The following is a 57,671-nucleotide window of genomic DNA, read 5'->3' as shown; positions in this document are numbered from 1 at the left end:
GCTTAGCAATGAAGAATTAAAAAATATACTTGAAGATCGCATTAAAAAACTTGAAAATTCTACTTTAAAAGAGGATAAGGTTATTAATGAAGAAAGTGTAAAAATTCTTGCTAGGCATTTATCTTTAGGCAATGAAATTCCAGCTCTTGCTCAAAGATTTTTTCAAATCACACCTAAGACAAAGTTAGTATGGCTTCATCTTTGTGAATGTACAGGGTGTAGTGAGAGTTTGTTGCGTTCTGAGTTGCCAAGTTTTGATGAGCTTATTTTTGATTTTTTTTCTTTAGAATATCATGAAACTTTAATGGCAGCAAATGGCACTAAAGCTGAAGAGCTTTTAGAGCATGTTTTAGAAGAAGATTTTATTTTAGCGGTTGAAGGTGGTGTTGCAGCCATTGATACCTTTTTTCTTACTATAGGAGCACAAGGAGAGAGTGGCTATGAAATTTTAGAAAAACTAGCCGCTAAAGCCAAGGCTATCTTTGCAGTGGGTACTTGTTCAAGTTATGGTGGTATTCAGGCTGCTTATCCAAATCCTAGTAAAACTTGTGGTATTAGTGAAGTTTTAAGTCAGAAAGTAGTAAATATCCCAGGTTGTCCTCCAAGTGATATAAATATCATTGCGACTTTAAGTTTTTTTGCTTTATTTGGAGTTTTACCTGAACTTGATGAGCAAAATCGTCCTGTTTGGGCTTATGGTAAATGCCTGCATGATATGTGTGAAAGAAAGGCAAAATTTGAAAGTGGGATTTTTGCTGAACATTTTGACGATGAGGCTGCAAAGAATGGGGCTTGTTTATTTAAGATAGGTTGTAAAGGACCTTATACTTACAACAACTGTCCTAAAGTGAAATTCAATGCTAAAACTTCTTGGCCAGTGGCTGCAGGACATGGTTGTATAGCCTGTAGTGAGAAAAATTTTTGGGATGAGTTTGGGAATTATGAAAAGCCTATGGCAAATATTTTTTCTTACGCTAAACTTTGTAATGAAGAGTTAAAACAAGAATTTTTTCTAGAAGAGCAAATTAAAATTTTAGAACAAATAGATTTTGAATTTGAAAGCAATATAAAACTTATTTTACAAAATATAGCTAAAAATAAATTAGGTGCTTTGCTTGTAGAAAATTATAAAAAATCCTTTGAAAAAAACTATACTTTTATAGAGCAAAATTTTGATGAAAATCCTATGCCTTCAAAAGATTTTTGGAAATATCTTGAAATAAGCTTTATTTTAGTTAAAGGAGAGTTTTTAAAAGATAAGAATGATTTTTTAATTGCGGCAAAAAATTATGCTTTTAAACATGCAAGTCCTTATGATTTTAAGTTAAATATGAACGCTGAAAAACCAAAGCTTGATGTGAGTAAATCTTTTCGTATGACTTTAATCTATCTTTGCGGTGGGCTTGATTTTGAAGGTATTGCTTATAGCATTTTAAAAGCTTTTGAAGATAATATTACTAAAATTTCATCATTAAAAGCAAGTTAGTTTAATAAAATTTTAGCAATATGAAGTCCTATAAAAGCTACTATATAAGCACTTGTGCAGGTAAAAAGAAAGAGAAAGAGAGTATATTTTAGCTTTCCACTTTCTTTTGAAAAAACTATAGTTGCTGCAAAGCAAGGATTATAAATCATTACAAATAAAATAAAAGCCACTGCACTTGGTATAGGTATATTTTTAGCGATAATTCCTTTTAAATCATTATTTGTTTCATCTACATCTTTTCCTAGTGAATAAAGCACTCCCATAGTTGAAATCATCACTTCTTTAGCAGCCAAACCACTGATTAAAGATACGCTTAATTTCCAATCTAACTCAAGGGGTTGAAAAATAGGTCCTATGCTTTTGCCAAATTGTCCTAAATAACTTTGTTCTATAGCTCTTTCTTGAGCATTAAAATCATTTAAATTTTCTTCACTTTTTGGAAAATTACTAGCAAACCATATAAGCAAAGAGGCCAAAAGTATGAAAGTTCCTGCTTTTTTAAGATACATTTTGGCTTTATTATAAACCATAAACCAAACTAAATACCAATTTGGCATACGATATTTTGGCATTTCCATAACAAAAGGTTCATCAAGTCCACGAAATGCTGTCATTCTTAAAAATTTTGCAGCACAAAGTCCTAAAATCGCACCTAAAATATAAATTCCAAAAAGATAATTTCCTGCTTTTTCACTTGGAAAAAAAGCGCCGATAAAAAGCACATATACAGGAAGTCTTGCCCCGCAACTCATAAAATTGATCACAAAAAGAGTTAAAAGTCTATCTCTTTTGTTCTTAAGAGTGCGTGTAGCCATAAAAGCAGGTACTGAACAACCAAAACCAGTGATTAGTGGAATAAAACTTTTGCCATGTAAACCAAATTTATGTAAAATCCCATCAAGTAAAAAAGCTACTCTTGACATATAGCCTGTGGTTTCTAAAAGAGCTATGCCTAAAAATAAAATCATTATATTAGGCAAAAAAAGTATCACAGCACCAACACCTGCGATAATCCCATCAGCCAAAGCTGAAGCGATGAAGGTATTAGAAATATTGTTTTTAACAAATTCACCTAAGGCATTAAAGCCTGATTCTATATAATCCATAGGAATTTGTCCTAAGCTAAAGGTGAGTTGAAATAAAAGCCACATTAAAAATAAAAATATAGGTAAGCCAAAGAATTTATGGATAAGTAAGGCATCGATTTTTTTGGTTAAATTTCTCTCTTCTTTTTTATGTGTGATAATTTTTTTTGAAAGTTCATTAATAAAATATAATAAATCTTCTTTTTCTGGACTTTTTTCGCAAAGCGGAGTGTAAAATTGGGATCTTGGAATAAATTTACTTTCAAATAAAATAATAATTTTTTGCAGCAAAAGTTCTAAATTTTCTTTTGTTTTTGCTGAAATTTCAACAACTTGACTTTGAAATTCTTGGCTTAAAATAGAAGTGTCAAGCTCTATACCTTCTTTTTTGGCTTCATCACACATATTTAAAGCTAAAAGCATTTTTTTATTAAGGCTTAAAAGTTCTGCACTAAGGATAAGATTGCGTTCTAAATTAGTAGCATCTAAAACATTAACAATAACATCATAGTCATTTTGATTTAAAAAATGACGTGTGATTTTTTCTTCTTCGCTATATCCATCTAAAGAATAAGTTCCTGGCAAATCAATGACTTCAAATTCATAGTTTTTGTAAAAAGTTTTTGCACTTGCTTTTTCTATAGTAACTCCGCTAAAATTTCCTACTTTCATATTGGCTTTGCAAAGCGCATTAATAAGAAGACTTTTGCCTACATTAGGCTGACCTACAAGGGCTATTTTGATTTTTTTCATATAAGATTCACTTCTATGGTTTTAGCTTCATCAGATCTTAGGATAACACAACTTGTATCAAGTTCTACCATTATGGTGGCATTTTTTAAAGAGGAGTGAATTTTTTTCAAGTTTTTATTTTTAATAAATCCAAAGCTTAAAAGTCTATTTTTGAGTTCTTTGTGAGCGTTTAAATTGACAATAATAGCCTTTTTTCCATCTTTTAACTCGTTTAAAGTCATTGTAATTCCTAAATTAATAATAAATATTATAATAAAAAAGTGTAATGAAATTATCCTTCTTGTAAAAAGAAGGATAAATATTTAAAAAGAAAAGTGGTTTAAATTTTCTAGATTGATGATTTGATCTAGAATTTTGTTAGCTTTAGCATTATCAAGGTAAATTTGTGCATTGGCTAAAAATTTAGCTTTTAATTCTTCAAAACTTAGTGGATTATCAAAATTACCTTTATTGATAAAAACATCTTTTTGGATTATGTGTCCATCTTGCAAACTGGCTTCTAAATGCCCTGGAAAATATTTTGGAAAGCCTTGAGATTTTCTTTTTTCGTAACTGATTTTTTTAGCAAATTCTAGTACTTCTTCACGCTTTAAATTTTCATAAGAATTAAGAGTGATTTTGCCATCAAAGAATCCTAGAGCCATTAAAAAAGGCATGGAAAATTTAGCTTCATAAGCACTATTTGGAGTGTATTTTGCTTCCAAAGGATCACAGATAAAAGAAATAGGAACTTCATCTACAAAACAATGAATACTTTTAATTTCATCAGCTTTTAAACCATCATTTTTTAAAGCAATAGCACAATCAATAAGCCCATGAGCAAAATGACAACTTGGATAAGGCTTGATTGAAACTTGCATAGTTTGCCAAATTTCTCCTAAGGCTTTGTTAAGTTCTGTTTTATCGCATTCTTCTTCTATGCCAAAACATTTAAAGATATTATCCCTACCTTCAAAAATACTCAAAGGTCCACTCATATTGTTTTTAGCAAAATGAGCTACCATAATGCCGTTTTTAATAGCATTGGCAATATGTAAAACTTTTGAATTAGATCCATTGGATAAAAACTCATTAACCCCACTTGCAAAACTTCCTGCAAGTCCTAAAGCATTGATGATTTGTTCTTTGTTAAGATCTAGTAAGATTGCACTTGCACTCACGCTTCCAAAAATTCCTGCAATAGCAGTAGTATGAAAACCACGCTTATGAAAAGTACCTTTGCTTGCAATGCCTACTCTAGCTGCAATTTCCCAGCCTATTATAAAAGCTTTGATGATTTTTTTCGCATCTTTGCTAACATGAAAACCATAACTTAAACAAAGTGGAGTTAAAATCGCACTTGCATGCAAAATCGCTTCTGTATGCGTATCGTCAAAATCTAACGCATGAGAAGCAATGCCATCTAGCATGGCTGCGTATATAGGATCTAATTTTTGATCATTTATCCAAATAGGAGTATTTTTTTCTGTGCTTAAATTTTCAAAAGCTTTAAAAGCATTTAAAACACATTCTTCTTTGCTTGCTGCTATAGCTGTTCCAAGGCTATCAAGCATAAGCTCTTTAGCCCTTTGAACAACTGCATTAGGGATATTTTCATATTTAAGATTGAAAATAAAATCCGCTAAAATTTCACTATAGAACATGATTTTTCCTATTTTAAGATAGCGCTATTTTTGATTTTTGCCAAAAATTCATCTACAAGTTTTGGTGCATATCCTACATAACTTGTTGCATCAAGTAAAGCATCGATTTCTTTTTCTTTCAATACCTTAGATACTCTTTTATCTGCAAGTAAAACTTCTTTAAAAGTTTTTTGTTTTTCTATACCTAGCATAGCATTTTCATAAACAATTTCATGGGCATGTTGTTTTCCATAATGATCGCTTAATGCAAACATAACACGCTCTGCTAAAACAAAACCATTAAGAGTATTTAAATTTTTAAGCATTTTATCTTTTTTTACTTCTAAATCGCTAAGAGCGAATTTCATATTTGCTAAAACCACAGAAAGCATTAAAAACATTTCAGGTAAAAGCTTCCATTCCATTTTCCAAACTTGACCATCTCTTTCATGTTCATGTCTTTCAATATCACTTAAAATGGCTAAATTTGCTTTAAAAGCATTGCTTACTGTAACTGCATTTTCACTTACTGCAGGATTTCTTTTGTGTGGCATAGTGCTTGATCCTACTTGTCCTTTGCCAAAAGGTTCAGCAACTTCATCAATTTCATTATGCGAAAGGATTAAAATTTCATGAGCGATTTTGTTAAAGGTTGTGTTGATATTACCTAGTACAAAACCAAGTTCTATAAAGCGATCACGTGCAGGTTGCCAAGAAATATTAGGCACATCAAGTCCTAAATTTTCTAAAGTGAGTTTTTCTACTTCATTGCACTCATCACTTAAACTTGCTTTAGTTCCTACAGCGCCTACTATACTACCTACATAAAGTCTTTTTTCAAGTTCAAGTATTCTTTCAAAATGACGCTCAAGTTCGCTTAACCAAATAGCCACTTTATGTCCAAAAGTAATAGGCAAAGCTTGAAGTGCTAAAGTTCTTCCCATCATAGCAGTATTTTTATGGGTTTTAGCTAGTTTTGCTAGGGCTTTTGCGATAGCTTTTAATTCGCTTTTTATAAGAGTCATTGCTTCTTTAAATTGTAAAACCAGTCCTGTATCGATGATATCCTGAGTGGTTACTCCAAAATGTACATATTCGCCTAAATTATTATCGCAAGCTTTTTCTAATCCTCTTACAGTAGGAACTAAAGGGTGTTTGGTCTTTTTAAATTCAGCAAAGATAAAGTCCATATCCATAAATTTATAATGAGCTTTTTTTGCGATCTCATCAGCTGCTTTTTTAGGGATAATTTTAAGTTTTGCTTGTGCTTTTGCTAAAGCTGCTTCAACATCGAGCCATTTTTGTATGCGGTTTTGTTCGCAAAAAATAGCACGCATTTCCTGCGTGCTCCATGAGTCTGCTAGTAATCTATGATCAAATACGCTAATTCCTGTCATCTTATCTCCTTATTTTTTAATACTATCAAAAGCTTGTGTTAAATCAGCAATTAAATCTTTAGTATCTTCAAGACCTATATGAAATCTTACAAATGGTCCTCTTGCACTCCAATCTGTTGCAGTTCTAGGTGGAGTAGTTACGGTGGCTAAGCTTTCATATCCACCCCAGCTAGCACCAATTGAAAAGTATTCTAGTTTATCTACAAATTTAATAGCATCATCTTTGCTATAACCTTCTGCAAATTCTATGGTAATCATACCATTTGCACCTTTATGATCACGCATGAAAATTTCATGATTTGGGTGGGATTTGAGTTTTGGATAGAAAATTGTTTTAATTTCTTTTCTGCTTTGTAAAAATTCTACAATTTCATCAGCACTTTTTTCATGAGCTTTCATTCTTACATCTAGTGTTCTCATACCACGAAGTACTAAGTAAGCATCATCAGGACTTGTTGTAAAGCCTAAAGCTTCTGGAAGTTTGTCAAAATTTTTCCATTCTTTTTCGTTGATTACTACTATACCCATGGTTACATCAGAGTGTCCGCTAAGATATTTTGTAGCGGCGATAACTGAAATATCCACTCCAAGTTCTAAAGGATTTAGAAAATATCCACTAGAATAAGTATTGTCAATAGCTACAGGGATATTATGCGCATGGGCAATTTTGCAAAGTTTTGGTAAATCTATGATTTCATAAAGTATAGAACCTGGACTTTCACATAGGATAAGCTTGGTATTAGGTTTGATTTTTTCTTCTACATCACTTGCATCAGCTTTTAAAAAATCAATTTCAACACCCATTTTTTCTAAAAATAATTCGCAAATCGTTCTTACAGGACCATAAATTGCATCGGTGATTAAAAAATGCGCATCTTTGCTTGCATAGTTTAAAAGCACCATAGCTAATGCTGCAAGTCCTGTTGGGAAAAGTTGTGCTCTATAACCACCCTCTAGAGTGCAAATAAGTTTTTCAAGTTCAAAATTGGTTGTTGTTCCTCTAGCCCCATAGCTTAAAACACGATCTGTTTTTCTTAATTCTCTGTATTTTTGCCAAGTTGCGTGATCTTTAAAAAGTATGGTTGATGCACGCATAAGTGTAGGATTGACTGATCTTACTTCAGCGCCTTGATCGCCTCTGCCACAATGAATAAGTTTAGTTTTTGAGTTCATTTTTTCTCCTTTTTAAAGATAGATATAAGTCATAATAACATTTACAATAGCCGCTACAAGCATAGGAATAGCTGTTCTTTTAACCACGGCAAAAGGACTTACTTTTGCAATAGCTGAGATAGCTAAAATCGCTGGTGCAATAGGACTAACACATCTTCCAAAGCCTGTCATAATTTGAATTGGTGCTATCATGGTGATAGTTTCAACTCCAAAGTGTTTTGCTATATTTGGGATAAGTGGAGTAAAGCTAAAAAATGCCGCATTTCCTGAACCCATTAAGAAAGCACAAACTGCAAGCAAGATTGAAACGGCGATAATAATAGCCAAAACTCCAAATCCTGCATTTTTGCAAAATTCTATTAAAGTATCTACAAAACCTACAGATAAAAGACCGCTTGCAAATACTTGACCACAAACGATGAGTGAAACTGTGATAACAAATAAATGTCCCATTCCTTTAAAGAAAATCATAATAGAATTAAGAGTTTCTACTATACTTTTATAGCGTATCATTTCAAAAATAATAGCCACAAAAGTTGAAATCACCATTGCTACTGGAACATTCATTTTAATGGCAGTACTAGCAGCTGCTTTAACTTCTTCAGCACTACTTATTCCCATTAAAACCAAGATGCTATCAAGCACGGAACTAAATCCTAGGATTAAAACCAAAGGAATTATAGGTAAAATCGCATAAATTCTAGGAGGCTTTTTAAGTTCTTTTTCTTTGCCTTCATTTTCATTTAGTTCTTTTTCAATTTCTTGTGCATTGAAGACAAAATTATCTTTTTTGTCAAAAAATTTATTGCAAAGATATATCGCAATACCTACAGCTATAATGATAGGCAAGGTTGTAGGGAGTTGATAATGAAAAAAATAAATTGCAGGATCAACTTCAGCTACTTTTGACGCCATGATCACATTTCCACTTCCAGGTCCATGATCGATATATTGACAAATCGCAATCACACTTAAGGCAGAAAGTTTTGAAACACCAGAGCGTACAAGTATAGGATACATAGTAACCATAAGTAAAAGTGCCAAGCCTGCGTGAGAAGGGATGAAAAGAACTAAAAGTTGCACGATAAAATAAGCAACTATGAGTAAAACATAAGGAGATTTTACGGCTTTTAAAGGTTTTTCAAAAACTTTAAAAAGTGCATAAGAAGCCCCTACATGATCCATATAAGCAGAAAAACCTGCTATAGTCATAAGTGTAAGTCCAAGTCCTGCTAATGTACTTGACATGGTTTGATTAAAAACTTGAAAAATATCAAAAAAACCTAAATTTAAAGAACCTTTAGCGACAATGTGTGGAGAAAGTCCAAAAATAGCAGCTAAGGAAAGTAAAAGTAAACCACTTAAAAGCAATGCCATGTGAGCATTGATTTTTTTATAAAGCATAAAAACAAGTAAAAAAACACTAAATAAAGAAAAAACAATACCTAGCATGTTTTATCCTTTTTGAGCGATGATCTCTATCTCTACTTTAGCTTTTTTTGGCAGATCTTTTACTGCAAAAGCACTTCTTGCTGGATAAGGAGCTTTAAAAAATTCAGCATAAATTTCATTGAATGCTACAAAATCATTAATATCAGCTAAAAAGCAAGTGGTTTTAATCACTTTATCATAACTGATACCATTTTCTTCTAAGATAGCACCGATATTTTTTAAAGATTGTTTGGTTTGTTCTTTGATATCAGAGCTTTCTATTTCTCCTGAAGCAGGGTTGATAGGAAGTTGTCCTGATATAAATAAAAGTCCATTTACTTCTCTGTAAGCTGAGTATGGACCAATGGCCTTTGGATAGTTTGACATGAATTCTCCTTTGTTAAATATAGATTAAACAGAATGCATTTTATCACTACAATAATAATTTGTCAATAGTTTATTATCATAATAATAAAATTTTATTTTTAAGAAATGTTTTAAAGTATAAAGAGTAGAATTTAATATTATATTAATTTTTTATTGAAGGCAGTTTTATGGATGAGGGACAAAAACAACAATTTATAAAGTTGACATATTTTTTAGGAGAAGTTTTAGGTGAGCAATATGAGATAGTTTTTCATGTAATTACTGAAGATGGGGCCTATATTGCGGCAATTGCTAACAATCACATTAGTGGGAGAAGTTTAGATTCTCCCTTGACTGCTTTTGCAAGTGAGCTTATGCAAAATAAAAAATATTTAGAAAAAGATTTTTTATGTGATTATAAGGCTCTTGTTGGAAAATCAAAATTAATTAGAGGATCTACTTTTTTTATTAAAAATCATGACAAATTAGTAGGTATTTTGTGTATCAATCATGATACTAGCATTATGAGAGATTTAATATGCAAGATGATTGATTTAGAAAAAATTGGAGATATGGGTGATATTTTAGGAAATATTAGTTTTTCTCAAAATGATTCAAGCATAGAAACATTAAGTCACTCGATAGAGGATATTTTAGTTCAAAGTGTAGATTCTAGTTATTTAAATTCTGATTATCAATTAAGCATTGCTCAAAAAGAAGAAATTGCTGAAAAGCTATATGAAAAAGGTATTTTTAATATAAAAGGAGCGGTTCCTATCGTAGCAAAATTTTTAAAAATTTCAGAACCTAGTGTTTATAGGTATCTGAAGAAATTTAAAAAATAACTAAAATTTTTTGATAAATTTTAGTATTTTTAGGCTCATTTTCTTTAAAAAATTATTTTTAGATTTTTTGAGTAAAAATTCTGCCACATCTTTGCGTCCAAACATAATAGCAAAGGTATAAGGTGTCATTCCTAAACCATTGTTTTCGTCAATATTTGCTCCATATTTAACTAAAAGTTCACACATAGGTAAGTATCCTTTAAAACAAACTCCCGCTAATGGGGTTTGTCCACGATCGTTTTTTTCATCTACTTTTGCACCTTTTTCTAAAAGCATTCTAGCGCTTTCATAAGAATTATTATAAGCTGCAAGCATAAGCAAGCTATCGCCTTTATGAGTTTTTAAATTTACATTTAAACCTGCTTCTATCATGATTTTAAGATTTTCATATTCATTATTTCTTGCAAAATTAAAAGCCATTTTACAAAGCTCTTCAAATCTTTTTTCTTCTTCTAAACTAAGAGTTGTCATTGTTTTTCCTTAATTATTATAATCTTTAGTTTGCCACCAAAAGTGGCAAGTAAAAATTATTTTTCTAAAGCTTTTTTAATTCCTTTTGCATAATCAGGTGAAATTTTTTCAAAATGTTTTAAAGCTCTAGTGATAATTTTTTCATCAACTCCTTCCATAGAAGCGGCGATATTATGAAAAAGTTGAGTTTTTTGATCATCATTCATAAGATTAAATAAAGCTCTTGGTTGAGTATAAAAGTCATTATCTAGTGGAGCATATCTTTGTGCTACGCCTTCTAAGACTAAATCAGGTTCAAGATAGCTTTTGTCTTCTTTTGGGCTATTATCATAGCTGTTTGGTTCATAATAAGCAGCATCATTTTTATAACTATCAAAATTCATAGCACCAGCGACATTGTAAGTATTCACTTCGCTTTTTGCACGATTTACTGGTAAAAGATGATAATTAGTTCCTATTCTATATCTTTGTGCATCAGGATATGAAAAAATTCTAGCTTGCAACATTTTATCAGGGCTAAAGCCAATTCCAGGAACGATATTGCTTGGACTAAAGGCAGCTTGTTCAACTTCATTAAAATAATTTTGAGGATTTTTGTTTAGAATCATTTCGCCTATATCCATCAAAGGTACAAAACTATGAGGCCAAATTTTTGTTAAATCAAAAGGATTAAATCCAAGTTTTTCTATATCTTTTTCAGCAAGAATTTGAACTTGAACTTTCCATTTTGGAAAATCTTTATTTTCTATAGCATTATAGAGATCTCTTTGATGACTTTCTCTATCTTTTGCTATAAGCTCGGCAGCTTCTTGGTTGGTAAGATTTTTAATCCCTTGTTGGGTTTTAAAATGGAATTTCACCCAAAATCTTTCATTTTTATCATTAATAAAACTATAAGTATGGCTTCCAAATCCATGCATATGACGATAACTTGCAGGAATTCCTCTATCGCTCATAAGAATGGTTACTTGATGTAAACTTTCAGGACATAAACTCCAAAAATCCCAAGCAGCATTATTACTTCTTAGATGAGTTCTTGGATCTCTTTTTTGAGTATGGATGAAATCAGGGAATTTATAAGCATCGCGGATGAAGAATGTCGGAGTGTTATTTCCTACCAAGTCCCAGTTTCCTTCTTTAGTGTAAAATTTAATAGCAAAACCTCTCACATCGCGTTCAGCATCTGCTGCACCTGCTTCACCTGCTACTGTTGAAAAGCGTAAAAATAATGGAGTAACTTCGCCTTTTTGAAAAATTTTAGCTTTGGTATAAGCACTTAAGTCTGCTGTAATTTTTATTTCGCCATAAGCTCCACTTCCCTTAGCATGAACGGTTCTTTCTGGAATTCTTTCTCTATTTTGATGAGCAAGTTTTTCAAGCAAAAGATAATCTTGCATAAGTAAAGGTCCTTTTGCGCCTGCGCTTAATGAATTTTGGTTATCAGCTATAATGTTTCCAAAATCGTTAGTCAATTTTTTCATTGTTTTCTCCTAAATAATAAATTTTATTAATTAGTAAATTATATCTATTAAAAATTAAAATTAACTGAATAATTGCATTTTATTGATAATAAATTTCAAAATAAATTTAGTTTTTTTATATTATAATAATAATTATCAAAATATATTTTAAAAATCACAAAGGAGAATTTATGTCAGTTTTGGTTATTGGTGCAGATGAAATCACTCCTATTAGAGCTGTTTTACATGATTTAGGTGCTAAAAAAATAGAACACTGGGATGCACGTAATGAAAATAGAGTTAATCGCAAGCCGATTCCTTGTGATACAGAATGTATAGTAATGTTAACAAGCTTTTTAAATCATAATACTATGAAAAAAATCAAAAATGAAGCTAAAAAGCGTAAAATTCCATTAGTTTGTGCAAAAAGAAGTGTAAGTTGTGTGTATTGTGAATATTGTAAAATTTTTAATCTTAATAAAGAATTTTCTTGCTATAAAGGTTAAAGATGTTATTTGGATTTGATGATAAGCAAGAATTTATACCGCAAATTTATCGCTATTTAAACAATCAAGAGCTTATGTTGACTTTTTTAACTCAATATAATGCGAGCGTTGATAGTGCTCTAAAAATTCCTCTTTTATATGCAAAAAATACCAAGAGTTTAAAAATGATATTTGGAAATTTTTTGCATAATATAATGCATGTTTCATTTGGTAAGATTCAAAATATAAATATCAAGCTTAATACATACGCTTTTTACTTTCAAAAAAGAAAAAGCTTGATTTTTAATACTAAAATATCTAAGAATGTCGATCTTTTAAGACTTTTAAGAATTTATCTTTATGGCATTTGTTTTGATGCGCAAATTTTATTTAGCTCCTATGTTTATGATAAGGTTTCTTTTCAAAATAATGGAAAAAATATAGATCAAGATGGTGATCTTATTATAATAGATAAGAAATTTGCAATTTTGCCACTTTGCAAAGAGATTAATACACATAATTTAGAAATTGAAAATGAAATTTATGAATTATTGAATTTAATAAAAGAAAATAATTTTGAAAAATTTTATATTGTTTGTCCGCGTAACAAAAATTTCACACATTTTATTGAAATAAAACATTTTTTGTGTGATTTAAACAAAACTATGTTAAAATTAGTTCCGTATAAAATATCAAATCAAATTATAAGGAGAAAATAATGTCAGTAGCAGTAATCTATGGTAGTGCTATGGGAAATACAGAAGGAGCGGCTAATACAATTGCTTCAAAACTTGGAATTAGTGATGTTTTTAATATCTCAGATATTGATGCAGCTAAAATGAATTCTTACGATAAATTAATTTGTGGAACTTCAACTTGGGGAAGTGGTGATTTACAAGATGATTGGGATGGTTTTGATTTTTCAGGGCTTAGTCTTGGTGGAAAAACTGTAGCTGTATTTGGTATGGGTGATAGTGAAAGTTATTCTGACACTTTTTGTGGCGGCATGGGTAAATTAGCTCAAAATTTAAAAGATGCAGGTGCAAATTTGGTAGGAGAAGTTTCAACTGATGGTTATACATTTGAAGCAAGCGATGCGGTTGTAGATGGTAAATTTGTTGGACTTGCTCTTGACAATGATAATCAAGAAGATCAAACTGAATCAAGAATTGATGCTTGGGTAGAACAAATCAAACCTTATTTTGCTTAATAATTCTTAAAATCAAGAGTTTTTATACTCTTGATTGTCTTTTCTTAAAAATAAAAAAAACTCACTATTTGATTTATAATTTTATTTTCTAAAGATAATTGACAGCGTTCTTTATTTCCAAGATAAGCTGTTCTTGCAAGAAGACTTGTTTTTTGAGAATTGTGATTTTTAGAGTTGATTTGTAAATTAACTTGCATAGTATAGTAGTTTTCTACCATCCATTCTCCATCACTTTCCAAAGGATCAAAATCATAAAAAAATCTTGCTGAAGTTGTGATTTTTTGAGCATAAGAATGCTTTTTCATATCTACAAGATTGATTAAAATTTCATAATCTGCATTCTCTTTTACTTCTTTTAAGCCTAAATTTTTAAGTTTTAAAGCCAAATCTCTATCCAAAGTAGTTCGAAGTTGACTAGGATTTTGAAAGGAAATTTTAAAACTTTGTTGTTTTTGCGATCTGATAAAAATGCCTTCATTGCTTGTTTGAATAAAGCTTTGTATGAAAGTTGCATTGGTGCAAGCACTCATAAAGAGTGCTATAAAAAAGCTTAAAATTAAAGTAATTTTAGACATTAGGTTTATTTAATAATAGTTGGAGTAGCGCTAAGACCTAATGAGCGATATTTTTCATATAAGGAAAAAACTTCTTTTAATTCTGCATCACTTACTTTTGGATAATTTTTGATATTTGCATCATAGTATTTGTTTAAAATTGCGATTTTTTCTTTATCATTTTTTGCTTTTTTTGCTTCTTTGTAGATTAGAGCGGATTTTTCAAAAGCAGATTTTCCATGTACTGGAGTTAAAATATAATTAACTTGATAGTTTTTAAGTTCATCATCAATTTGAGCTAAATGTTCTCTACAATAAGGGCATTCAGGATCCGAAAAAACATAAATTGCAGGTTTATTTTTATCTCCCAAAGCTATTACCATGGTTTCTTTTTGTGCTACAGCTTTAGCATTTTTTGTAAAATTTTCTCTTGCTTCTTGAAATTTTTTCATTTCATATTCTTGAGCATAAGAAATTCCCGTTTTCAAGTCGATAAGATCAGGGGTAATAAGACTATCTTTTGTAAAAAGAATGTTTTCTTGTTTTTGTCCATTTAATTCAACGCTTACAATAACACTTTCAAAACCCGTATTACCAACCTTTTGACGATTTGATACACTAACGGTAGCATTTGGAAATTGTGCTTTAATGCTTTTTGAATAAAAATCACTAATTTCTGAATTACTTGCAGCAAACAAAGATGCTGAACAGGCAAGAATTAAACTTAATTTTTTCATAGTTTATAAATCCTTTAAATAAATTATGTTTAATTCTATAATGATTTTCTAAATATTTGTTAAAAATCTTTTTTCAGCTTCTTTGCTTACTTGAGGAAATTTGTCTAAGTATTCTAAATAAGCAATAGCATATTTTCTTGAAAGATTGAAATATTCTTTCATACTTTGCACATCAAGACTTTGATTTTTTAATAAATTTAAACATTCTTGCATAAGTTTTTCAAGAGCTTGTTTTTCTATAAAAAGATTGTGTGAAAGTCTTACAACCAAGCCTTTTTGGGTAAGTTTTTTGAGTATATTATCTCCGCTTTTTCTATCAAGTTCTAAAAAATCATAAAGATTATAAGGAGCTTCGGGTTTAATACCTTGTTTTTTTAAAATTTCATACATTTGGTTATTATTTTTTTCTTGAAGTTTTTCAAAATCTATGCCTTTTTTAAAATAAATTCCATTTTGAAAATCCAATAAATTTGACATTTCTTTAAGTCCGAGTTCGCAAAAATTTTCACTTGCCCAAGTAATCCTTAAAGCTAAAGAATGTGCTGAAAGCATGGCATAAGGATTTTTTTCAAGTATGAATTTGATGAAATTTTTAATTTCTTCTAGACTTTGTAAATGATATACATTAAGATTTTTTTCATCGACAAATACTTGATTTAATTCTTTCGCTAATTTCAATGCTTTTTGATGAGAGAGTTTAAATCTCTGATAGCTTGAAAGCAAACCAAAGCCGTATTTATGTGCGTCTTTTAAGAAAGAAAAAGCTGCTTTAAAATCTTTATTTTTCAAAAACATTAAAAATTTATTTTTTTGTTCTTTTTTTAAAGGTTCGCTTAAAGGATTTAAAACCTTACCACCGCCTATAACACGATTATTTTGTAATAAAATAAAAGCCTCATCAAAACTTAAAAATACATTTTTATCAAAACTAAAATGCACAAAAAATTCATCATTTTCTAGTTTTTTTAATATATTTATTTTACATTCTATTTGTCTTGAACCCACACAAAAAATCATTTTGCTATTTTGTAAATTTTTTGCTTTAACTAAAGCATCGCATTCTTTAAAGGCTTTAAAATAACCTTTTTTACTTAGTAAATAACCTTTTTTCAACTCTTTATAATCACAATTTAAACTTAAAGCCACACGGTTGCAAGCTTTGATTTGCTCTAGATTGGTATCGTGATTTTGTATATTTTTAACAATGAGTTCTTTTTGAGTGTCTAAACAGATGATTTTTTCATTTAAAGTGATACTTCCTTCATTTAGACTGCCTGTGACGACAGTTCCTATACCTTTTAGAGAAAAAACTCTATCGATATAATAATGAAAAATCAGTTCTTCATAATTTTCTTTGTTTTCTATGGTATAAAGATAATTTTTTAATTCTTCTATGCCTTGATTATTTTTTATACTGGTATGAAATACTTTTAAAATGGGATAATCTAAATTTTTTAACTCTTCTAAAATTTCTACACTTTTTTGCTCTATGTTTTCACAAAGATCGCATTTGCTAAGTACTAAAATGATATTTTTAATATCAAGAATTTTTAAAATTTCTAAATGTTCTAAACTTTGTTCTTTTAAACCCTCGTTAATATCTACGATAAATAAACAAACACTAAAGCCAAAAGCTCCACTTACCATAGTTTTAACCAAATCTTTATGTCCTGGAACATCGATAAAAGAAATGTTTTTATCTTTTAATTTAAGATTTGAAAAACTTAAATTAATGGTGATTTGTCTTTCTTGTTCTTCTTTTAAACTATCGCCTTCAAAACCATTTAAAGCTTTAATGAGTGAAGTTTTTCCATGATCAATATGTCCTGCGGTTCCTATAATAACAGATTTCATAAGTTTTCCATTTGATTAATTGTAAGAATAAGTTTTTGAAGTTCATTTTCTCGTATAGTTCTAAAATCAAGAACAAATTCATCATTTTCAATGCGTCCTATGATATTTTCTTTTCTAAATCGAGTTTGTAGTTTTAAAGCATCTCCTTGAAAAGTTAGTATATAAGTATCTAAACTTTTATCAGGCATAGAACCTCCTCCTACTAAACTTTTGCTTTTTTTGAGTTGGGTTTGAAATTTTAATTCTTTTTGCACTCTTAAAGCTTTTTCTTCTATAAAGGATAAGTCATCATTTAAAAGTTTTAAGGTAATAATTTTTTCATAATCTTTTTGTAAATAAGCTTTTAAGCTTTCATTTAAAAAAGATAGGGTTAATTTATCCACTCTTAGCATTCTTAAAAGTTGATTTTGTTTAAGTTTTTCTATGAGTTCTTTTTTTCCAAGTATAATGCCTGCTTGCACACTACCAAAAAGTTTATCTCCACTAAAACTTAAAATATCACATTCTTGTACGAGTTTTTTGATTTTAGGTTCATTTTTAATCAGCTTTTCATTTAAATTTTCACACCAGCCAGAACCTAGATCATAATAACTCAAAAGCCCTTTTTCTTTTGCTAGTTCATGTAGATCTTTTATATTTGCTTCACTATGAAAACCCATAAGAGCGAAATTAGACTTGTGGGTTTTTAAAATTAGAGCGGTATTTTCACTGATAGCTTGTTCATAGTCTTTTAAGTGTGTTTTGTTGCTAGTTCCAACTTCGCAAAGCTTTACACCTGCAGCTTTTATCACTTCAGGCACACGAAAACTTCCGCCAATTTCTATAAGTTCTCCTCTTGAGCTTATGACTTCCTTATCATAACAAAGAGAATTAAGCACTAAAAAAACTGCCGCAGCGTTGTTATTGACTACTAAAGCATCTTCGCATTCAAAAAGCATTTTAAGTTTTTCCAACACCAAAGCATAGCGAGAGCCTCTTTTTCCATTTTCTAAATCAAACTCTACATTAGAATAATTACAAATGATATCTTTACACGCTTCATAAAGTTCTTCATGGATTACACTTCTGCCAAGGTTTGTGTGTATAACCACTCCACTTGCATTGATCACACTTTGTAAATCTTTGCGGTAAAAAGTTTTGATTTCTTTTTTGATTTCTAAAAGTAGTTTATCTTTAGAAATTTCATCTTGGGAAAAATTTTCTTTTAGTTTTGCGACAACTTTTTTACAAAAAAATGCTTTGATATAAAAAGGATAGGATTTTAAACTCTCATCTTCAATAAGAGTGTTAATCTGTGGAAAAGTTCTAAATTTGTTCATCTTAAGCCTTAAGAAAATATTTGGTTATTTTAACATAGAATTTATAAAATGATGTTTTAAAGAGATTAAGGAAGACAATGCAAGATTTTGTTTATATAAAAAATGATGTTTTAATCCCTTTGCCTGATGCTATTGAAATTTTAGATCAGGCAAATGATAAAGAAGCATTAATTTGCAATGATAAAAATCAAAAAGCACAAATTTATGCCCCTGAGATTAACTTTTATCTTAAAAATTCTCAAGATGAAATTTTAGAGCAAAGTAAAAATGTTTTAACGCTTTATGAAGCAAGGGCTAGCGTTTATGATTTAGGGCTTGATTTAGAACAAAGCAAAGAAGTGCAAAATCGTTTGATTTTGGCAGATAGTGATACTCAAACTGTAGAGTTTTTAAAAGAACATGGATTTAAGGTTATTGCTTTAAGTAGTGCAGAAATTTTAGCTGTTTTTGGAAGTGTGGGGGAGCTTTGTGCTGTGGTTAAAAATCAAGGCGAAGAAGTGGAAATAGATTTTGATTTTTTACTTTTTAAAGCTGAAAATTTAAGCGTTGTGCGTAAAGATTTTACAAGACAAAGTGGATGTTATAATCTTTTAAATTTTGAAAATCTTGAAGCATTGTTAGAGTTTTTGCAAAGCAAAAGTCCAAAATATCCTTATAAAACTTATATTAGCTATAATGCTAGCGTGTGTCAATACCATGAAAGACGCAGTGAGCATTGTGCAAAATGTGCTGAAATTTGTCCTACTGTGGCGATTTTAAAAGATGATGAAAAAAAGCATTTAGAATTTTCTCAAGTGGATTGTTTGGGTTGTGGAGGATGTATTAGTGTGTGTCCTAGCGGATCGCTTGATTATGCTCCTATGCCAAGAGAAAGTTTTTTTACCCTTTGTGAGTTTTATAAAGATAAAAAAATTTTAATCATTCCTAAAAAAATGTCTTTAGAAAATTTAAATCTTGCTTTACCAAAAGATGTTTTACCCTTTATGATAGATGGTGAAAAATGGCTTTCTTCTATGCATTTTTTAACACTTTTGCAAAATAGTGGTGCAAATTTGGTTTTTTATACGGACTTTGTATCTCGTGGTAGCAATGAAGCCATTATGCTTTTAAATACTTTTTTTGAGAGAAAATTTCAAAAAAAAGCTATTTTTGTTGCTAAAGATGAAAAAGAATTGCAAAATGTTTTAAAAGAGCAAGAATTCATACAAGATTTAAAATATGATTTTCATAATAACACCTTAACTACAAGAGAAAATTTTGCCAAAAGAATGCAAGAAATGATAAAAAATGAAGATTTTGGTAGTATAGAAAGTGGCGAATGGTTGCGTTATGGTAAGGTAGAAATCAATCCTAATACCTGTACGCTTTGTCTTTCTTGTGTGGGTGCCTGTAATGTAGGAGCTTTAATCGCTGATAAACAAGAAAATGCTTTGAAATTCAATGCTTCTCTTTGTACGACTTGTGGGTATTGTGAGTTAAGTTGTGCTGAAAAAGATACTTTAAAATTATTTCGTAGTGGAATGGAGTTTAGAGCTTCTTATTTTGAATATCAAACCATGGCAAAAGATGAGCTTTTTTCCTGTATAGAATGCGGTAAAGAATTTGCGACCAAAAAAGCTGTAGAAAAAATAGCCAATTTAATGAAGCCTAAATTTGGTAATGATGAGAATAAAATCAAAACACTTTATTGCTGTGCAGATTGCAAGGCAAAAGTGATGATAAAAGCAATGATTAATTAAGATCAAGAAGCTTTTTCATCCACAGCATAGCTTTAGATATGACACTTCCATGAGTTTCATTTTTAAAAAGTTTAAAATGAGTTTTACAATTAGTTTCTTTGGATATTTTTTCGCTAAGTTTTTGAGCATTGAGCTTAGCTACACCTTTGATAATACTTGAATTTGTTTCCAATGAACCTAATCCGATGTAAATTTTAGGGCAAGTTTGTAATTTTATGATATTAGATAAAAACTCACTATTATCCCACCATAAAGAAGGTGAAATAATAAAATAATGACTAAAAATCTTACTATCATAAAGAAGTGTATCAATGGCAAAAAGTCCTCCAAAAGAATGTCCAAAGAGAATTTGATGGCTAAAATCAATAGGATACATTTTGTTGATATAAGGGATGAGTTGGGTTATTAAGAAATTTCTAAATTCTTTACTACCTCCACCTTGTTTATTTAAATTTGTTGTAGGCGTATAATCTTTAGTGCGTTTTTGTGTATCAAAAGCTAAATTATTATCATAACCTATTCCAATAATTAAAAGATTTTCTTTGACAGGAGTGTTGAAAAGATTTAAAAAAAGAGAAAAAAAGGCATTTCCATCGAGTAAATAAATGATTTTATATTTATAATTTGAGTTTTCATTCTTGTTTTTAGCTATAAAAATTTTATATATTGTGCCATTATAATTAAATTTGACATTTTCTAAAATAAAGTTTTGTTTTGCTTGTTTTGAGAGCTTGGGTATCTCTAGACTTGGTTTTGCAAAAGCTAGAAAAAAAGAACAGAATAAAAATAATATTTTTTTCATAATTTGCCTTCTAATTCTTCTTTACTTGTAAGTTTGCTATCAAATTTAACAACAAGATTTTTAGAGTTTTTATAAATATCTACAACCCCTAAATTTTCACTAAAAGTACTGAAAATTAAAGGTGTTTCTAAAGGTAGATAAAGGTTTTTAAAATCAGCTGGATTTTTTAAGAAAAATAATGCCACAAGCCAAATTAGAGCTAAAATTACTAAAATAATAGCTAAAAGATTTAAGGCATCTAGATGTAAAAATATCCCTCCGATAATACCACCTATAAAACTTCCACCATATCCAAAAGCATTAAACAACCCTAATGCCGCACCTTTTTCATGAACTTTACAAAATTTTGATGCACAACTTTGCATAATAGGCTCATGTAAATTAAAACCTATAAAAAAAATCACAACTGCTATGATAAAAAAATCTATAGAATTACTAAAAGTAAAAAAAAGATAAGAAAGTATAAAAAAAACAATTCCTAAGAGTAAAATTTGTTTAGCTAAACCTCTTTTTTCGCCTAAACTTCCAGCAAAGCCCATAGCGATAAAACCTGCTACCATAGAAGCACTATAAACAATCCAAAGTTTATCAGAAGCAAAGCCTAAATGTTTTACTAGAATAATAGGAATACTTAAAAATGCTATACTCATAAGCATTTTTTGCATGAAATTAGTAAGATTCATAAGGGCTAAATTTTTTTGTTTAATAAGATGAAAAAAAGGAGTTTTTTCATTTTCATGAGTGATTTTATTTTCTTTAGGTACAACGGTATAAAGTAAAATTATACATAAAAGAGACAAAGCCGCACTAAGATCAAAAAGGCTAGATAAACCCCATTTTACACTCATTAAAGGAGAGATTACCATAGAAGCTGCAAAACTAAGTCCTATAAAAGAACCCATTACCGCCATGGCTTTACCACGATTTTCTTCTGTGATAAAATCACTTATCATTGCTGTAGCTACTGCTCCAATGGCCCCTGCACCTTGGAGCATTCTTCCTAAAAGCATGATGTAGATATTTTCCGCAAAAGAGCAGATTAAAGAGCCTATTATAAAAATAATCAGTCCAATGAGCATGGTTTTTTTACGACCAATTTTATCACTTAAAATCCCAAAAGGCACTTGTAAAATCATTTGAGTTAAGGCATAAACACCAACTAAAAGTCCCACTAAAAATTCATTAGCGCCTTCAAGTTTTAAAGCATAAAGACTTAAAACTGGCAAAACTATAAAAAGCCCAAAAAATCTTGTTCCAACTATGAAAGATAAGGGTAAGACATTGTTTAGCATTATCAATTTCCTATTAAATTTGAAATTTAAATTAGGATAATTTTACTATGAAATGGATTAAGCATTGATTAACATCGTTTTATCATTTGATATTTAAAAGCTACGCACAAGGATAAATTTTATAAAATCATATTTTTGTTTTGATATTATTTTGGAGCTTTTGTTATGAAGATTATCCTAGCTACGAGCAATAAACATAAAGTTTTAGAACTTAAAGAAATTTTAAAAGATTTTGAAATTTATGCCTTTGATGAAGTTTTAATGCCTTTTGAGATTGAAGAAAATGGAAAAACTTTTAAAGAAAACGCCTTGATTAAAGCAAGAGCAGTTTTTAATGCTTTGGATGAAAAGCAAAAAAAAGATTTTATCGCTTTAAGTGATGATAGTGGCATTTGTGTAGATGTTTTAGAAGGAAATCCAGGAATTTATTCTGCTCGATTTAGCGGTAAGGGCGATGATAAAAGTAACCGTGATAAACTTGTCAATGAAATGATAAAAAAAGGTTTTAAACAAAGTAAGGCGCATTATGTTGCTGCTATTGCTATGGTAGGTTTGATGGGGGAATTTAGTACGCATGGAACCATGCATGGAAAAGTAATAGATACAGAAAAAGGTGAAAATGGTTTTGGTTATGATAGCCTTTTTATTCCAAAGGGTTTTGATAAAACCTTAGCCCAACTTAGCGTGGATGAGAAGAATAATATCTCTCATCGTTTTAAAGCTTTAGAGCTTGCAAAAATCATTTTAAAGATTTTAAATAAAGGATAAAAATGAAAAATTTTTTAAAATATATAGCTATTATTGTTTTAATATATGCTCTTTATGTTGGTTTGGAAGCTTGGTTTTCTTAGAATAAATAGTGATTAAAAAGCTTGGTAATAAGAACAAACTTCCACTTAAAAGCAAAATCATTACAAAAACGGTTAAAATTCCAAAATAAATCGTTGGAATGAAATTACTACTCATCATAACACTAAAACCTAAAACTATGCTAATTGTGGTATAATAAAGTGCCGAACCTATACTAAGGTGAGAAATCATAATGGCTTCTTCTAGGCTTTTGTTTTTAATTTCTTCTCTAAAACGATAAATATAATGTATAGCATCATCAACGCCTATACCTATAGCAATAGCAGCTATAGTAATACTCATCATATCCAAAGGAATACCTAAAAGCCCCATAAGAGCAAAAACCACACTTAAAGGAATAACATTTACCAATATAGCCGCAACTGAAAATTTTAAATCTCTAAAAACAATGATAAAAAGTATAAAAATAGCTAAAATTACAAATATAAGAGTATCAAATTGCGATGAAAAAAGACTTTGGAGCATATTATTATAAAGTACCATTATACCTGTGATTTGAACTTCTACTCCATCATTTTTTACAAGCTCGTTGAGCTGTTTTTTAAGATCTATTAAAAATTCATTACGTCTTAAATTCGGATCAGAATCAACAATACGCATACTAAATCTTAACTCGTTATTCTCTATACTTACAAAAGGTGAAAGCAAGTCTTGTTTAAATTTAGCAGGTAAATTCTCATTTAAAAACGCAAGAGCAAAATCATCTAACTCTTTTCCATCGTTGATATTTTTCCCTAGGGTTAAAAGACTATTAAGACTTAAAACCGAGCCTACAAATTCTTTATTTTCTAAAAATTCATGAACTTTTTTTGCAATGCGTGTTTTTTTAGAGTCAAACCAATAAGTTTCTTGTGTGGCTAAATTTTCAAATTCGCTTTCAAAACTATCAAGAGTATTGCTTGTATTTTGATCGTTTTTATTACTTGGAAAACGAATGATGACTTCTAAAGGCAAGGTTCCACCTAGATTTTTATCAATAACCAAAAGTCCTTTTTTGATTTCACTGCCATCTTTGAAATAATTGACAAAAGAATTTTCAACTCTGAGTTTTGAAATGCCTATTAAAGCTAAGATTATAGCAAGAACTGAAATTCCATAAATCATGCGACGCTTTTTAGGATCAAGAGCGGTTTTAGCACAAAAGGCTAAAAGATTAAATTTAAACTCTTTTTTATGATAGTTTTTTGGTTTTAAAAGAACTAAGATACTTGCTAAAAATAAATAACTAAAGATAAGAGCTAAACCTATACCCATACTCATCATAATACCAAGTTTTATGATAGGTTCGATATTTGAAAGCATTAAAGAAAAAAATCCTATCATTGTTGTAACAATGGCATAAAGGCTAGGATTTGCTTTGGCTAGTAAGGTTTCAAGCACTATGCGCTCAACTTTAGCTTTGGGATGATTTTGGGTATTTTCGATAAAATGCGTGATCAAATGAACAACTACACTTAAGGTGATAATTAAAACCAAAGCAATGTAATTTGATGAAATAACTGTGATTTGAAAATTTAAAAGTGCAAAAACTCCACTAGCTGCACTTAAGCTTATAAAACAAATAAAAAGAGGTAAAAAAACAAAGCGCCATGAACGGAAAAAATAATAAAGTGCAAGTCCTAGTAAAAATACAAGAGAAACACCATAGAGCACAAGATCAGATTTTATATAAGCTATCATATCATCAGCGATCATGCTTACGCCACCAAGGTAGAGCGTATCTTTATTTTTTTCATAATTTCGAACTATGCTTTTAATAGTATCTAGACTTTGTTTCGTAATAACTTTTTGCTTGTCTTGATGTTTTTTTATAGCAAGACGAATTTGATCTTTTTCTTTTTCATCGGTAGCAAGATCGCGTTTTTCTACAAGATCATTATAAACTGTATCAGGCTTTAAGTAAATAATAAGCCCTGTTACTTTTCCATCTTTTGAGATGATATTATTTTTATAAAAGGGACTATTTAAAATTTCGTTTCGGGCTTTTGTGCGGTTTATATCTTGGCTTTCTATGTTTGGGATATTTTTTAACAGTTCTTTTAAATCCGTATTTTGTGAACTTTGAAGCAAAGGGGCATTGATGATGCTAAAAACGCGCTCTACTAAAGGGGCCTTTTCTAATTCTTCATGAAGTTTTTTTAATTTGGCTAAATTTTCATTTGAAAAAGGTTTTTCATCATAGGGTTTGAAGGCTAAAAGTAAAAAATTATCACTTTTATAATGTTTTGAAATTTCTCTAAAAGTTTTTAAATCTGTATCATCTTCTAAAAGTAAACTTTCAGCACTTGCATCTACGCTAAGCTTAAAAGCAAAAAAGCTTAAAAACAGGCATATAAACAAGGTTCCAAAAAAAGTACTTTTTGGACGAGAAATAAAAAACTTTAAAAGCTTTGCAAACATTATTTATTCTATGACAATACTCTCAAGTTTTTGAAGTAGGGCATCAAAGCCTTGGTTGGCTAAAATATCTCCAAATTGTGATCTATAAGTTTGTACTATACTCACACCTAAAACATCCACATCATAAACAAGCCAGTTGTTATTATCATTGTAAAATTTGAAAATGATATTTTTTTCTTCCCCATCTACTACCATAGAAGTGGTTAAAAAATAGCGTTTTTCATTTTTTAACTCACCATTTTTGACCTTTAAAACCTGATCTTTATAAAGACTGAGTTTATCGGTAAAACTTTTTTTAAGACTTGCTTCAAAGGCTGTGGTAAATTTTTCTTGTTCTTTTGGATTTAATTTAGAATAATTTTTCGAAAGACTGAGTTTTGCCATGAGTTTATAATCTATTATGCTATCAAAAAGTTTAAAAATTCCATCAGCAGCTTGTTTTTTGTCTTCTTTGCTATCTTGTAAAAGTTTTAAGCTTGCATCAATGTTTTTTTGCATAGTACTAGAAATTTCATCTAGCTGTAAGGCAAAAGCATTAAAAAATAAAGCCAAGATTAAAAATATTTTTTTCATTATTTTCCTTTATTTGCTAAGTTCATTGCGTCTTTGCTCGTAAGCATCACGCAAGAATGGATATAAATTAGGCGTGTTGTGATAAATTTCATCAATTTCATCAAGTCTAAAACTAAGTTCATTACCAAATCCATAAGCACTTATAGCTATACTTGCCCAAGTAGGATCAATGTAAGCAGTAAAACTTGCATACCAAGTTGCAGGTAAAGCAAGAGTATCTCTAAGATTACTAGGGCCGAGTATAGGTAAGACAATATGAAAACCGCTTCCTACACCCCAGTGAGCCAAAACGGTTCCTAAGTCCGCGGGATGTTTTTTAAGACCCATTTTTGATGCCACATCCATAAGTCCACCAAAGCCCATAATGGTATTGGTGGTAAATCTTTTAAATTCTTCTCCCGCTTCTTCAAATTTAAACTGCAAAATATTGCCTACAAAACGCAAAGGAACAAGTAAATTATCAAAGAAATTTCTTACCCCTAATCTTATAAATTCAGGAGTGATAGTGTTATAGCCCTTAAGAACGGGACGCAAACCATAATCATACAAAGCCACATTAAAACTTGTCATAGCTTTGTTATATCCTGAAAGTGGATCGTTTACTTGATAGTTTTGGTATTCTTGTTCAAAATCATCTAAATTTTGTTCTTTAGCAAAAGCAAAAATAGCAAAAAAAATTAAAATAAAAGATATAAATTTTATTCTCAAGCAAAAACTCCTAAAAATTTTAAAAGTAAAATTATAGCAAATTTTTAATCAAGATTTATATCCCAGTAAAAATCCACCCATTCAGTAGCTTCTTTTACTTTAAAATCAGGCTCTAAAAGAGCGGTTTTTTTGTAAAAAATGGTTGTAATTTTAAGTTCTATATGAGGAAATTTTTCAAGCAAAACTTTTTTTATTTCTGCTAAACTTTCTCCACTATCTACTATATCATCAATGAGTAGAATTTTTTTGTGCTTGCTTAAATCGGGAATGTTAAAAATTTCAATAGTATCAAGTTTTTTCGTATTATCGTAATGAATTGAGTTTAAAGCAAAAAGTTGACGCGTTTTTAAAGCCACTGCTAAAGAGTGTCCTAAACTCATCCCCCCTCTTGCTATAGCTAAAAGTGCATCAGGGTTAAAATCTTCTTTAATTTCTTTAGCAAGAATTTTTACATCTTCTTTAAATTCTTCATAGGAGTAAAATATCATTATATATCCTTATTTATTGTAGTGCCATAAGTAAAAAATTACCCAAAGATAATAAACTTAAAACTATAATGCCAAGATTGATTTTATCCCATTCGCGTTTAAAAATTCTTACAAGTAAATAAGAAAGAAAACCAAAAGCAAAACCTGTGGTGATGGAGTAAGTAAAAGGCATCATGATAATAGTAAAAAAGCTTGCTACAGCTATAGCACTATCTTTAAAATCTATATTTTTAACTTCCATAAACATTAAAATTCCAACCATTACAAGTACGGGGTATATTGCGTTTGCAGGAATGGCTTTAAAAAGTGGCAGTAAAAAAAGTGTAAAAGCAAAACAAATAGCTACAACTAAAGCTGTAAGCCCAGTTCTTCCTCCGCTTTCAACCCCTGTAGTGCTTTCAACAAAGGCTGTAACTGTAGAAGTGCCTGTCATAGCTCCTAAGGCTGATCCTGTTGCATCTGCCATTAAGGTTTTGCTTAGTTTTTTTTCTCCATTTTTGGGATCATCAAAAATCTTTCCTCTTTCACCCACACCTGTGATAGTTCCTATGCTATCAAAAAGTTGAGTGATAAAAAAAGTAAGAATTATAGGTATCATAGTAATATTTAAGGCGCTTTTGATATCAAGTTGTAAAAAGATGGCTCCTAAACCATTTTCCATGCTAAAATTTGGCCAAGAAAAGATTTGCACAGGAAAACTTGCATTGTCTAAATGGAAAATCCAAGCAATAATAGAGCTTGCTAATACCCCCAAAATAAAAGCTCCGCGAAGTTTTATAGCCCAAAAAAAGATGATTAAAGCTAGAGTGAAAATTCCAAAAAGCACATGAGGGCTTTTGAAATTTCCTATGCTGACTAAGGTATCTTTATTATGCATTATCACACCCATTTGACTTAAGCCTAAAAATGCAATAAAACAACCTATGCCCGCACAAATTGCAAGGCGTAAATCTTTTGGGATATTGCGGATTACCCAAAGGCGAAAATGCGTAAAAGAAAGTATGAGAAAAATAATACTTGAAATAAAAACAGCTCCTAAGGCGCTTTGCCAAGCTATGTTTTGACCTAAACAAACCGCAAAGGTAAAATAAGCATTTAAACCCATTCCTACACTCATAGCTACAGGAGTATTGGCAAAAAAAGCATTAAAAGCACTTGCAACTATGGTAATTAAAGCTGTTGCGGTGATTAAAGCTTCTATAGGCATTCCTGTATTTCCTACTATGCTAGAATTTACGGGGATAATGTAAACCATAGCTAAAAAAGTAGTAAGTCCTGCTATAACTTCGGTTTTAAAACTCGTATTGTTTTCTTTGAGTTTAAAAAAGCTCATTTTTTCTCCTTAGTAGGTTTTTAGCTCGTTGTATAAACTATCGCGTTCTACAGGAATAAGATTTGAAGTTTTTATCATATCGATAAAAGTTTTTAAACTTGTGCCTTTGGCGGACTTTGCACCACCTGCACTTTGTATACTTTCTTTTTCTATAGTGCCGTCTAAATCATTAGCTCCAAATTCTTGTGCTACCATGGCTAAATTTAAAGTCATTGTTGCCCAGTAAGCTTTGATATTTTTGATATTATCAAGCACTAAACGAGAAATGGCAATGGTTTTTAAAATTTCTTCACTATCCATGATTTTATCAGTTTGTATAAAGCTTTTATCCCTTTGCCAAACTAAAGGGATAAAAGCATTGAATCCACCGGTTTGATCTTGAAGATCACGCAGTCTTAACATATGATCGATCCTGTGATGTCTTTCTTCTATATGTCCAAAAAGCATGGTAGCATTACTTTGCTTGCTTTTTTCATGCCAAAGTTTATGAATTTTAAGCCAATTTTCACTGCTAACTTTTCCATGACAAATTTTCTTACGCACTTCTTCATCAAAAATTTCAGCTCCACCACCTGGCATGGAATCAACGCCGTATTCAAGCATTTTTTCTATCACTTCTTCATAACTCATTTTAAAACGACGATGTAAAAAATCAATTTCAGCAGCAGTCATAGCTTTTACATGAAGATTAGGATATTTTTCTTTTATCATTTTAAAAATTTCTAAATACCATTGCCAAGTTGTATCTTTGTTGTGAGCTGAAACGATATGCACTTCTTTGGTTTCTCGTTTTACGGTTTCATCGACGATTTTCATGATTTCTTCATGAGTCATCAAATAAGGATTAGGATTTTTTCGGTGCGCTGAAAAGGCACAAAATTTACAGGTATCCGCACAGATATTAGTTGGGTTGATATGGCGATTGATATTAAAATAAACTTTTTTTCCATGAAGTTTGGTGCGTTTTTTATGGGCGTATTTGCCTAGGATAAAAAGATCTAGATCCCAAAGTGCATTGGCTTCTTCTTGGTTTAATCTTTCTTCATTTTCTAGTTTGGTAATTAAATTTTTCATTTTAATTTTACTCTTTTGCTGTTTTTAAATAAAGCATTATAATTTTTGCTTACTGAAAAAGAGTTTATAGAAAAAGCCAAAATAAAAGATATTTTTGTTAAGATTATTATTAAAATATTAAAATTTAAAGAGAGTAGAAATTTTGTTAAATAAAGAATTAGAAATTTTTAAAAAAAATCTTAGTTCCTATACCCAAAGTTGTAGAAAATTTTTTCTTAAGCAAGGGGCGTTTAGCTTATATCATTCTAAAAATATGGATAATTTCATAAAAAAAGCTTATGATATAGTTCTTAAAGATTATTTTGATGATTTTTCACCTCCAAGTGATAATATCCCTTTTTGTGTTTTAGCAAGTAAAGCATATGCAAACAATAGTCTTTGTTTTAATGAAAGTATTTCTTTAATTTTTGTTTATAAAGATATTAAGGCTTTTCATTTAAAACCTATGATTAAGGCTTTTATCGAAATTTTAAATGATGCGCATTTGCAAATTGATTCGGTTGTTTTAGAATTTAATGGACTTTATAATGCTAGCAATGAGCTTAAGACTTCTATAATACAAACTCGTTTTATATGTGGTTCTAGGATTTTATTTAAAAGGATTAAGACAAAATTTGAGAGTATTTTAAAAGAAAATAAAAATGATTTTGCCAAGCTTTTGCTAGAAAATTTTAAAGAATTTGATATTCCATTTATAAAGCAGGAATTTAATATCTTAAAAGATTTTGGCGGATTAAATCATTTAAGATCCTTAGAGAGTTTGCTTGTTCTTTTTAAGACTTCTCCAAAAAATTATGCTTTAAATTTTATAGATGAAAAAAATTTAAGCGAGTTGCGTTTAGCTGGAGATTTTTTACTTTCTTTAAAATCAGCGATGAATTTATTAAGTGCTAAAGATGAGGATGAATTTTTACTTATTAATGTTCATGATTTGAGTGAATTAATGTATAAAAAAGCTAAAAAACATTTTGGAGCAAATGAGTTGTTGGTTCAAAAGGCTTTGCAAAGTATGCATACTATAGGTTTTTATACACACTTTTTAGCAAAGCAAATTCAAGATGGATTAAATCATACTCTTAAACAAGAATATAAATTTAAAACTCTTGTGGAAGTTTTAGAATACTTATTAAAACTTGAAGATAAACATGTTATTTTCGATCTTAACTTGGTTTTTGCCCTAAGAAGATTGAAATACGGTAAAAAAGATATAGAAAAAGCTTTAATACTTTTTGAGAAAATTTTTTATAAAAGGCATAGTTTTTGTGTTTTAAAACTTTTGCTTGATAGTGGAATTTTAAAAGATTTATGTAAGCCTTTTTGGACAGTTCGTTTTTTAAGCGATGAAGAAGGAAATTATAGTTTTGATGAGCAAGTTTTTCTTATGTTAAGTGAATTTGAAAAATACGAAGATGAGCTTGAGATACTCCAAAAACTTAAAACCGATGAAAAAATGATTTTAAAGCTTGTGATACTTTTAAGCGCTATAGAAAGTGAAAATGAAATTTCTTTAGCAGGCATATATAGAGCGTATTGCTCTAAATTTGATTTAAAGAATGAAATTTTAGAATGGGGTCTTAAGATATTTAAAAACAATAATGCCTTAAAAGATCTTGTAGAAAAAGAAGATATATACAATCCTATTGTTGTAAGTAGCTTGGTTTCTAAGCTAGAAAATTTAGAAAATTTAGAGCTTTTATATACTTTAACTTGGCTAAAGGCTAAGGCTTTAAATTATAATGCTTTTTATTTTAGAGTTCTTGATAAACTTTTAGAAAATGCAAAACAAGGTTTTGAAGATGAAAATCTACTTGAAGAAAGCGCAAGAAGAGTAAAAAAAGAATTAACACTTAAAAGAAGTAAGATTTTTTTAGAGCAAGATGAAATTTTGCAAGATAAAATCATACATATCAAATCAAATCTTTTTATTATAAAAAATACTTTTGAAGATATTGTTATGATTTCTAAATTAGCCAAAGAAAATGATTTTAAATTTTGGTTTAATAATGAAACAAATCTTAGTTTGCAAATTGTTGCACCACTTCATTTTAATATTGCCATTATTTTAAGTTCTTTAACAAATTTAAATCTTATTTTCATGAATTTTTTTGAACTTTTTGATAATAAAATTTATTTAAGATTTGAATATGATAATATTATCAGTGATGAGCAAAAACTAAAACTTTGCGAGCTTTTAAATTCAAATCTTTCTGGTTTTAATTTGAAAAAAATTAAAAAGCCAATCATTAAAAAAGATGAGTTAAAATTAGACTTAAACTATTCTAAAATGTATGCCAAATTAGGTCTTAATACGAAAGATCAGCAGGGTTTAATGGCGTATTTGATGAATGTTTTTAATGAACTTGAACTTGTTTTATGTGCAGCAAAAATTCAAACCATAAGACAAAGGACGCGTAATATTTTTATTTTTCAAAAGAATGAAAAATTAGAACATAGCGAGCAAAAGTTAGTTAATTTATTAATAAGTGAGTAAAAAAATGTGTGGAATCGTAGGTTATATAGGAAATAATGAAAAAAAACAAATTATACTAAATGGACTTAAAGAATTGGAATATCGTGGCTATGATAGTGCGGGTATGGCAGTGATGCAAGAAGGAGAGCTCAGTTTTTTTAAAGCTGTAGGAAAGCTTGAAAATTTGGCGAATAAATGCACGGATTTTGAAAGGCAAGGTTATGGTTTTGCTATAGGTCATACAAGATGGGCAACTCATGGTAAGCCTACTGAAATCAACGCACATCCTCATTTAGGACAGTATTCTTGTGTGATTCACAATGGTATTATAGAAAATTATAAAGAAATCAAAGATAAACTTGAAAAAGAAGGCGTGAGTTTTTTAAGTCAAACCGATACAGAAGTTATTGTCCAGCTTTTTGAATTATATGCAAGAAATTTGGGAGTTTTTGAAGCTTGGCAAAAAACCATCAAAGAACTTCGCGGTGCTTTTGCTACTTTGTTAGTAACAAAAAAAGATCCCAATCATGTGTATTTTGCAAAAAATGCTGCTCCTTTGATTATCGGTAAAAATGCAAATAAAGAATGGTATTTTTCTTCAGGTGATGCGCCTTTGATAGGAAGTTGTGATGAGGTAATGTATCTTGAAGATTTAAGCTTGGGATACGCGAGTAAAGATGAGCTTGTCGTTTATGAAAATGATATTTTAAAATCACTTTGTTTTTCTAAGCTTTCAGGCGATAAGGCTTATGCAAAAAAAGACGGCTTTCGTTTTTTTATGGAAAAAGAAATTTATGAACAAAGTCGCGTGATGAGTGAAGTTTTAATGGGGCGTATTCAAGGCGATGAAGTCGTTTTTGATGAGCTAAACAATGAAGATTTAAGTCAAGTAGATGAAATCACGCTTTGTGCTTGTGGAACAAGCTATCATGCTGCAATGGCAAGTGCTTATTTGTTTGAAAGAATTGCTAAAGTTAAAGCTAAAGTAGAAATTGCAAGTGAATTTCGATACCGTGAAGCAATTATAAAAAAAGATTCTTTATTTATCGTTATTTCTCAAAGTGGAGAAACAGCAGACACTTTAGAGGCTTTAAAGATTGCAAAAGAGCAGGGTGCTAAGACTTTTGCAATTTGCAATGTGGATAATTCTAATATAGTGCGTTTAGCACATCTAAGTCTTTTAACTCGTGCGGGCATAGAAAAAGGAGTTGCTTCAACTAAAGCTTTTGCTACTCAGGTTTTAACACTTTGGATGCTTGCTATTTTTATGGCACAAAAAAGAAATTTAAATGTTTCTGCTGAAATTAAAGCACTTTTGCATACTCCAAATTGCGTGAGTGTAAAACAGGCTTTACATGAAAAAATTCATCGTTTATCCAAGCGTTATTTAGATGGACATGGCTTTTTCTTTATAGGTAGAGATGTGTTTTATCCTTTGGCTTTAGAAGGAGCTTTGAAACTTAAAGAATTATCTTATCTTCACGCTGAGGGTTATCCTGCAGGAGAGATGAAACATGGCCCTATTGCTTTGGCTGATTCTAAGCTTTATACTATAGCTTTAATGCCAAAGCACATGCTTTATGAAAAAACAAAATCAAATGTTGAAGAGCTTATTGCTAGGGATTCTACAGTGCTTAGCATTTCACCTTTAGAATTTGATTTAAGTGATGATTTGATAAAAACCAATGAGCAAGATCATTATATGTGTGAATTTTTTGAAATGATGGTCATTACTCAACTTTTGGCGATGGAAATTTCCATAAGACTTGGCAATGATGTGGATATGCCAAGAAATTTGGCTAAAAGCGTAACGGTAGAATAGAAATGAAAAAATTTTTTTGTTTAACTTTAGTTTGTAAACTTTTTGCTTTAAGCGAATTTGAACTTCATCATATTGATAAAGTACATAAGCTAGGGTATAGTGGAGATACTATTATAATAGGTGTAGCCGATGATGCTTTTAATCAAGATCATATTAGTTTAAAGGATAAGATTTTAAAGTCTACTTATCCTACTGATACAGCTGGGAAACAGCTTATACCTGATTTGAAAAAATCAACACACGGAAGTCATGTAGCAGGTATAGCTGTTGGAGCAAAGATAGGCGATAGCAAACCTTATGGAGTGGCTTATGGGGCAAAATTTTATGGAGCTGGGGTGTTTCCAAATGGCTCTTACACTCAAATTCCTGATATTTATAATTTTTTCAAAGATGTGAGTATTATTAATAATAGCTGGGGTATTAATTTTTATCCTTATTTTAATCTTAAGGCTTCAAATTCTGGATTAGTAGATTGTACTCAAACTAATCAAGGGACAAGCTATAATATCTGTAATACTCCTTTGGAATATGTTATGAAAGCAGATAAGGTTGCTAATGATATGATGAGGCTTAGCAAGGACAAGGGAGTATTAAATGTATTTGCTGCTGGTAATGAAGGAATTCTTAGCCCTGCTTTGCATGCGATTTTACCAAGTTATGATGAATCTTTAAGAGCTTGGTTGGCTGTTGGAGCTTTGGATGCAAATGAGATTACTTTAGAATCAGATGGGACTTTAATAATTAAAAGTCAAGGTTTGGCTGATTTTAGTAATGGTTTTAAGGGAGCTACGAATTTTTCTTTAGTTGCTGCTGGAGTAAATATTAATAATGTTGATTCAAGCACTAATGATAAGTTTACAAAAAAAAGTGGAACTTCTATGGCAGCACCTATGGTAAGTGGAACAGCGGCACTGGTCAAGCAAAATTTCCCCTTTTTGGATGGTAAGCAAATTGCTGATATACTGTTAAGTACAGCAAATAAAAATTATAAGGCTCCAAAATTTACTGTTAAACAAGTAACCGATGGAACAAATCAACCTAAATTTCTTATTGTGTATATTTCGCAAGATCCACCTAGGATAGAAGATGAAATAAAACGGGATTTAAAACAGCTTTACAATGGAATACAAGTTCAAGTTAATGGACAATGGATTGATTATAGTGATTATATTTGGGATAATAGAGATAGTGCGCAGTCACAAAAACTTAATACTTCTACTATTAGTTCTATTAATGGAGTAGTTAGAGTTGAGAAAGAAGAATTATTTGGACAAGGAATTTTAGATGCACAAAAGGCGTTAAAAGGACTGAGTATTTTAGATGCAAACAGACTCAGTGATCAGGATGTATTAAAATATGAGCAAGAACCTAATACAGCTTATTATACTATAAACACTGCAGGTTATGATGCTGAATTTTCTAATGATATTAGTCAAAGAAAATGGGATGAAAGTACTCATTTATCAAGTGCTATTAATAAACCTACACATTTAGCTAATCTTAACATAGGATTATCTAAAGAAGGTGAAGGTATTTTGATTATCAGTGGTCAAAATACTTATGAGGGTGCAACTTTAATCAAACAAGGAGAATTAAAGCTTAAAGGAAAAGTTAAAAATAATGCTTATGTAGAACAAAAAGCAATATTAAGCGGTAATGGTATTGTAGGGCAAAATTTAAACAATAAAGGCATAGTTAGACCTGGAAATGAAGATTTGAATGATTTAACCGTGCAAGGAACTTATACTCAAGAAGGAGTTGACTCTAAATTGCAACTTGATTTTGGTAATTATAAAAATTCTAAACTGATTGCAAAAACTTATGATATTAAGAGCGGGAATTTAGAATATATTCCTTTACCTAAATACTATATCTTAAATAAGCCAGTGAAAATTAATTTAGGAGATTTGGAAAAAAGTTTATCATCTTTTAATCATGTTTTGATACAAAATACCTATGCTTTAAATTTTGATTTTATTTTAAGTGATGATTTAGTGAGTATTAATAAAACCTTAATAAAACCTAATTTAAAGCCAAATGCTTACGAAATTCCTAATACAAGCTTGGGAAATGCTTTAAGACAATTGCGATCTAGGGCAGACTTGAGTCAGACTTATCAGGAATTTTTTGCTTCTTTGGATAATGGAATAGATGTAAAGACTAAATTAAATAGAATAGAAGGTTCAGGGTATTTAAGCACTTTTAGTAATCATAATCAATCTAATTTAATGCAAAATAATATGTTATTTACCCTTCATCCTCTTAATATTAATAATTTTGCACAAAACAATAATATCTTACTTGCTAGTACTTATTTACCTAGAATTTTTAGCAATGAAGAATATTTTTGGCATCTTACTCCAAGTTATAAATACTATAAAGATAAAGATTTTTCAGGTCAAAAAACAGGTGCTAATATCTCTTTAGGAGAAAATTTCTCATCAGGCTTTTTAGCTTATGCTTTATCTCTTTCTAGCGCTAAATTTAATTTTAATAATGGTAGTGATTTGAAGAGTTATAACATGGATTTATTGCTTAATTATAACCATGATTTAGATTTTATAAAAATATTAAGTGGATTAGGTATAGGTGTAGGATTTAATACTCTTAATCGTTTTGTAGTAGAGCAGCCAATTGAAGGCAAATATAAAACATTGCAAACTTCAGCCCAGCTTGGTGTAACTAAAGATATTATTTTAGGTCAAGATTTTATTTTTAATCCTTTAATGTATTTTACACATAGTTTTTTTTATCAAGAAGATTTTAAAGAAAATAAAAGTCCTTTTGCTAAAAATTATGAAAGTTTAAAACATCATAGCATAAATGCAAATTTAGGTTTTAATCTTGCTAAAAATATAGAGCAAGATGATTATCAAGCTTCTTTTTCTACTTTTGTAATTTTTGAAAAAAGAATTTATGGAAGAACTTTAGAAAATAAGGCTAGTTTTGTTGATTTTCCTATTGCTTTTATTCAAAAATATAAATTAAAAGATAATATTTTAAGTCAAGGTTTTAATTCAGAATTTTTATATAAAAACAATGTATTTTGGCAGTTTATGTTAATGAATAGATTTTCTCATAATGCCTATGAATTGCATTTAATGAGTTCAGTGGGAAAACGTTTTTGAAAGTATTTATTTTTTTAGCTTATAATAAATAAAATTTTAATCAAAGGAAAAAATTATGGAATACAGAGTTGAACATGATACCATGGGTGAAGTTAAGGTTCCAAATGACAAATATTGGGGAGCTCAAACTGAAAGAAGTTTTGAAAATTTCAAAATCGGTTGTGAGAAAATGCCAAAGGTTTTAATCTATGCTTTTGCAAATCTTAAAAAATCTTTAGCTTTGGTCAATAACAAACTTGGCAAACTTGATGATGCTAAGAAAAATGCTATAGTTCAAGCTTGCGATGAGATTATCGCAGGTAAATTTGATGATAATTTTCCACTTGCGATTTGGCAAACAGGTTCAGGCACACAAAGCAATATGAATATGAATGAAGTTATTGCAAATCGTGCCACTGAAATCATGGGCGGGGATTTTCGCAAAGAAAAGCTTGTACATCCAAATGATCATGTTAATATGAGTCAAAGTTCAAATGATACTTTTCCAACAGCTATGAGTATCGTTGCGGTTGAGCAAGTAGAGAAAAAGCTTATCCCTGCGCTTGATGAGCTTATTGCAACTTTTGAAAAAAAAGTAAAAGAATTTGATGGTATTATCAAGATAGGACGCACGCATTTACAAGATGCTACTCCACTTACTCTAGCGCAAGAATTTAGTGGATATCTTTCTATGCTTTTACATTCAAAAGAGCAAATCATCGCTTCTTTACCAACTTTAAGAGAACTTGCCATAGGAGGAACCGCAGTGGGAACAGGGCTTAATGCACATCCAGAATTAAGCCAAAAAGTAAGTGAAGAGCTAACTCAACTTATAGGTACAAAATTTATTTCAAGTCCAAATAAATTTCATGCTTTAACAAGTCATGATGCGATTAATTTTACTCATGGAGCTATGAAAGGTTTGGCTGCAAATTTAATGAAAATTGCAAATGATATAAGATGGTTAGCTTCGGGTCCAAGATGTGGTCTTGGTGAGCTTATCATTCCTGAAAATGAGCCAGGAAGTTCGATTATGCCAGGTAAGGTAAATCCTACCCAGTGTGAAGCTGTTACTATGGTTGCTGTACAAGTGATGGGAAATGATGTAGCTATCGGATTTGCAGCAAGTCAAGGAAATTTTGAACTTAATGTGTTTAAGCCTGTGATTATTTATAATTTCTTGCAAAGTCTTGATTTGTTGGCTGATTCTATGCATTCATTCAATATCCATTGTGCTGTAGGCATAGAACCAAATCGTGCAAAAATCGATCATAATCTTCATAATTCTTTAATGCTAGTTACCGCTCTAAACCCATACATAGGTTATGAAAACGCTGCTAAAGTGGCCAAAAATGCTCATAAAAAAGGTATTTCTTTAAAAGAAAGCGCAATGGAGCTTGGTTTGGTTAGTGAAGAAGATTTCAATAAATTTGTTGATCCTACTAAAATGATAGGCTCAAAAGCCTAGAACATAAAACTTGCCTTTTTTAAGGCAAGTTAAATTAAATTCTTATCTTTTAAAATCACATACATTCTTAAAGTTGATACAAAAAAAGTTAAAATCGCAGGACCTAGTATAATACCCCAAAAACCAAAGGTTGAAATTCCTGCTATCATGGCCAAGAAAATTAAAAGTTCGTTGATTTTAGTGGGAGTTTTTACAAGTTTTTTGTTGATCCATTTGATGATTAAAGGTTTGATTAAAGTATCTGCTATAAAAGAAATTACAATTACAGAATAAATAAAAATAACAAGAGCTGAGTTAAGATTGTTTGAGGCAAATTCATAAAGACTTACAGGCACATAAATTAAAGCTCCTCCTATAGCAGGTATGAGAGAACTTACAGCAAAAATTACTCCCATTAAAATTCCATCATAACCATAAAACATTGTGATTAAACCAAAAAGTGCACCTTGAAATATTGCTACAATTACCATAGAGTAAAGCACAACAGCCATAACATTACCCACTTCGCTTAAAACATCATCGAGTTCTTTTTTATCAATAGGAATGATGGATTTAAGATAGATAACAAGTTCTGTTCCATATAGATTTGCAAAGAAATAAAATACGCAAATTAAAACCATATCTATAAGAAATTTAGCTCCTGATTTTGTAAAACTTGAAGCATAACTTAGAATTTGTTTAGAAATGCTATTTAAATCTATAGAAGCTAAAAATTCTTTGATTTTAGGTTCTAAAAAATTAAAGCTTTCAGGCAAGGTAAATTGATAATTTTTGACATAATCAAGTGTTTGTGTAACTAAATTAATATCAAAATTCTTTAAAGCTTTGGCAAGTTCTATCATAGCATAAACAAAAGGTGCAAAGAAAAGCAAAACCATACAAGTTGTTGTAAGAATGGAAGCTAAAAATTTATGCCCTTTAGTAAGATTTAAAAATTTCGCATTGATGTTTGAGGTAGCTACCGCCATTAAACTAGCTATGATAATTACAAGTAAAAAACCTTTAAAAAGGTAAAGTAAAAGAAATAAAATGACTAAAATAAAGCTTATAAGAAAGAATTTTCCATTTTGCAAAATTTACTCCTCAAATAAAGTTTTTTCATAGTTTAGTTTTAAAGCACTATAACTTTTTGCACTTGCTATACGCCCTTTTGCAGTGCGTTCTATATAGCCATTAGCTAATAAATAAGGCTCGATTACATCTTCTATGGTATTTTCATCTTCACTTAAAGCCGCAGCAATACTTGCAAGTCCGATAGGTTTTTGTTTGGCAGCGGTTAAAAGTTCAAGATATCTTAAATCCATCGCATCAAAACCAAGCTCATTAACTCCTAAAGAATTTAAGGCCTCATTAGCTCTTTTTTCTGTGATAATCTCTTCATCATTAACATCGGCAAAATCTCTAACTCTTTTTAAAAGCCTTAGAGCTATTCTAGGAGTTGAACGACTTCTTTTAGCGATCTCAAGTGCGGCTTTTTCTTCGCAAGTTTTATTAAGTTTTAAAGCTGCTTTTTGCAAGATTAGGGCAAGTTCGCTATCTTTGTAAAATTCTAATCTAAATTGCATACCAAAACGATCACGTAAAGGATTGCTAAGCATACCTGCACGCGTTGTAGCCCCTATAAGAGTAAATTTTGGTAAATCGATTTTTATGGTTTGAGCAGCTGGACCACTACCTATGATAATATCAAGGCGGTAATCCTCCATTGCAGGGTAAAGCACTTCTTCGATAGTAGGACTTAAGCGATGAATTTCATCGATAAAAAGTATATCTCCTTCGCTAAGATTGGTTAAAATAGCGGCTAAATCTCCGCTTTTTTCTATCATAGGAGCGGCGGTTGTTTTGATATTTGCACCCATTTCATAGGAGATGATATTAGCTAGTGTTGTTTTTCCAAGTCCTGCAGGACCACTAAAAAGTATATGATCTAAACATTCATTGCGTTTTTTGGCTGCAGCTATAAAGATATTTAAATTTTTTTTAATGCTTTCTTGACCTATATAACCATCAAAATTTGAAGGACGCAACGAAGTTTCGTAAGTTTCATCAAAGGAGTATTTTTCTATTTCTACTATTCTATCCATATCTTTGCTTATATTTTGGAAAAATTAAAATAAGATTTTAGCTAAAATTTGCTAGAATTTACATTAAACTTTAATGATTATGGTTTAAAAATGGGAATTTTAACAAAATTAGAATTAGATTATGAAATTGACGATATAGAAAAATTTTTACAATTTTTTAGAACCATGTGCGATAGGTTTGAACCTTTAATCATCAAGCTTGGAAGCGATAGCGTGCGTTATAAAGAAGCCATAAAAGAGCTTGAAACTTTAGCACACAATACCGCTTGGGCAGCAAGACGCTTAAATCTTGAAGAAGTGACTGATTTTTGTGTATTTTGTGAAGAGATGATGGCGCAAGCAAATCGCTTTAATGGGCCTGCTAGTGATGAATTTACGGATTGGATGCTTTTGATGAGTGATCAGTTTGAAAAATATTGTCGTTCATATGAAAATGATGATTCTGTTTTAGCGGTTTTTAATCCTTTAATTGTTAATGTTCCAAATATTATTTCTAAATAAGGGAGCGACTTGGCTTCGACAGGAGTAAGTCTGCTTAGATGGCATGTCGCTTTGGGCAAAGCGTAAAAAGCCCAAATAAAATTAAACGCAAACAACGTTAAATTCGCTCCTGCTTACGCTAAAGCTGCGTAAGTTCAGTTGAGCCTGAAATTTAAGTCATACTATCTAGCTTAATTTTCGGTCATCTTTGATAGTGTAGCCTTGCGTTTGACAAGCGTTGAGGTGAAATAAAGTCTTAGCCTTGCTTTTGAGTTTTGGAAGATGAGCGAAGTAGGGTGAAGTAGTCATCTTTGCTAAGCATGTAGAGGTCTTTGTGGGATTATTTTTGGACAGGGGTTCGATTCCCCTCGCTTCCACCATCACGCTAATTTTAAGTAAATCATAAGTTTATTTCAAATTTTTAGAATTTTTTATATGAAGTTAAGAACGATTTATTACCCTTAAAACTTTGATATATTAGGTTTTATAATTTTTCATTAAAAATTTATAGTTTTATTTTTAAGCTTATTTTTAGGGGATATAATTATTCCTTCAGTTTAAATTTATTGAAGGAGAAACTTATGAAAAAAAATGCTTCGAGCAAGATATTGCTAAGCTTAGGTGTAGCAACTTTGCTTTATTCGAGTGCTTTTGCTGAAGAAATCAATCTTACACAATCTTCAGATGTGGGAAATTATTTTGAAGAAAATGGTAAGGATATCAATCTTAAAAATCCTAATAAGTACAAAGGGCAAGATTTAAGTATCAAAATGGGTGTTTGGGATTTACCAAGCGATGATTATGATAGCGCTGATTATCGATTTAACATTGATATCGGTAAAGACAATACTTTAAGCTTTACACATAACAATAAAGAAAATCCTGCTTATGTAACAAATCTAAACGCTACTGCTAAAGAGGTTAAAACAACAGATATAGTTTTACAAGCTTTTGCACCTTCGGTGATTAATGGAAATTTAACTATGATTAGCTCAGGAGGTGAAGCCATTACTGAGGATGAAAAAAAGGCTCAGGTATAATTCTTTATAATGGAGCAGTTGAAGGAAAAAGTGCTAATGGTAGCTTAACTATAAATGGAAATTTTACCGCCGATAAAACCCTTTTTGCTACTTATGGAAATTTTGTTAAGGTAAATGGAACTGCAAATCTTGCAAATTCAAATTTTGGACTTATCAAACGCTCTTATACAGACTTAGAAGCAAATAATGTAGTAATGGTTCAAGCTAAAGATTTTAACAAAGATATCTTAGAAGAAAAATCAAATAATAACGCGGGTGCATTACTTTTAAAATTCGCAAGTGATTATATCTCAACCGATGTTCAAGGTAAAGATCCTTTGGAAGCAGGAACTATAATAGATATTAGCGATGAAGATAAATACGGCGATGGAGAAAAAGGCTTAGTAGATTATAAACTTAGCGTTCAAAACTGCGGTGGCAATAAATGCTTAGTGATCAATGGAGGTGCTACTGCAGCGGCTAAAGATAAGCTAGTTCAACTTCAAGTAGATATAGATACTATCGATAAATTGCTTAAAAATGAATTTGATTCCGATCAAGATGAAGAATGGGCAAAAGCCAAAGAAGCTCTTGAAAAACAAAAAACTGAACTTCAAACAATGTTAGAAGAAGCTGAGAAAAACGGCGGTAAAATCGATGATGAAAAATACATTGATTTAGTAAATAAAAATTCAAATTGAAATCTTAACTCTAATGATAAAGCTTCTATCCTAGCACTTCGTTCTATCACAGAACAATTAGGAAGTATAGGAGCAGATTTAGCAAGTAGAGAAGGTGTAAAACTAGCTTTAGATATCAAAAAAGATACAGACAATACAGGTAAATCTGTATCTAATCTAAATTCAGCTTCTAGTGCAGTAAATACCACTATGAATATTTCTAATGATGTTTCTATAGGTTCTCGTGTAGCAATGCTAAACAATCCTTTTGGAACTTATGCTTCTAAAATGAATGGCCTTAAATTTGCTGCTTTAGATAGCGATATGAGACCAAGCTATGTAAATGAATATACCAATAGTGTTTGGGCTAATGCTTTTGGTGGTGCTAACATTATCGATGGAGATAGTGGTGCAATGTATGGTGCTACTATAGGTGTAGATAAACAAGCTAATGATGATGTTTTATGGGGTGTTTATTTTACTTATGCAAATGCTAAAATCAAAGACAATAATCTAGAACAAAAAAGTGATAACTTCCAATTAGGCATGTATTCTACTATCAATATAGCTCCACAATGGGAACTTAATCTTAAAGCTTATGCTCAAGTTTCTCCAACTAAACAAGACAATGTTCAAATAGATGGTGCATATAACTCAGATTATACAAGTAAATTCTTAGGACTTAGTGCTAATGCAGGTCGTGTGTTTGACTTTAGTGATAATACTTTATTTATTAAACCTTTTGCGGGAGTAAATTATTATTTTAGTTATACTCCATCTCATACAGAAAATGGTGCTATTGCTAAAGATATTGATTCTATGAAAAACAATTCTGTAAGTATTGAAGTGGGTGCTGAATTTAGAAAATATATGAATGAAAACTCTTATATTTTTGTAACTCCAAAAATAGAACAATTTGTTATCAATAGTAGTGATGATTACACAGCTAACCTAGCTGTAAATAATGCTTTCTTTACTAGTATTGAAGCTAACAACAAGAAAAAAACATACGGACAAATTATCGTAGGGGGTAATGTAGATTTTACAAATCAACTCAGTATGAATCTTGGCTTTGGTGCTAAACAAATACTAGCAGGTAAAGTAGATAATAAAAATGAAACTTACTTAAGTGGTCAAGTAGGACTTAAGTATAAATTTTAATCTTAAAAATCATTTCTAAATCTTTTTATAGTTTAGAAATAATTGTTTATTTCTATGGGAAATCTCCTAGGGCTTTATTTTAAAGCCCTTTTTTATAACAAACAAGTAAATAAGTCTTTAGAGTAAAAAACCCTAAAAACTTTTAGTTTTCTTTGAAAAGTTTGGAAGCTAAGTGCGTTGCACGACTTTGATCTGTATCTTTTTTAAGTGTTTTATAAATTTTACTTACATATTCTTCTAAGGTTTGTTGAGAATCTATGATTTTTTCAGAAGAAGGAATTTTTTCATATTCTCCATTATTTTTAAGCTTATAAGCTAAAACATTATCACTAAGTTGCAAGCGTAAAAATTGAGCTAATTTAGCTTTGCTTCTTTCATCATATATAGGAGTCATAAGTTCTAAACGGCGTTCTAAATTTCTTGGCATCCAATCTGCACTCGATATAAAATAATTTGGCTCACTATGTTTAAAATAAAATACTCTAGCATGTTCTAAGTATTTTCCTATGATGCTTCTAATGCGTATGTTTTTGCTGTATTCTTCATCAGGTTTTAAGCAACAAATTCCGCGTATGATAAGATCGATTTGCACTCCTTCCATACTTGCTTCATAAAGCGCTTGTATGATATCACTATCCACAAGAGAATTCATTTTAGCTACAATCACACCTTCATTTTTCTTGCTTGTTTCAATGCGTATCATTTCTAAAACTTTTTCTTTGATTTGATTTGGGCTCATTGAAAGAGTTTGAAGGCGACGATTTTTACTAAAGCCCGATAAGATGTGGAAAAAGCTTGTCGTATCTCTTGCAAATTCTGCTTTGCTTGTAAAATAACTCACATCAGTATAGATTTTAGCACTGCTTGCATTATAATTTCCTGTGCTTAAATGCATATAAAATTTAAGTTTATCTCCTTGTTTGCGTATGACTTGAGAAACCTTAGCGTGGACTTTAAAACCTGTAATGCCATAAATAACATGAGCTCCGGCATTTTCTAAAGCTTTCGCCCAATGAAGATTATTTTCTTCATCAAAGCGTGCTTTTAATTCTACCATCACAGTTACTTGTTTTCCATCACTTGCAGCATCAATTAAAGCTTGAACTATATTGGAATTTTTTTCCACTCTATAAAGTGTCATTCTTATGGAAATTACTTCAGGATCTTTGCTTGCTTCTTTGATAAATTTATAAACTGGATCAAAACTTTCAAAAGGTTGTATGATGAGTATATCTTCTTTTTCTACAGCATCAAAAATAGATAAATTCTCATCAAAAGGTGGTAAAGTTTTAGGCGTGTAAAGTGGGCTTAAAAGATGCGTAAAGGTTTTATTTCCTGCGATTTGCCAAAGGCTAGGGAGATTGAGTAAAATAGAATATTCATAAACATCTTTATGAAAAATTTTCATGTGAGTATTAAGAAATTCTACGATTTGCTCATCTGCATCTTTTTGAATTTGCAATCTTACAAAAGCTCCTTTTCTGCGAAGTTTTAAGCCTTGTTCTAAAATCATCATAAAATCATCAGCTTCTTCCTCTTCTATTACCATATCTGCATTTCTAGTCACTCTAAATGCTGCTGAAGCTAAGAGTTTATAGCCTGGAAAAATTTCTTCTGCGTGTTGATGGACTATACTTTCTATAGGAACATAAATATTTGCACTTACTTCATAAAAACGAGGTAAAACTCTTGGAATTCTAATCATTCCAAATTTTACAAGTTCAGGATGCGCTTTATCGCAAATTTTAACCGCTAGTGAAAAAGATAAGTTGTTTAAATGCGGAAAAGGGTGAGTAGCATCAACAGCTATTGGAACAATAACAGGAAAAATATTGGAGAAAAAATACTCATCACATTTTTGTTTTAAATTTTCATCTAAATTCTCATAATGTTTTATGAAAAGATTTTCTTTTTCTAGTTCACTTGTGATTTCATTAAAATAACGCTCCAAAAGTTCTTTTTCTTGGTGTAAGTATTTGCGTATGGCTTTTAATTGTTGTAACGGGGTCATTTCATCGTTACTGCTTGCATTAACTCCAGCTGAAAAAAGTTGTTTTAAGCCTGCGACGCGTATCATATAAAATTCATCTAAATTAGTGCAATATATAGCTATAAATTTTAATTTTTCTAACAAGGGTAAATTTTTAGAACATTGGTCTAAAACACGAGAATTAAAGCGAAGCCAAGAAAGTTCGCGATTGATAAACATATCAGGACTTGTTTGCATTAATTTTTCCTTTTTTAGTTGTATTTTATCATTTATTTTGAAATTATTGAATAAAAGTTTTAAATTTTTTAGGTTAATTAAGAGTAAATATATCTTTAAAATTATATTAAATTCATCTATGTTAGAATCACAAAATTTATTTCTGGGAAATTCTGTGACATTGTTGTTTCATTGAAGATTTTAAGAAATGATAATTTTAAGGAGGAAAATTTTGAAGAAAACTTCGAATCTTTTTACTATTTTTCTTGTTTTGCTTTTTGTTTTCTTTGCGGTTGGGTTTTATACTTTTTATAACGCTAAGGGCACATCTTATTTAAGCAATGCAAGTGAATCTTGTAATAACTGCCATATTATGAATGAAGTTTATAACGAATACATGGCAGGACCACACTCTCAAAAAGTCAAAGGCGAACCAAGAGCAACTTGTGTGGATTGTCATTTGCCACATAATTTTGTAGCTAAGTGGATAGCTAAAGCGCAAAGTGGTTTAGGACATGCTTATGCTTTTACTTTTAAACTTGATGAGTTGCCTACAAATTTGAGTGCGACTGAAAAAAGCAGAAAAATGGTGCAAGAAAACTGCATACGCTGTCATGCAGATTTTGCTCAAACAGCTATCAATGCTACAACAAATCCACATGCAGACAAGTCATTAAATTGTGCTTCTTGTCATAAAGATGTTGGACATAAACACGGAATTTAATAAGGAGAAGATGAATGAAAAAAAATATTTTACGCTTAGGTATTGTCGTTTTGGTTTTACTTATAGCGGGAGTTTTATGGCTAAATAATGATATCAATCAAAAAAAAGAAGATGAAGCAAATAAAAATGCCATTGCAGCAAATGCTGATTTTTCTTTGCTTAGCGATGATGATCCAAATTTTGAAAAATGGGGTAAGGTTTTTCCAGAGCAACTAAAAATGTATTTAACGGTTGAAAAAGAAGAGCCTAAGACTACTGAATTTGGTGGTAATTTAGCTTATTCAAAATTAATTCGCTTTCCTCAATTAACCATACTTTGGGCAGGATATCCTTTTAGTCTTGATTTCAATGAAGAAAGAGGGCATTTTTGGGTTCAAGTAGATCAAATGAAAACAGCAAGAAACAACAAAGATTTTCTTAATGCCCATGGACTTGCTGCTTTTAAAGGTCAACCTGCAGCTTGTATGAATTGTCATAGTGGATGGACTCCATGGCTTATAAAAAATGTTGCTAAAGGAGATTTTACTGCTTTTAACTCTACAAATTATTGGACTATGATTAAAAATATCCCAGCTGTTGATAGTATAGTAGAAAATTCACCTGAACATGCAGGCCCACATGGTGGTAAAAGAATGGGTGTAACTTGTGCAGATTGTCACAATCCAAATGATATGAGTTTAAGACTTACTCGTCCAGCAGCTATTAATGCTTTAGTTTCTAGAGGATATGAAAAAGATCCAGTACAAGGCGTAAAAGCTACAAGAGAAGAAATGAGAACTTTAGTTTGCTCTCAATGTCATGTTGAATACTATTTTAAACCAACAGGGGAAAAAGTAAAAGTAATGGGTGAAACTATTGTAGATGATAGTTCTAAAAAATGGTGGAATGGAACTCAGAAAAATTATGATGAGTATGAGTTTTGGAGAGATGGCAATAAAGCTAAAGAGATTGAAACCGATGGTATAGTTTTAACTTTTCCTTGGAGTGAGTGGAAAAAAGGACAACCATTTAGAATTGAAATGCTAGATGATTATTATGATAAAGTTCGTGGAGTATTTGGAGCTGATTTTACTCATAAATTAACAGGAGCGCAAATTATTAAAATTCAACATCCAGAAAGTGAACTTTATAGTGGCGGTGTGCATGCTGCAAATGGAGTAAGTTGCGTGGATTGTCATATGCCTTATGTTAGAGAAGGAGCTAAAAAGGTTACTCAACACAATATCACTTCTCCTTTAAGAGATATTAACTCTGCTTGTAAGTCTTGTCATAAACAAAGTGAAGATTATTTAAAAGCTCAAGTGCTTGACATACAAAACAGCGTTGCACATGATCAAAGAACTGCAGAGTATGCAATTGTTAGTTTGATTATGAATACTAAAAAATTACGCGATGAACTAGGCAATATGGAAAAATTCCAAAGCGATGGAAAAGCTGATGCGAAAAAAATTAGCGAAGAGCTAAAAGAAGTTTTAGAACTTCATCGTAAAGCTCAAATGAGAGCAGATTTTGTTAATGCTGAAAACTCAACTGGTTTTCATAATCCTCGCGAAGCTTCAAGAATGTTATTGCAAGCTGTTGATATGGCAAGAATGGGACAAACTAAACTTGTAGAAATTGCAGCGGCAAATGGAATTAAAGATTTTAAAACTTCAAATTTAGGTTTTGAAGATATTCAAAAATTTAATCCAGGAGAGCTTTATTATAAAGTAGATGTTAATAATCATAAAGCTGGAGAGCGTTACTATGCAGATGAAAAAGATGTTAATGGCAATCCTCCAAAAGAACTTTTAGAGCATGATAAAGAGCTTGCTCCTTATAATTATCAAGTGATTGATAAAAAATAATTCTTAAGCCCTATAATCATAGGGCTTTTTCTTTTCTTTGTTTTAAAAAATATAAACTTTTTATTTAAAATTCACTTTTGCTTCACTTTGTTTTGTCAAAATATAACAAATTTTGATAATCAAAAAGGAGTTAAAATGATCAATAAAAATAAATTGTTTAGACAGGTTCATATCTATCTTAGTTTGTTCTTTTTGCCTTGTGCTTTGCTTTTTGCTTTAACAGGTATAGCGTATATTTTTGGTATTAATCAAGATGTGGGCTTAAAAGTTGAGCAGTATCAATTGTCAAAAGTTATAGAAAGTGGTAAAGAAAGAGAAGCTTTAATAGAGTATTTAAAAACAAATGGTTTAAAAGTACCATCTAATACAAATATAATTAAAAGTAAAGATAAAGGTATAACAATAGGTGGAACTCATTATAGTGCTAATATAACTCAAAATTCTACTAATGAATACAATATTACCTTAAAAACAAGATCTTTACTTGGAGATATGATTATGCTTCATAAAGATAAGGGTGCTTGGTATTTTTCTGTGCTTAGCGTAGGTTTTGGTATTACTTTATTTATGCTTTATATTTCAGGGCTTATGATTACTTTGTTTGCAAATAAAAAAGATAGAAGTAAACAATTTGCAGTTCTTGGAGTAGGGGTTGTTGTAACTTTGCTTTTGGCTTATCTTAGCCTTTGATTTTTCCTAGCTTTTTAAGCTAGGTATTATTTATTTTTTTGTATAATCATACTTTACTTTATTGGACAGATGGGTGAGTGGCTGAAACCACACCCCTGCTAAGGGTGCAGATCTTAACGGGTCTCGAGGGTTCAAATCCCTCTCTGTCCGCCACTAAAACTTTCTTGAAAATCCTAAGTATTTTATTGAGTATCGAAGCAAGAGACTAGCCCTTGCGAAGTTATATTATTTTACAGCGTTTTTGATTTCTAAAATCATAGTTTTTAAAGACTCTAGTCCATTTCCACTTGCTAAATACCAGTATTCTGGATCAAGATAGATGATTTTTTTGTTTTGCGCTGCTTTGGTTTTAGCGACAAGTGCATTATCGAGTATGCCTTGAGCACGTTCTTTGTTGCCTAAGATGACATTTCTATCAACAACAAAAATATAATCAGGATTTTTTTCTAATATAAATTCAGAATTGATACTTTTTCCGTGTGTGCCTACTTTTATATTCTCATCTACCGCGTTAATCCCTAAAACATCGTGAATAATCCCAAAGCGAGATTGAGGACCAAAGGCTGAAATTTTGTTAGAATTTGTAAGAATGATAAGAGCTTTTTTATCTTCATCAACTATACTTTTGGCTTTTTCAATTTCATTTTTAATATCTGAAATTTTTTCTAAAGCTTCTTTTTCTAAACCATAAAGTTTTGCAACGCTTAAGACATTGTTTTCAAAAGAGCTTAAAAAATTTGCATTATCAAGACCTACAAATAAAGTTGGAGCTATTTCTTTTAATTTGTCATAAAATTTACTTTGGCGTCCAGAAATGATGATAAGATCAGGTTTTAAAGCATTAATGGCTTCAAAATCAACTTGTTGTACTCCACCTACACTAGGTTTGTTTTTAAATTGTTGTAGGTATTTTGGTAAATTTTTAGCAGGAACGCCAACGACTTTATCATTTAATTTTAAAGCATCAAAAGTATCTAAAATTCCAAGATCTAAGATCACTACCTTAGAAGGATTTTTAGGGATTTTATTTTCTCCTAGACTATCCTTCACTAAAAAACTATCACCCTCATCGCTCATACTAATAGGCAAAACTTTCACCGTAGCAGTGTTGGTTTTTGTTGTAGAACTTGCGTTGTTTTCATTTGAGTTTGAATTACAAGCTGTTAAGATTAGACTTAAAAAAAATGCAAAAAATGCAAAAACTAAAGATTTTTTCATATTTTCTCCTTTTTAAAAATAAATACAAATTTTCTTACCATTAATTTGACTTACGGGTATATCCATATCATAAATTTGTTTTAAATTTTCTTGATTGATGATTTCATCTTTTGAGCCTTGTTTTAAAAGCTTCCCATCTTTTAAGGCTATGATTTCATCAGAATAAATCGAAGCAAAATTAATATCATGTAATACAACAGCTATACTTTTGTTAAAGTCTTTGACTAAATTTTTCATTAGTTGCATGATTTGTACGCTATGCTTCATATCAAGATTGTTCAAAGGTTCATCAAACATTATAAATTCAGTATCCTGAGCGATGATCATGGCTATAAAAGCTCTTTGCTTTTGTCCCCCGCTTAATGTATCTAAAAATTCATTTCTTAAGTTGCTAAGTTCCATGTATTCTAAAGCTTCATTGATTTTGATTTTATCGTTTGTATTAAGTCTTCCTTGAGAATGCGGAAAACGCCCAAAAGCGACTAATTCTTCAACTTTTAATCTTAAATTGATATTGTTTTGTTGTTTGAGAATGGAAATTTTTTGTGCTAAGATTTGCTCTTTATAATTTTTTAAATTCATTCCATCTATATAAATTTCTCCACTACTAGGTTTTATCAAACGACTTGCTAGAGCTAAAAGAGTGGATTTTCCAGCGCCATTGGCTCCTATTATAGAAGTGATTTTGCCTTTATGAAAATCAAGGCTAAGATCTGAAATAATGACTTTATTATCATAAAATTTGGTGATATTTTTTAGTTTAATCATAATTTATTACCCTTTAATACAAGATAGATAAAATATATCCCACCTAAGAAATTAATAACCACGCTTATAGTGGCATTATAATCAAAAACTCTAGAGACAAAAAACACCCCTCCAAGCAAAGCCAAAATACTAATAAGTATACAAGCGCTTAGCAAAATACTATGCTTTGCAGTTTTAAATAGCTCATAAGTGATATTTACTACTAAAAGTCCTAAAAAGGTTATAGGACCTACAAGTGCGGTGCTAATAGAAGTTAAAATAGCTATGATAATCATTAATTGTTTTGAAATTTTTTGATAATTTATCCCTAAATTTATCGCTAAATCTTTGCCTAAATTTAAAGGATCTAAAAATTTCATATAGCGAAAAATCCATATAAAACTTAAAAAGCTAATAATATAAGCAAGAATTAAAACATCAAAAGCAATATTATCAAAACTAGCAAACATTCTTCCTTGTATTACCATGAATTCATCAGGGTCGATTAGTACTTCAAAAAAAGAGCTTAAAGTGCTAAAAAGTGTTCCAAAAACTAAACCTAAAAGCATGATAAGATAAATACTTCTATCACTACTAAATAAAATCTTATAAAGTCCTAGTGAAAAAACCACCATACAAACTAGAGTGATTAAAAAATTGATATCGTTTTTATAAACACTTAAATTAGCCGCACCAAAAGAAAAGATAAGAGCACTTTGAAGCAACATATATAAAGAATCTAATCCTATGATAGCAGGGGTTAGAATTTTGTTATTGCATAAAGTTTGAAAAATCACTGTTGAAACAGCGATACAAATAGCTACTATAATAATAGCCGCAATTTGTAAAAAACGACTTTTTAAGGCATACTCATCAAAGCCATTTAAACCCACAAATATAAAAATCCCTATCATGTTAAGTGTTAAAAAGCTTAAAATTAGCATTTTTTTACGCATAAACTTTCCTTTTTTAGTAAAAGAAAGATAAAGATTAAAGACCCTAAAACACCTGTAGTGATACTTAAAGGCATTTCAAAAGGAAAGATAACAAGTCTTGAAATGATATCGCAAACAAGTAAAAACAAAGCTCCACAAAGTGCTATATAGATAAGATTTTTTCTAAGATTATCACCTAGATAAAGAGCTACTAAATTTGGGATAATTAGCCCTAAAAAAGGGATAATCCCAACGCTTACAATCACTAAGCTAGTGATAATGCTTACAATCACTAAGCCTAAAAATAATATACCATTATAAGAAATTCCAAGATTTAAAGCTATATCTTCACCCATGCCAACTATGGTGATTTTATGAGCTAAAAAATAAGCAAGTATAAAAAGTGGTAAAGAAATGTAGAGCAATTCATAATTTCCCTGCATAACATTTGCCATACTGCCTTGTAGCCAACCTTGGATATTTTGTATATAATTTAAAGCATAGGCAAAAAAAGTGGTTATAGCACTAATAATACCTCCAAACATCAAGCCTATCAAAGGTACAAAAATCACATCTTTGAGTTTGATTTTTCTTAAAATTTGGATAAATATAAAAGAACCCAAAAGTGCAAATATAGAAGCAATGATAGCTTGAGTGAAAAAAGACGCTCCAGTAAAAAATATTAAAGAAATAAGTATGCCAAATTTAGCACAATCCATGGTCCCTGCTGTAGTTGGGGAAACGAATTTATTTTGCGTGAGTTGTTGCATGATAAGCCCACATATACTAAGACTCATTCCTGTGAGTAAAATTGCTATAAGTCTAGGAATTCTTGTGAGAGTTATGATTTCTAGTTGAGTGGAGTTAAGATTAAGAATATCTTTTACATTGATACTGATAACTCCTATAAATAAACTTATCATTCCAAAGAATAAAAGTAAAGCTATAAGCACTTTTAAACTTAATATATGCTTAAAAAACAAATCTTTCCTTATAGTAATAATAATTATCAAAAATGAAATTGTAATGAAATTTGTTTTAAGAAATGATAAAACTACAAAGGATATTTTAGTAAGAAATCAAAAATCCAGTGGAAAGTCTTTGCAAGTGTTTGTTATAGTCTATAAGGCTTTCTCCATAGCCATTAAAGTATTGTAAATACCAATAAATTCCGTTATTAAAAATATCATATCCTAGATCAACTTGTATAGCGCCTTTGTTATTGTGGAATTTAAGATTATTTCTTAGCATAAGATTGATAAAATAATCATCACCTAAATACGCTAAATTCACATCAAAATTTCCCATATAATGCAAGATGGCAGGATTATCATCATCTTTTTTGTTTTCAGGAATTCTATACCAAAGGCGTGGAACAAATAAAAATTTATTATATAAAATAGCAGTAGATACATAAATTCTATTCCATGAGCGAGATTGTAAATTCTCATCTCCCTTGCCATTGCTTTCATGCAATATACCTACGCGTAGATTGTTAAAAAATTCATAATCTTTAAGATATAAAGGAAGATCTATAAAAAATTCTGGTTGATAGTTGGTTTCTCTAAAAGGAGAAGAATGCTCATAAATTTGCCACCAAGAAGTTTGAGTATAGGCTATATAATATTTTTCATCTAGTCCTAGTAAATTTTCAAAAAGTCTTTTTTTAACACTAAGTTGGAATTTCGCCTCACTCTTATTATTATTTACTCCTAAAGAATTAAAACTATAAGCAAAAGGTAAAAAATAATTCATCTTATAAGAGCTAATGCCAAGGGGATTAAAGCTTTCATTTTCACCAAGATAATTAGCCAAAGCTAAGCGAGAAAAGTCTTGTTTTTCTTCTTTTTTTATAGTGATAGAATTTTGCGTTTGTGTTGCTTGACTTGAGTTATTTTGTTCTTGAGAAATCAAAACAGATGAATTTTTTAAAGCGAGTTTTTTGTAAATTTCCATAGCTTTTTTATAATCGCCTTGTTTTTCATACTCTAAAGCTTGTTGTAAATCACTAGCCCATATAAAAACGCATAAGCTTAAAAATAAAGCAATTTTTCTCATTTTAACTTGCTTTTAAATTTTTCATATTCTTCATAAAAATTAAGATTTAAAAAAGCATCTTCATCTTCAAATTCTACAAATTTGGTTTTAATCTCGGAAAATAAAAGTCCTATTTTTTGTTCATTTTTTTCTAAGAAATTTTTACAAGTTTGAGCTAAAGAGCTGTGATAAAAGCCACATAAGGGATGTTTATGCAAAGGGGTTTTTGCTATGATTATTTTATAGTTTTGTTCTAAAAAAGGAAGCATTTTTAAAAGTTCATTTTCACCTACTTTAGGACTATCTACACTTAAAACAAAAACAAATTCATTTTTAAAATTTGAAAGTATAGAGTAAAGCGCAAGCATAGGAGAGTAAACTTCAAATTCTAAAGAATCTTTTATCAAGCTAAAATGGTTTTCAAATTTGTCTTCTTTCGCACTCACATAGACATTTTTAAAAATTTTAGAAAATTTATCTACTTGAAATTGAGTTAAATTTTGATTTTTAAGAATCAATTTGCTTTTATCTTGTCCCATACGGCTAGATTTACCACCACATAAAATCACGCAATTTAGCTCATTAAGCTGCACAAATTTCCTTTTTAATGTAATTCTACCACAAAATTCGCCAAAATATTTTATAATTTCTTTTATGAAATACACAGAACTTTTACAATTACAAACTTTTTTTTCTCGGTTTAAAAAAATTGATTTTATCAAGCGTATCAATGACAATATTTTGGAATTAAGCTTTGATAGAGAAAGATTTATTTTTGATCTTACTCGTGCAATGAGTGCGATTTATACAGCTAAATTTAATGCAAAAAATTATAATGCACCTTTTGATTTTATGCTTAAAAAGTATTTTAGCAATGCTTTTATAAAGGAAGTTAAAGTCCTTGAAGGCAATCGTATTTTATGTTTTAGTGTAAAAGCTAATAAGGCTTATAAAAGCTATGAGAGCAAAATTTATTTTGAATTTACGGGTAAAAATACCAATGTTATTCTTACAGATGAAAAAGATTTGATCATAGAGGCTTTAAGACACATTGATAAAAGTTATCGTGTTGTAAAACCTAATGTGATTTTAGAGTCTTTAAAGCCTTATAAAATGGATGAAAATTTTGAGGAAATTAAAGACTTTGCAGATTATTTTTCTCGCAAATTTACAAGCATTTATGAGAGTAAAATCAAACAAATAAAAAATTTAAAACTTGCACAAGTGGATAAAAAAATACAAAATTTACAAGAACTTTTTTCTAGTTTAGATGAAGAAAATTCTTTACTCTTAAAAGCTTTAGAATACAGAAAAAGGGCTGATGTATTGTTTGCAAATTTGAGTGTTTTAAAAGATTATGAAAGGGAATTTAAGCTTGATGATTTTGAAGGCAAAGAGCTTGAATTTAAGCTTGAATTTAATCCTAAGCAAAGCGCTAATTTATATTATAAAAATGCTAAAAAATTAGAACAAAAAGCTAAAAATTTAAACATACAAAGACAAAATTTAAAAGAAAAGTTAGATTTTACCTTGAGTTTGAAAGAATTATTGCTTCAAGCTAAGAGTGAGATAGAGCTTGAAATTTTACTACCTAAAAAAAATAGCAAAAAAAATCAAGATCATAAACAAGAAGATCTTGTGGCAAATTTTTATTTTAACGAGTTTAAAATTTGCGTGGGTAAAAATGAAAAAGGCAATGAATTTTTACTTAAAAATGCTAAAAAAGATGATTTGTGGCTTCATGTAAGGGATATTCCTAGCGCACATACTTTGATTGTATCAAACAAGCAAAAAATCAGCCTCGATGTGATAGAATTTGCTGCAAGGCTTTGTGTAAGCTTTTCTAAGTTAAAGAAAGGTTCGTATTGGGTCGATTATACTTTAAAAAATTTTGTTAAGGTTCAGCAAAAGGCGTTTGTAAATTATACAAATTTTAAAAGTATTAATATCACAAAGGATTAAAATGCCAGTTAGCCCTTTAGGAAATATCAATTATATAAATCAGAATATGGCTTATCCAGCTACACAAGCAAGCAATGAGCTTGCAAAAGAAGGTTTTGCAGCTACGCTAAATATGGCTGAATTTAATGAAAAAGAAAAAACTTTAAACAAGCTTGAGAAAGTCAATGAGACTCATGAAATCAAAGAAGAGATCAAAGAAAAAGCCGAACAAGAAGAAAAAAAGAAAAAACACAATCAAGAAGCTAAAACCAGCGATGATGAGAAAAATGAAGAAGATGAGTCTAAAGATCCAAATTTTAAAGACGCACAAAGCATTCATCGCTTAGATATTAGTATATAAGGAAAAATATGTTTAATACAACTAGAATTATTTCAGCTCTTGTGATGATAGGGGCTATTATTATTATCGCGTTGATTGATCAATTTTTTATCAATTTTATCGTTTTTGCGGTTTTATTGTATCTATCTTTTAGTGAAGCAAAAAAACTTTTTGCTTTAGAAAATATCTCTATTATCCCTTTGGCTATAGCTTTTATTTTGGGAAGTTTATCGCATAAAGCTTTGCTTTTTGGGATTTTAGCTTTGTTATTAGTCGTTGGATATTTGGTTTATAAAAAGGCTTCCTTAAAACCAGCTCTTATTTATATTTATCCTAGTTTGCCTATTTTAGCACTTTGGCAAGTGTATTTAGATCAGGGTATGTTTGCACTTTTTTGGCTTATCATTATCGTTGCAGCTTGTGATAGTGGGGCGTATTTTATCGGAAAACTTATGGGTAAAACTCCTTTTTCTCCAACAAGTCCAAACAAAACCTTAGAAGGTGTTATAGGTGGCTTGATTTGTGCGAGTGTTATTGGAACTATTTTGGGAGTTTTTGTTTATAGTTTTTGGCTTTCTTTGCTTTGTTCGTTTTTTGTAGCGATTTTTGCAGTGATTGGAGATTTGCTTGAGAGTTATTTTAAAAGAGAAGCAGGTGTAAAAGATAGTGGAGATCTTATCCCTGGTCATGGGGGCGTGCTCGATAGGATCGATGCGGTGATCATTGCTGCTTTTGTGATGGTTGCTCTTTTATGATACTTTTTGGAAGTACGGGCAGTATAGGAGTAAATGCTCTTAAACTTGCTGCTTTAAAAAACATTCCCATTTCTGCTTTAGCTTGTGGGGATAACATCGCTCTTTTAAATGAGCAAATCGCAAGGTTTAAACCCAAATTTGTTGCCATAAAAGATTCAAAAAATAAGCATTTAGTTAAACACGATAGAGTTTTTATAGGGCAAGAAGGTTTAGAGCAAATTTTAACAGAATGTCAAGATAAGCTTTTACTCAATGCCATTGTAGGTTTTGCAGGACTTAAAAGCACTTTAAAGGCTAAAGAGCTTGGCAAAAACATAGCTTTAGCTAACAAAGAAAGTCTTGTAGTAGCTGGGAGTTTTTTGAAAGGGGCTAAATTTTTACCCGTTGATAGCGAGCATGCAGCTTTAAAATTT

The 57,671-nt window shown here is 30.4% G+C and carries 52 protein-coding genes, 1 tRNA gene and 1 other RNA gene (2 of these 54 running past the window's edge); 24 read left to right on the top strand and 30 right to left on the bottom strand.

What is annotated here, in order from left to right; genetic code table 11:
* On the top strand, positions 1 to 1,486 hold the 3' portion of the coding sequence (locus tag FBF11_RS06755; protein WP_057096960.1) for a hydrogenase small subunit. 8 nt of this gene lie to the left of the window's left edge; 1,486 of the gene's 1,494 nt are visible here — the last part of the coding sequence; the start codon falls outside the window, past its left edge; its stop codon occupies positions 1,484 to 1,486.
* Here FBF11_RS06755 and feoB read toward each other — a convergent pair.
* The 7 genes from feoB to FBF11_RS06720 form a co-directional block, all read right to left on the bottom strand.
* Positions 1,483 to 3,324 (bottom strand): ferrous iron transport protein B, encoded by a 1,842-nt coding sequence (feoB, locus tag FBF11_RS06750; protein WP_057096962.1) that lies wholly within the window; start codon positions 3,322 to 3,324, stop codon positions 1,483 to 1,485. The two genes, FBF11_RS06755 and feoB, sit on opposite strands and share 4 nt — an antisense overlap.
* A complete protein-coding gene (locus FBF11_RS06745; protein ID WP_168977471.1) occupies positions 3,321 to 3,545 on the bottom strand; it encodes a ferrous iron transport protein A in 225 nt (74 codons plus the stop codon). Before FBF11_RS06745 ends, feoB begins: the two co-directional genes overlap by 4 nt.
* 81 nt (positions 3,546 to 3,626) lie before the next feature.
* The gene (locus FBF11_RS06740) at positions 3,627 to 4,967 is read right to left on the bottom strand and encodes an MmgE/PrpD family protein (RefSeq protein WP_002855354.1); all 1,341 of its coding nucleotides are present in this window, start codon (positions 4,965 to 4,967) and stop codon (positions 3,627 to 3,629) included.
* Positions 4,968 to 4,975: 8 nt separating this feature from the next.
* Entirely contained in the window at positions 4,976 to 6,343 is a 1,368-nt protein-coding gene (gene purB / locus FBF11_RS06735) for an adenylosuccinate lyase (protein ID WP_002869130.1), read from the bottom strand.
* Positions 6,344 to 6,352: 9 nt separating this feature from the next.
* Positions 6,353 to 7,516 carry a PLP-dependent aspartate aminotransferase family protein gene (locus FBF11_RS06730; RefSeq protein WP_002855396.1) on the bottom strand — a complete coding sequence of 388 codons (1,164 nt, stop codon included), beginning with the start codon at positions 7,514 to 7,516 and terminating at the stop codon, positions 6,353 to 6,355.
* Positions 7,517 to 7,528: 12 nt separating this feature from the next.
* A complete protein-coding gene (dcuC, locus tag FBF11_RS06725; RefSeq protein ID WP_057096963.1) occupies positions 7,529 to 8,968 on the bottom strand; it encodes a C4-dicarboxylate transporter DcuC in 1,440 nt (479 codons plus the stop codon).
* Positions 8,969 to 8,971: 3 nt separating this feature from the next.
* Positions 8,972 to 9,334 (bottom strand): RidA family protein, encoded by a 363-nt coding sequence (locus tag FBF11_RS06720; RefSeq protein WP_002852401.1) that lies wholly within the window; start codon positions 9,332 to 9,334, stop codon positions 8,972 to 8,974.
* A 167-nt stretch (positions 9,335 to 9,501) separates the two neighbouring features.
* Between FBF11_RS06720 and FBF11_RS06715 the strand changes: the two genes are divergently transcribed.
* Complete coding sequence (locus FBF11_RS06715; protein WP_002855654.1) at positions 9,502 to 10,158, top strand: transcriptional regulator; 657 nt, start codon at positions 9,502 to 9,504, stop codon at positions 10,156 to 10,158.
* On the opposite strand, the gene FBF11_RS06710 is transcribed toward FBF11_RS06715, so the two are convergent.
* Together FBF11_RS06710 and FBF11_RS06705 are read right to left on the bottom strand one after the other, a co-directional pair.
* Complete coding sequence (locus tag FBF11_RS06710) at positions 10,159 to 10,629, bottom strand: Cj1386 family hemin-binding protein (RefSeq protein ID WP_057096965.1); 471 nt, start codon at positions 10,627 to 10,629, stop codon at positions 10,159 to 10,161.
* A 56-nt stretch (positions 10,630 to 10,685) separates the two neighbouring features.
* Complete coding sequence (locus FBF11_RS06705) at positions 10,686 to 12,110, bottom strand: catalase (protein ID WP_002856117.1); 1,425 nt, start codon at positions 12,108 to 12,110, stop codon at positions 10,686 to 10,688.
* 170 nt (positions 12,111 to 12,280) lie between these two features.
* On the opposite strand from FBF11_RS06705, the gene FBF11_RS06700 reads away from it, so the two are divergent.
* Genes FBF11_RS06700 through fldA form a run of 3 tightly spaced genes read left to right on the top strand, consistent with a single transcriptional unit; the run spans position 12,281 to position 13,784 of the window.
* On the top strand, positions 12,281 to 12,595 hold the full coding sequence (locus tag FBF11_RS06700; protein WP_002855637.1) for a DUF2325 domain-containing protein: 315 nt from the start codon (positions 12,281 to 12,283) through the stop codon (positions 12,593 to 12,595).
* Positions 12,596 to 12,597: 2 nt separating this feature from the next.
* Positions 12,598 to 13,293 (top strand): hypothetical protein, encoded by a 696-nt coding sequence (locus FBF11_RS06695; protein ID WP_002855633.1) that lies wholly within the window; start codon positions 12,598 to 12,600, stop codon positions 13,291 to 13,293.
* Positions 13,293 to 13,784: a flavodoxin FldA gene (gene fldA, locus FBF11_RS06690; protein WP_002855629.1), complete on the top strand. Its 492-nt coding sequence runs from the start codon at positions 13,293 to 13,295 to the stop codon at positions 13,782 to 13,784. The genes FBF11_RS06695 and fldA overlap by 1 nt, the downstream gene beginning before the upstream one ends.
* 44 nt (positions 13,785 to 13,828) lie before the next feature.
* Here fldA and FBF11_RS06685 read toward each other — a convergent pair whose 3' ends face one another.
* From FBF11_RS06685 to selA, 4 genes are read right to left on the bottom strand one after another with little or no spacing between them, the layout of a single operon-like run.
* Complete coding sequence (locus FBF11_RS06685; protein ID WP_002866702.1) at positions 13,829 to 14,359, bottom strand: hypothetical protein; 531 nt, start codon at positions 14,357 to 14,359, stop codon at positions 13,829 to 13,831.
* A 5-nt stretch (positions 14,360 to 14,364) separates the two neighbouring features.
* Complete coding sequence (locus FBF11_RS06680) at positions 14,365 to 15,075, bottom strand: DsbA family protein (protein WP_002855861.1); 711 nt, start codon at positions 15,073 to 15,075, stop codon at positions 14,365 to 14,367.
* Positions 15,076 to 15,123: 48 nt separating this feature from the next.
* Entirely contained in the window at positions 15,124 to 16,929 is a 1,806-nt protein-coding gene (gene selB / locus FBF11_RS06675; RefSeq protein WP_032592305.1) for a selenocysteine-specific translation elongation factor, read from the bottom strand.
* A complete protein-coding gene (gene selA / locus FBF11_RS06670) occupies positions 16,926 to 18,248 on the bottom strand; it encodes an L-seryl-tRNA(Sec) selenium transferase (protein ID WP_002856163.1) in 1,323 nt (440 codons plus the stop codon). The genes selB and selA overlap by 4 nt, the downstream gene beginning before the upstream one ends.
* Before the next feature lie 77 nt (positions 18,249 to 18,325).
* Between selA and FBF11_RS06665 the strand changes: the two genes are divergently transcribed.
* Positions 18,326 to 19,987 carry a 4Fe-4S dicluster domain-containing protein gene (locus tag FBF11_RS06665; protein WP_057042288.1) on the top strand — a complete coding sequence of 554 codons (1,662 nt, stop codon included), beginning with the start codon at positions 18,326 to 18,328 and terminating at the stop codon, positions 19,985 to 19,987.
* On the opposite strand, the gene FBF11_RS06660 is transcribed toward FBF11_RS06665, so the two are convergent.
* Entirely contained in the window at positions 19,980 to 20,789 is an 810-nt protein-coding gene (locus FBF11_RS06660) for an alpha/beta hydrolase (RefSeq protein ID WP_057096967.1), read from the bottom strand. The genes FBF11_RS06665 and FBF11_RS06660 overlap by 8 nt on opposite strands.
* On the bottom strand, positions 20,786 to 22,081 hold the full coding sequence (locus tag FBF11_RS06655; RefSeq protein ID WP_057042286.1) for an MFS transporter: 1,296 nt from the start codon (positions 22,079 to 22,081) through the stop codon (positions 20,786 to 20,788). The genes FBF11_RS06660 and FBF11_RS06655 overlap by 4 nt, the downstream gene beginning before the upstream one ends.
* 165 nt (positions 22,082 to 22,246) lie before the next feature.
* Here FBF11_RS06655 and rdgB point away from each other — a divergent pair, with 165 nt between their 5' ends.
* Positions 22,247 to 22,849 carry an RdgB/HAM1 family non-canonical purine NTP pyrophosphatase gene (rdgB, locus tag FBF11_RS06650; RefSeq protein WP_002855675.1) on the top strand — a complete coding sequence of 201 codons (603 nt, stop codon included), beginning with the start codon at positions 22,247 to 22,249 and terminating at the stop codon, positions 22,847 to 22,849.
* Positions 22,850 to 22,879: 30 nt separating this feature from the next.
* Here the strand turns inward: rdgB and FBF11_RS06645 are convergent, their stop codons facing one another.
* The 6 genes from FBF11_RS06645 to mqnE are packed head-to-tail and all read right to left on the bottom strand — an operon-like array spanning position 22,880 to position 29,527.
* Complete coding sequence (locus FBF11_RS06645) at positions 22,880 to 25,351, bottom strand: RND family transporter (RefSeq protein ID WP_052822979.1); 2,472 nt, start codon at positions 25,349 to 25,351, stop codon at positions 22,880 to 22,882.
* A 3-nt stretch (positions 25,352 to 25,354) separates the two neighbouring features.
* On the bottom strand, positions 25,355 to 25,924 hold the full coding sequence (locus FBF11_RS06640) for a phospholipid-binding protein MlaC (protein WP_002856450.1): 570 nt from the start codon (positions 25,922 to 25,924) through the stop codon (positions 25,355 to 25,357).
* Positions 25,925 to 25,933: 9 nt separating this feature from the next.
* Positions 25,934 to 26,632, bottom strand: coding sequence for a VacJ family lipoprotein (locus FBF11_RS06635; protein WP_002855971.1), 699 nt, complete (start codon positions 26,630 to 26,632; stop codon positions 25,934 to 25,936).
* A gap of 44 nt (positions 26,633 to 26,676) precedes the next feature.
* The gene (locus FBF11_RS06630; protein ID WP_002852389.1) at positions 26,677 to 27,120 is read right to left on the bottom strand and encodes a phosphoribosyltransferase family protein; all 444 of its coding nucleotides are present in this window, start codon (positions 27,118 to 27,120) and stop codon (positions 26,677 to 26,679) included.
* Between the two features lie 13 nt (positions 27,121 to 27,133).
* Entirely contained in the window at positions 27,134 to 28,453 is a 1,320-nt protein-coding gene (locus FBF11_RS06625; protein WP_002856518.1) for an NCS2 family permease, read from the bottom strand.
* A gap of 9 nt (positions 28,454 to 28,462) precedes the next feature.
* Positions 28,463 to 29,527: an aminofutalosine synthase MqnE gene (gene mqnE / locus FBF11_RS06620; RefSeq protein WP_057042284.1), complete on the bottom strand. Its 1,065-nt coding sequence runs from the start codon at positions 29,525 to 29,527 to the stop codon at positions 28,463 to 28,465.
* Positions 29,528 to 29,669: 142 nt separating this feature from the next.
* Between mqnE and FBF11_RS06615 the strand changes: the two genes are divergently transcribed.
* The 4 genes from FBF11_RS06615 to fumC are packed head-to-tail and all read left to right on the top strand — an operon-like array spanning position 29,670 to position 38,394.
* A complete protein-coding gene (locus FBF11_RS06615) occupies positions 29,670 to 32,018 on the top strand; it encodes a hypothetical protein (protein WP_057096969.1) in 2,349 nt (782 codons plus the stop codon).
* A 4-nt stretch (positions 32,019 to 32,022) separates the two neighbouring features.
* On the top strand, positions 32,023 to 33,819 hold the full coding sequence (gene glmS / locus FBF11_RS06610) for a glutamine--fructose-6-phosphate transaminase (isomerizing) (protein ID WP_057042283.1): 1,797 nt from the start codon (positions 32,023 to 32,025) through the stop codon (positions 33,817 to 33,819).
* Positions 33,820 to 33,821: 2 nt separating this feature from the next.
* Complete coding sequence (locus FBF11_RS06605) at positions 33,822 to 36,947, top strand: S8 family serine peptidase (RefSeq protein WP_057042282.1); 3,126 nt, start codon at positions 33,822 to 33,824, stop codon at positions 36,945 to 36,947.
* A 55-nt stretch (positions 36,948 to 37,002) separates the two neighbouring features.
* Positions 37,003 to 38,394 (top strand): class II fumarate hydratase, encoded by a 1,392-nt coding sequence (gene fumC / locus FBF11_RS06600; RefSeq protein ID WP_002874443.1) that lies wholly within the window; start codon positions 37,003 to 37,005, stop codon positions 38,392 to 38,394.
* A 29-nt stretch (positions 38,395 to 38,423) separates the two neighbouring features.
* Here the strand turns inward: fumC and FBF11_RS06595 are convergent, their stop codons facing one another.
* A complete protein-coding gene (locus FBF11_RS06595) occupies positions 38,424 to 39,467 on the bottom strand; it encodes an AI-2E family transporter (RefSeq protein WP_002862038.1) in 1,044 nt (347 codons plus the stop codon).
* A gap of 3 nt (positions 39,468 to 39,470) precedes the next feature.
* Positions 39,471 to 40,478, bottom strand: coding sequence for a Holliday junction branch migration DNA helicase RuvB (ruvB, locus tag FBF11_RS06590; RefSeq protein WP_057096971.1), 1,008 nt, complete (start codon positions 40,476 to 40,478; stop codon positions 39,471 to 39,473).
* A 90-nt stretch (positions 40,479 to 40,568) separates the two neighbouring features.
* Here ruvB and FBF11_RS06585 point away from each other — a divergent pair, with 90 nt between their 5' ends.
* From FBF11_RS06585 to FBF11_RS08600, 5 genes are all read left to right on the top strand, one after another.
* Positions 40,569 to 40,979 (top strand): hypothetical protein, encoded by a 411-nt coding sequence (locus FBF11_RS06585; RefSeq protein ID WP_002783915.1) that lies wholly within the window; start codon positions 40,569 to 40,571, stop codon positions 40,977 to 40,979.
* Positions 40,980 to 41,338, top strand: a transfer-messenger RNA (tmRNA) gene (ssrA, locus tag FBF11_RS06580). It abuts the gene before it with no gap.
* 201 nt (positions 41,339 to 41,539) lie between these two features.
* The gene (locus tag FBF11_RS08610; RefSeq protein ID WP_237957656.1) at positions 41,540 to 41,998 is read left to right on the top strand and encodes a C4-dicarboxylate ABC transporter; all 459 of its coding nucleotides are present in this window, start codon (positions 41,540 to 41,542) and stop codon (positions 41,996 to 41,998) included.
* Positions 41,999 to 42,192: 194 nt separating this feature from the next.
* Positions 42,193 to 42,678, top strand: a complete 486-nt coding sequence (locus FBF11_RS08605) for a hypothetical protein (protein WP_269468758.1) — start codon at positions 42,193 to 42,195, stop codon at positions 42,676 to 42,678.
* Between the two features lie 189 nt (positions 42,679 to 42,867).
* Positions 42,868 to 43,818: an autotransporter outer membrane beta-barrel domain-containing protein gene (locus FBF11_RS08600; protein WP_052799484.1), complete on the top strand. Its 951-nt coding sequence runs from the start codon at positions 42,868 to 42,870 to the stop codon at positions 43,816 to 43,818.
* 142 nt (positions 43,819 to 43,960) lie between these two features.
* On the opposite strand, the gene FBF11_RS06570 is transcribed toward FBF11_RS08600, so the two are convergent.
* Positions 43,961 to 46,069 carry an RNA degradosome polyphosphate kinase gene (locus FBF11_RS06570; RefSeq protein ID WP_257070075.1) on the bottom strand — a complete coding sequence of 703 codons (2,109 nt, stop codon included), beginning with the start codon at positions 46,067 to 46,069 and terminating at the stop codon, positions 43,961 to 43,963.
* 163 nt (positions 46,070 to 46,232) lie between these two features.
* On the opposite strand from FBF11_RS06570, the gene nrfH reads away from it, so the two are divergent.
* The 4 genes from nrfH (at position 46,233) to FBF11_RS06550 (ending at position 49,438) form a co-directional block, all read left to right on the top strand.
* Positions 46,233 to 46,748 (top strand): cytochrome c nitrite reductase small subunit, encoded by a 516-nt coding sequence (gene nrfH, locus FBF11_RS06565; protein WP_010891930.1) that lies wholly within the window; start codon positions 46,233 to 46,235, stop codon positions 46,746 to 46,748.
* Between the two features lie 14 nt (positions 46,749 to 46,762).
* Entirely contained in the window at positions 46,763 to 48,595 is a 1,833-nt protein-coding gene (locus FBF11_RS06560; RefSeq protein WP_057096973.1) for an ammonia-forming cytochrome c nitrite reductase subunit c552, read from the top strand.
* Positions 48,596 to 48,730: 135 nt separating this feature from the next.
* The gene (locus FBF11_RS06555) at positions 48,731 to 49,285 is read left to right on the top strand and encodes a membrane protein (protein WP_002855904.1); all 555 of its coding nucleotides are present in this window, start codon (positions 48,731 to 48,733) and stop codon (positions 49,283 to 49,285) included.
* 63 nt (positions 49,286 to 49,348) lie between these two features.
* A tRNA-Ser gene (locus FBF11_RS06550) sits at positions 49,349 to 49,438 on the top strand.
* A gap of 72 nt (positions 49,439 to 49,510) precedes the next feature.
* On the opposite strand, the gene ceuB is transcribed toward FBF11_RS06550, so the two are convergent.
* The 6 genes from ceuB to FBF11_RS06520 all read right to left on the bottom strand — a co-directional run bounded on the left by ceuB (position 49,511) and on the right by FBF11_RS06520 (position 54,815).
* Positions 49,511 to 50,503 (bottom strand): enterochelin ABC transporter substrate-binding protein CeuB, encoded by a 993-nt coding sequence (ceuB, locus tag FBF11_RS06545; RefSeq protein ID WP_002852385.1) that lies wholly within the window; start codon positions 50,501 to 50,503, stop codon positions 49,511 to 49,513.
* Positions 50,504 to 50,515: 12 nt separating this feature from the next.
* Positions 50,516 to 51,271, bottom strand: coding sequence for an ABC transporter ATP-binding protein (locus FBF11_RS06540; protein ID WP_002858409.1), 756 nt, complete (start codon positions 51,269 to 51,271; stop codon positions 50,516 to 50,518).
* Positions 51,268 to 52,206 carry an iron chelate uptake ABC transporter family permease subunit gene (locus FBF11_RS06535; RefSeq protein ID WP_002854141.1) on the bottom strand — a complete coding sequence of 313 codons (939 nt, stop codon included), beginning with the start codon at positions 52,204 to 52,206 and terminating at the stop codon, positions 51,268 to 51,270. The genes FBF11_RS06540 and FBF11_RS06535 overlap by 4 nt, the downstream gene beginning before the upstream one ends.
* On the bottom strand, positions 52,188 to 53,168 hold the full coding sequence (locus tag FBF11_RS06530; RefSeq protein ID WP_057096975.1) for an ABC transporter permease: 981 nt from the start codon (positions 53,166 to 53,168) through the stop codon (positions 52,188 to 52,190). Before FBF11_RS06530 ends, FBF11_RS06535 begins: the two co-directional genes overlap by 19 nt.
* An 85-nt stretch (positions 53,169 to 53,253) precedes the next feature.
* A complete protein-coding gene (locus FBF11_RS06525; RefSeq protein WP_002864239.1) occupies positions 53,254 to 54,243 on the bottom strand; it encodes a phospholipase A in 990 nt (329 codons plus the stop codon).
* On the bottom strand, positions 54,240 to 54,815 hold the full coding sequence (locus FBF11_RS06520; RefSeq protein ID WP_002867312.1) for a molybdenum cofactor guanylyltransferase: 576 nt from the start codon (positions 54,813 to 54,815) through the stop codon (positions 54,240 to 54,242). Before FBF11_RS06520 ends, FBF11_RS06525 begins: the two co-directional genes overlap by 4 nt.
* A gap of 61 nt (positions 54,816 to 54,876) precedes the next feature.
* On the opposite strand from FBF11_RS06520, the gene FBF11_RS06515 reads away from it, so the two are divergent.
* The 4 genes in view from FBF11_RS06515 to dxr are tightly spaced (at most 8 nt apart) and all read left to right on the top strand, a layout consistent with a single transcriptional unit that may run on beyond the window.
* The gene (locus FBF11_RS06515; protein WP_002864240.1) at positions 54,877 to 56,184 is read left to right on the top strand and encodes an NFACT family protein; all 1,308 of its coding nucleotides are present in this window, start codon (positions 54,877 to 54,879) and stop codon (positions 56,182 to 56,184) included.
* Position 56,185: 1 nt separating this feature from the next.
* Positions 56,186 to 56,524 carry a hypothetical protein gene (locus FBF11_RS06510; RefSeq protein ID WP_002852397.1) on the top strand — a complete coding sequence of 113 codons (339 nt, stop codon included), beginning with the start codon at positions 56,186 to 56,188 and terminating at the stop codon, positions 56,522 to 56,524.
* Positions 56,525 to 56,532: 8 nt separating this feature from the next.
* On the top strand, positions 56,533 to 57,258 hold the full coding sequence (locus FBF11_RS06505; protein WP_002834214.1) for a phosphatidate cytidylyltransferase: 726 nt from the start codon (positions 56,533 to 56,535) through the stop codon (positions 57,256 to 57,258).
* On the top strand, positions 57,255 to 57,671 hold the 5' end (the start) of the coding sequence (dxr, locus tag FBF11_RS06500; RefSeq protein ID WP_002873627.1) for a 1-deoxy-D-xylulose-5-phosphate reductoisomerase. Its footprint extends 654 nt past the window's final position; the window shows 417 of its 1,071 coding nt (coding positions 1–417); it begins with the start codon at positions 57,255 to 57,257; its stop codon lies off the right edge, out of view. Before FBF11_RS06505 ends, dxr begins: the two co-directional genes overlap by 4 nt.

Source organism: Campylobacter sp. CFSAN093224 (assembly GCF_012897395.1).
Taxonomy (GTDB): domain Bacteria; phylum Campylobacterota; class Campylobacteria; order Campylobacterales; family Campylobacteraceae; genus Campylobacter_D; species Campylobacter_D jejuni.
Note: the sequence above shows the minus strand (reverse complement) of the source record. Positions and strands in the feature narration are given on the sequence as shown.

Bases quoted from the DNA above. Each gene is read 5' to 3' on its own strand.
- feoB (WP_057096962.1), bottom strand. From the start codon at position 3,324: ATGAAAAAAATCAAAATAGCCCTTGTAGGTCAGCCTAATGTAGGCAAA.
- FBF11_RS06745 (WP_168977471.1), bottom strand. From the start codon at position 3,545: ATGACTTTAAACGAGTTAAAAGATGGAAAAAAGGCTATTATTGTCAAT.
- FBF11_RS06740 (WP_002855354.1), bottom strand. From the start codon at position 4,967: ATGTTCTATAGTGAAATTTTAGCGGATTTTATTTTCAATCTTAAATAT.
- purB (WP_002869130.1), bottom strand. From the start codon at position 6,343: ATGACAGGAATTAGCGTATTTGATCATAGATTACTAGCAGACTCATGG.
- FBF11_RS06730 (WP_002855396.1), bottom strand. From the start codon at position 7,516: ATGAACTCAAAAACTAAACTTATTCATTGTGGCAGAGGCGATCAAGGC.
- dcuC (WP_057096963.1), bottom strand. From the start codon at position 8,968: ATGCTAGGTATTGTTTTTTCTTTATTTAGTGTTTTTTTACTTGTTTTT.
- FBF11_RS06720 (WP_002852401.1), bottom strand. From the start codon at position 9,334: ATGTCAAACTATCCAAAGGCCATTGGTCCATACTCAGCTTACAGAGAA.
- FBF11_RS06715 (WP_002855654.1), top strand. From the start codon at position 9,502: ATGGATGAGGGACAAAAACAACAATTTATAAAGTTGACATATTTTTTA.
- FBF11_RS06710 (WP_057096965.1), bottom strand. From the start codon at position 10,629: ATGACAACTCTTAGTTTAGAAGAAGAAAAAAGATTTGAAGAGCTTTGT.
- FBF11_RS06705 (WP_002856117.1), bottom strand. From the start codon at position 12,110: ATGAAAAAATTGACTAACGATTTTGGAAACATTATAGCTGATAACCAA.
- FBF11_RS06700 (WP_002855637.1), top strand. From the start codon at position 12,281: ATGTCAGTTTTGGTTATTGGTGCAGATGAAATCACTCCTATTAGAGCT.
- FBF11_RS06695 (WP_002855633.1), top strand. From the start codon at position 12,598: ATGTTATTTGGATTTGATGATAAGCAAGAATTTATACCGCAAATTTAT.
- fldA (WP_002855629.1), top strand. From the start codon at position 13,293: ATGTCAGTAGCAGTAATCTATGGTAGTGCTATGGGAAATACAGAAGGA.
- FBF11_RS06685 (WP_002866702.1), bottom strand. From the start codon at position 14,359: ATGTCTAAAATTACTTTAATTTTAAGCTTTTTTATAGCACTCTTTATG.
- FBF11_RS06680 (WP_002855861.1), bottom strand. From the start codon at position 15,075: ATGAAAAAATTAAGTTTAATTCTTGCCTGTTCAGCATCTTTGTTTGCT.
- selB (WP_032592305.1), bottom strand. From the start codon at position 16,929: ATGAAATCTGTTATTATAGGAACCGCAGGACATATTGATCATGGAAAA.
- selA (WP_002856163.1), bottom strand. From the start codon at position 18,248: ATGAACAAATTTAGAACTTTTCCACAGATTAACACTCTTATTGAAGAT.
- FBF11_RS06665 (WP_057042288.1), top strand. From the start codon at position 18,326: ATGCAAGATTTTGTTTATATAAAAAATGATGTTTTAATCCCTTTGCCT.
- FBF11_RS06660 (WP_057096967.1), bottom strand. From the start codon at position 20,789: ATGAAAAAAATATTATTTTTATTCTGTTCTTTTTTTCTAGCTTTTGCA.
- FBF11_RS06655 (WP_057042286.1), bottom strand. From the start codon at position 22,081: ATGCTAAACAATGTCTTACCCTTATCTTTCATAGTTGGAACAAGATTT.
- rdgB (WP_002855675.1), top strand. From the start codon at position 22,247: ATGAAGATTATCCTAGCTACGAGCAATAAACATAAAGTTTTAGAACTT.
- FBF11_RS06645 (WP_052822979.1), bottom strand. From the start codon at position 25,351: ATGTTTGCAAAGCTTTTAAAGTTTTTTATTTCTCGTCCAAAAAGTACT.
- FBF11_RS06640 (WP_002856450.1), bottom strand. From the start codon at position 25,924: ATGAAAAAAATATTTTTAATCTTGGCTTTATTTTTTAATGCTTTTGCC.
- FBF11_RS06630 (WP_002852389.1), bottom strand. From the start codon at position 27,120: ATGATATTTTACTCCTATGAAGAATTTAAAGAAGATGTAAAAATTCTT.
- FBF11_RS06625 (WP_002856518.1), bottom strand. From the start codon at position 28,453: ATGAGCTTTTTTAAACTCAAAGAAAACAATACGAGTTTTAAAACCGAA.
- mqnE (WP_057042284.1), bottom strand. From the start codon at position 29,527: ATGAAAAATTTAATTACCAAACTAGAAAATGAAGAAAGATTAAACCAA.
- glmS (WP_057042283.1), top strand. From the start codon at position 32,023: ATGTGTGGAATCGTAGGTTATATAGGAAATAATGAAAAAAAACAAATT.
- FBF11_RS06605 (WP_057042282.1), top strand. From the start codon at position 33,822: ATGAAAAAATTTTTTTGTTTAACTTTAGTTTGTAAACTTTTTGCTTTA.
- fumC (WP_002874443.1), top strand. From the start codon at position 37,003: ATGGAATACAGAGTTGAACATGATACCATGGGTGAAGTTAAGGTTCCA.
- ruvB (WP_057096971.1), bottom strand. From the start codon at position 40,478: ATGGATAGAATAGTAGAAATAGAAAAATACTCCTTTGATGAAACTTAC.
- FBF11_RS06585 (WP_002783915.1), top strand. From the start codon at position 40,569: ATGGGAATTTTAACAAAATTAGAATTAGATTATGAAATTGACGATATA.
- FBF11_RS08610 (WP_237957656.1), top strand. From the start codon at position 41,540: ATGAAAAAAAATGCTTCGAGCAAGATATTGCTAAGCTTAGGTGTAGCA.
- FBF11_RS08605 (WP_269468758.1), top strand. From the start codon at position 42,193: ATGGTTCAAGCTAAAGATTTTAACAAAGATATCTTAGAAGAAAAATCA.
- FBF11_RS08600 (WP_052799484.1), top strand. From the start codon at position 42,868: ATGAATATTTCTAATGATGTTTCTATAGGTTCTCGTGTAGCAATGCTA.
- nrfH (WP_010891930.1), top strand. From the start codon at position 46,233: ATGATAATTTTAAGGAGGAAAATTTTGAAGAAAACTTCGAATCTTTTT.
- FBF11_RS06560 (WP_057096973.1), top strand. From the start codon at position 46,763: ATGAAAAAAAATATTTTACGCTTAGGTATTGTCGTTTTGGTTTTACTT.
- FBF11_RS06555 (WP_002855904.1), top strand. From the start codon at position 48,731: ATGATCAATAAAAATAAATTGTTTAGACAGGTTCATATCTATCTTAGT.
- ceuB (WP_002852385.1), bottom strand. From the start codon at position 50,503: ATGAAAAAATCTTTAGTTTTTGCATTTTTTGCATTTTTTTTAAGTCTA.
- FBF11_RS06540 (WP_002858409.1), bottom strand. From the start codon at position 51,271: ATGATTAAACTAAAAAATATCACCAAATTTTATGATAATAAAGTCATT.
- FBF11_RS06535 (WP_002854141.1), bottom strand. From the start codon at position 52,206: ATGCGTAAAAAAATGCTAATTTTAAGCTTTTTAACACTTAACATGATA.
- FBF11_RS06525 (WP_002864239.1), bottom strand. From the start codon at position 54,243: ATGAGAAAAATTGCTTTATTTTTAAGCTTATGCGTTTTTATATGGGCT.
- FBF11_RS06515 (WP_002864240.1), top strand. From the start codon at position 54,877: ATGAAATACACAGAACTTTTACAATTACAAACTTTTTTTTCTCGGTTT.
- FBF11_RS06510 (WP_002852397.1), top strand. From the start codon at position 56,186: ATGCCAGTTAGCCCTTTAGGAAATATCAATTATATAAATCAGAATATG.
- FBF11_RS06505 (WP_002834214.1), top strand. From the start codon at position 56,533: ATGTTTAATACAACTAGAATTATTTCAGCTCTTGTGATGATAGGGGCT.